General features: G+C 54.8%; 41 protein-coding genes (1 of these 41 only partly in view). 11 read left to right on the top strand and 30 right to left on the bottom strand.

Going from position 1 to position 46,841, the window contains the following annotated elements:
• Positions 1-250 precede the first annotated feature (250 nt).
• The 14 genes from repB to FHW17_RS23950 all read right to left on the bottom strand — a co-directional run bounded on the left by repB (position 251) and on the right by FHW17_RS23950 (position 20,362).
• A complete protein-coding gene (gene repB, locus FHW17_RS24015; protein ID WP_112525683.1) occupies positions 251-1,216 on the bottom strand; it encodes a plasmid partitioning protein RepB in 966 nt (321 codons plus the stop codon).
• An 82-nt stretch (positions 1,217-1,298) separates the two neighbouring features.
• Positions 1,299-2,498 (bottom strand): plasmid partitioning protein RepA, encoded by a 1,200-nt coding sequence (repA, locus tag FHW17_RS24010; protein WP_113096655.1) that lies wholly within the window; start codon positions 2,496-2,498, stop codon positions 1,299-1,301.
• Between the two features lie 371 nt (positions 2,499-2,869).
• Positions 2,870-4,564 carry a GGDEF domain-containing protein gene (locus FHW17_RS24005; protein WP_182510976.1) on the bottom strand — a complete coding sequence of 565 codons (1,695 nt, stop codon included), beginning with the start codon at positions 4,562-4,564 and terminating at the stop codon, positions 2,870-2,872.
• 451 nt (positions 4,565-5,015) lie between these two features.
• On the bottom strand, positions 5,016-5,135 hold the full coding sequence (gene cydX / locus FHW17_RS24000; protein WP_091886287.1) for a cytochrome bd-I oxidase subunit CydX: 120 nt from the start codon (positions 5,133-5,135) through the stop codon (positions 5,016-5,018).
• 20 nt (positions 5,136-5,155) lie between these two features.
• Complete coding sequence (gene cydB / locus FHW17_RS23995; protein WP_112525689.1) at positions 5,156-6,310, bottom strand: cytochrome d ubiquinol oxidase subunit II; 1,155 nt, start codon at positions 6,308-6,310, stop codon at positions 5,156-5,158.
• A gap of 6 nt (positions 6,311-6,316) precedes the next feature.
• A complete protein-coding gene (locus tag FHW17_RS23990) occupies positions 6,317-7,894 on the bottom strand; it encodes a cytochrome ubiquinol oxidase subunit I (RefSeq protein ID WP_112525691.1) in 1,578 nt (525 codons plus the stop codon).
• A 78-nt stretch (positions 7,895-7,972) separates the two neighbouring features.
• Entirely contained in the window at positions 7,973-9,664 is a 1,692-nt protein-coding gene (locus FHW17_RS23985; protein ID WP_112549423.1) for an ATP-binding cassette domain-containing protein, read from the bottom strand.
• Positions 9,661-11,433, bottom strand: a complete 1,773-nt coding sequence (gene cydD / locus FHW17_RS23980) for a thiol reductant ABC exporter subunit CydD (protein WP_112529453.1) — start codon at positions 11,431-11,433, stop codon at positions 9,661-9,663. Before cydD ends, FHW17_RS23985 begins: the two co-directional genes overlap by 4 nt.
• Positions 11,434-11,436: 3 nt before the next feature.
• The gene (locus FHW17_RS23975) at positions 11,437-12,009 is read right to left on the bottom strand and encodes a GbsR/MarR family transcriptional regulator (RefSeq protein WP_112529451.1); all 573 of its coding nucleotides are present in this window, start codon (positions 12,007-12,009) and stop codon (positions 11,437-11,439) included.
• Between the two features lie 202 nt (positions 12,010-12,211).
• Complete coding sequence (gene efeO / locus FHW17_RS23970; protein ID WP_182510975.1) at positions 12,212-13,039, bottom strand: iron uptake system protein EfeO; 828 nt, start codon at positions 13,037-13,039, stop codon at positions 12,212-12,214.
• Between the two features lie 11 nt (positions 13,040-13,050).
• Positions 13,051-14,364, bottom strand: coding sequence for an iron uptake transporter deferrochelatase/peroxidase subunit (gene efeB, locus FHW17_RS23965; RefSeq protein WP_182510974.1), 1,314 nt, complete (start codon positions 14,362-14,364; stop codon positions 13,051-13,053).
• 14 nt (positions 14,365-14,378) lie between these two features.
• On the bottom strand, positions 14,379-15,566 hold the full coding sequence (gene efeO, locus FHW17_RS23960; RefSeq protein ID WP_182510973.1) for an iron uptake system protein EfeO: 1,188 nt from the start codon (positions 15,564-15,566) through the stop codon (positions 14,379-14,381).
• Positions 15,567-15,575: 9 nt separating this feature from the next.
• Positions 15,576-16,418: an iron uptake transporter permease EfeU gene (efeU, locus tag FHW17_RS23955; protein WP_112529443.1), complete on the bottom strand. Its 843-nt coding sequence runs from the start codon at positions 16,416-16,418 to the stop codon at positions 15,576-15,578.
• A 326-nt stretch (positions 16,419-16,744) separates the two neighbouring features.
• The gene (locus FHW17_RS23950) at positions 16,745-20,362 is read right to left on the bottom strand and encodes a hydantoinase B/oxoprolinase family protein (RefSeq protein ID WP_182510972.1); all 3,618 of its coding nucleotides are present in this window, start codon (positions 20,360-20,362) and stop codon (positions 16,745-16,747) included.
• 120 nt (positions 20,363-20,482) lie between these two features.
• Here FHW17_RS23950 and FHW17_RS23945 point away from each other — a divergent pair, with 120 nt between their 5' ends.
• From FHW17_RS23945 to FHW17_RS23920, 6 genes are read left to right on the top strand one after another with little or no spacing between them, the layout of a single operon-like run.
• Positions 20,483-21,070 carry a winged helix DNA-binding protein gene (locus FHW17_RS23945; protein WP_182510971.1) on the top strand — a complete coding sequence of 196 codons (588 nt, stop codon included), beginning with the start codon at positions 20,483-20,485 and terminating at the stop codon, positions 21,068-21,070.
• Positions 21,071-21,085: 15 nt separating this feature from the next.
• Positions 21,086-22,918, top strand: a complete 1,833-nt coding sequence (locus FHW17_RS23940) for a dipeptide ABC transporter ATP-binding protein (protein WP_112529437.1) — start codon at positions 21,086-21,088, stop codon at positions 22,916-22,918.
• Between the two features lie 39 nt (positions 22,919-22,957).
• A complete protein-coding gene (locus tag FHW17_RS23935; RefSeq protein WP_182510970.1) occupies positions 22,958-24,493 on the top strand; it encodes an ABC transporter substrate-binding protein in 1,536 nt (511 codons plus the stop codon).
• A gap of 53 nt (positions 24,494-24,546) precedes the next feature.
• Complete coding sequence (locus tag FHW17_RS23930; protein ID WP_182510969.1) at positions 24,547-25,470, top strand: ABC transporter permease; 924 nt, start codon at positions 24,547-24,549, stop codon at positions 25,468-25,470.
• Positions 25,471-25,474: 4 nt separating this feature from the next.
• On the top strand, positions 25,475-26,329 hold the full coding sequence (locus FHW17_RS23925) for an ABC transporter permease (RefSeq protein WP_112529431.1): 855 nt from the start codon (positions 25,475-25,477) through the stop codon (positions 26,327-26,329).
• Between the two features lie 16 nt (positions 26,330-26,345).
• Complete coding sequence (locus tag FHW17_RS23920; protein ID WP_182510968.1) at positions 26,346-28,076, top strand: M14 family metallopeptidase; 1,731 nt, start codon at positions 26,346-26,348, stop codon at positions 28,074-28,076.
• A 3-nt stretch (positions 28,077-28,079) separates the two neighbouring features.
• On the opposite strand, the gene FHW17_RS23915 is transcribed toward FHW17_RS23920, so the two are convergent.
• The 11 genes from FHW17_RS23915 to pcaD form a co-directional block, all read right to left on the bottom strand.
• The gene (locus FHW17_RS23915; RefSeq protein ID WP_112529427.1) at positions 28,080-28,886 is read right to left on the bottom strand and encodes an alpha/beta hydrolase; all 807 of its coding nucleotides are present in this window, start codon (positions 28,884-28,886) and stop codon (positions 28,080-28,082) included.
• Positions 28,887-28,955: 69 nt separating this feature from the next.
• A complete protein-coding gene (locus tag FHW17_RS23910; RefSeq protein ID WP_182510967.1) occupies positions 28,956-29,675 on the bottom strand; it encodes an ABC transporter ATP-binding protein in 720 nt (239 codons plus the stop codon).
• Positions 29,656-30,420, bottom strand: coding sequence for an ABC transporter ATP-binding protein (locus FHW17_RS23905; RefSeq protein WP_182510966.1), 765 nt, complete (start codon positions 30,418-30,420; stop codon positions 29,656-29,658). The genes FHW17_RS23910 and FHW17_RS23905 overlap by 20 nt, the downstream gene beginning before the upstream one ends.
• Positions 30,417-31,379: a branched-chain amino acid ABC transporter permease gene (locus tag FHW17_RS23900; RefSeq protein ID WP_246707019.1), complete on the bottom strand. Its 963-nt coding sequence runs from the start codon at positions 31,377-31,379 to the stop codon at positions 30,417-30,419. Before FHW17_RS23900 ends, FHW17_RS23905 begins: the two co-directional genes overlap by 4 nt.
• Before the next feature lie 46 nt (positions 31,380-31,425).
• Complete coding sequence (locus tag FHW17_RS23895) at positions 31,426-32,289, bottom strand: branched-chain amino acid ABC transporter permease (RefSeq protein WP_182510981.1); 864 nt, start codon at positions 32,287-32,289, stop codon at positions 31,426-31,428.
• 58 nt (positions 32,290-32,347) lie between these two features.
• Positions 32,348-33,520 carry an ABC transporter substrate-binding protein gene (locus FHW17_RS23890; protein WP_182510980.1) on the bottom strand — a complete coding sequence of 391 codons (1,173 nt, stop codon included), beginning with the start codon at positions 33,518-33,520 and terminating at the stop codon, positions 32,348-32,350.
• Positions 33,521-33,650: 130 nt separating this feature from the next.
• Entirely contained in the window at positions 33,651-34,724 is a 1,074-nt protein-coding gene (locus tag FHW17_RS23885; protein WP_182510964.1) for a 3-carboxy-cis,cis-muconate cycloisomerase, read from the bottom strand.
• A 21-nt stretch (positions 34,725-34,745) separates the two neighbouring features.
• On the bottom strand, positions 34,746-35,360 hold the full coding sequence (pcaG, locus tag FHW17_RS23880) for a protocatechuate 3,4-dioxygenase subunit alpha (protein WP_182510963.1): 615 nt from the start codon (positions 35,358-35,360) through the stop codon (positions 34,746-34,748).
• Complete coding sequence (gene pcaH, locus FHW17_RS23875; RefSeq protein ID WP_182510962.1) at positions 35,360-36,100, bottom strand: protocatechuate 3,4-dioxygenase subunit beta; 741 nt, start codon at positions 36,098-36,100, stop codon at positions 35,360-35,362. Before pcaH ends, pcaG begins: the two co-directional genes overlap by 1 nt.
• 30 nt (positions 36,101-36,130) lie before the next feature.
• Entirely contained in the window at positions 36,131-36,517 is a 387-nt protein-coding gene (gene pcaC, locus FHW17_RS23870; protein ID WP_182510961.1) for a 4-carboxymuconolactone decarboxylase, read from the bottom strand.
• Entirely contained in the window at positions 36,514-37,320 is an 807-nt protein-coding gene (gene pcaD / locus FHW17_RS23865) for a 3-oxoadipate enol-lactonase (RefSeq protein ID WP_182510960.1), read from the bottom strand. The genes pcaC and pcaD overlap by 4 nt, the downstream gene beginning before the upstream one ends.
• A gap of 101 nt (positions 37,321-37,421) precedes the next feature.
• On the opposite strand from pcaD, the gene pcaQ reads away from it, so the two are divergent.
• Complete coding sequence (gene pcaQ, locus FHW17_RS23860; protein WP_182510959.1) at positions 37,422-38,342, top strand: pca operon transcription factor PcaQ; 921 nt, start codon at positions 37,422-37,424, stop codon at positions 38,340-38,342.
• Here pcaQ and FHW17_RS23855 read toward each other — a convergent pair whose 3' ends face one another.
• Complete coding sequence (locus tag FHW17_RS23855) at positions 38,343-39,146, bottom strand: APH(3')-II family aminoglycoside O-phosphotransferase (RefSeq protein WP_246707014.1); 804 nt, start codon at positions 39,144-39,146, stop codon at positions 38,343-38,345.
• A gap of 77 nt (positions 39,147-39,223) precedes the next feature.
• Entirely contained in the window at positions 39,224-40,396 is a 1,173-nt protein-coding gene (gene pobA, locus FHW17_RS23850; RefSeq protein WP_112529408.1) for a 4-hydroxybenzoate 3-monooxygenase, read from the bottom strand.
• Positions 40,397-40,508: 112 nt separating this feature from the next.
• On the opposite strand from pobA, the gene FHW17_RS23845 reads away from it, so the two are divergent.
• A complete protein-coding gene (locus tag FHW17_RS23845) occupies positions 40,509-41,381 on the top strand; it encodes a helix-turn-helix domain-containing protein (protein ID WP_112529406.1) in 873 nt (290 codons plus the stop codon).
• 11 nt (positions 41,382-41,392) lie between these two features.
• On the opposite strand, the gene FHW17_RS23840 is transcribed toward FHW17_RS23845, so the two are convergent.
• On the bottom strand, positions 41,393-42,148 hold the full coding sequence (locus FHW17_RS23840; protein ID WP_112529404.1) for an IclR family transcriptional regulator: 756 nt from the start codon (positions 42,146-42,148) through the stop codon (positions 41,393-41,395).
• Between the two features lie 184 nt (positions 42,149-42,332).
• On the opposite strand from FHW17_RS23840, the gene FHW17_RS23835 reads away from it, so the two are divergent.
• The 3 genes from FHW17_RS23835 to pcaF are packed head-to-tail and all read left to right on the top strand — an operon-like array spanning position 42,333 to position 45,183.
• Positions 42,333-43,193, top strand: coding sequence for a CoA transferase subunit A (locus tag FHW17_RS23835; RefSeq protein ID WP_112529402.1), 861 nt, complete (start codon positions 42,333-42,335; stop codon positions 43,191-43,193).
• A gap of 11 nt (positions 43,194-43,204) precedes the next feature.
• Complete coding sequence (locus tag FHW17_RS23830) at positions 43,205-43,978, top strand: CoA-transferase subunit beta (RefSeq protein WP_112529400.1); 774 nt, start codon at positions 43,205-43,207, stop codon at positions 43,976-43,978.
• The gene (pcaF, locus tag FHW17_RS23825; RefSeq protein WP_112529398.1) at positions 43,978-45,183 is read left to right on the top strand and encodes a 3-oxoadipyl-CoA thiolase; all 1,206 of its coding nucleotides are present in this window, start codon (positions 43,978-43,980) and stop codon (positions 45,181-45,183) included. Before FHW17_RS23830 ends, pcaF begins: the two co-directional genes overlap by 1 nt.
• Positions 45,184-45,238: 55 nt before the next feature.
• Here the strand turns inward: pcaF and galE are convergent, their stop codons facing one another.
• Positions 45,239-46,258, bottom strand: coding sequence for a UDP-glucose 4-epimerase GalE (gene galE, locus FHW17_RS23820; RefSeq protein ID WP_182510958.1), 1,020 nt, complete (start codon positions 46,256-46,258; stop codon positions 45,239-45,241).
• Positions 46,259-46,385: 127 nt separating this feature from the next.
• Positions 46,386-46,841: the 3' portion of a polysaccharide pyruvyl transferase family protein gene (locus FHW17_RS23815; RefSeq protein ID WP_112529394.1), read on the bottom strand. Its footprint extends 732 nt past the window's final position; 456 of the gene's 1,188 nt are visible here — the last part of the coding sequence; its start codon lies beyond the right edge, outside the window; it ends in the stop codon at positions 46,386-46,388.

The raw sequence follows: 46,841 nt of genomic DNA, 5'->3' as shown, positions 1-46,841 counted from the left end.
TCGACCTCCATCGCGCCGGCCTGCGTTGCCAGCATGCCAAGCGACAGCGATCGCCGCCCAAAGGGCGTCGTGAATGCATTCCCCGACTGCATCGTTCTCTACCTTTCAATAGGCAAAAGATCTCCGCTCGCCCAAACGACGCCAATTACTCTTGACACTGATTCCCGGAAATGCGATTCTCGATCCTGCTAGAGATATGAGAGAAGCCTTCCAAGACAGAGATGTTTAGGTGGGCTTTTTTCTTTTGCGGTTAATCTCCTGTTTTTTCTACTGTTTCCGATTCCCTGAAAGCTCGATAGAGTTCGTCAAGATTATCGGCAATATATGCACCGAAACGAGAGGCATTCTTGGCTTTTAAGGCCAGCGTAAAGCTCTTGCCCGTATCTTTGATCTCAGCATTGAGCAACTTATCCTTGGCAGCCCATGTTTTAGTCTTTGGCGTGTTTGTTTTTTGCGCGGACCGTTTTAGCCCATTCAGAAAGTCAAAGAGCCGCGTAAAACGTTCATCGCTGGCTTCCGTCGCAAATTCAGCAGACTTCACAAAATCAGCTGCCCTTGCTTGGTTGCCGGGCTGCTCGAGAAACTTGGACAATTGCCACCATCTGTCCCGCCCGGTTGCTTTGGCCGCGCCAATGGCAAGCACAATGCTCTCTGGAATATAGGTGGAGACAGATTGCATCTTGGAGAATGTCGTCGGATCAAGCGTCAAAGCAGATTTGACGACGGAATGATCATAGCCAAGATCCGCAAGGCGTTTGGCAAACAATGTCCGCTCGATAAAAGACAGGTTCTGGCGTGCGGCATTTTCCTGCCCCTGCGCGATCACATGGTCCTGATCAGCCATCGGCTTGACGACAGCCCGGACGTGTTTGTTTAACTGCCGGGCAGCTTTGACACGGCGATGACCGAAAACAATCTGATAGCGTCCAGATATTGAAGGATGCGGTCGGACAAGGATTGGCGAATCCTGCCCCCTCTCCGCAATCGCCGTAAGAAGTTCCTGAAATGCCTGGTCATCCTCTTCAATCCGATCTGAGACGAATGAACTTTCAATCAGATCAGGATCAAGCTCAACAACACTGCCCTTGGCGAGTTCTTCAAATGAGCTCTTGATTGATCGCGACGCGCCGGTCACCACATAGGACAGCGCCTCGTTGCGCTCAGTTTGCACTGGCGCTGGATTCATCACGCTGCTGAAAACATCCTTACGGGCCATCTATTCGCTTCCACTCTCGGTCATGCAATTGATTTTTCTAGCGAAAAGCCGTGTTTTTACTGCAGTAAATCCCATATTCATCTCAGCGCCCCCACGCCCGATGCACCAAAGAAGCAATTTCGGAGTTCACGGCGTCAAGAGACTCAATGGCCCTTTCATAGGTCGTGCGGGTGAAGCTATTCTTCTCTACTTCGTAGAGCGTCTGCTTGGTCAAGCCAGCATCCGAAACGGCTGTTGATTTGAGCATCGCATTAGCCAGAATTTCCTCAGCCAGCATTGACTGCATAAAGCCGACCATCTGGGCCTGCGGGATGTCGGTCGGCTCATAGCGTGTGATCAAATAGCGGAACCAATCAAGCTCCACTTTCGCACCAGCCTGTTTCACAGTCTTCAGAATGCCACCAAGCATAAGCAGGAACTGCGACATGGACATGAGATCCAGCATCTGCGGATGTACAGTGATCAAAACGGCCGTGGCGGCCGACATTGCAGTCAATGTGAGATAGCCAAGCTGTGGCGGGCAATCGATAACCACGACATCATAGCGGTCATCGACACTCTCAAGCGCAGTAGCGATACGGGTAAAAAACTGCCTGCCCTCGCGCGATGCCTTGTCCTGCATCGCTAGTGGCGTGTCGTATTCATATTCCTGCAGTTCAAGATTGGCGGGAATGATGTCGAGCCCAGGAAAATTGGTTGACAGAATGACATCAGCAATGGGCTTGCGTTCGTCATCGTAACGAATGGACTCGTAAAGCGACAGGTTCCTGTCAAGCTCCGGTTGAAAACCATGCAAGGCAGATAGTGACGCCTGAGGATCGAGATCAATGGCGAGAACGCGGTGGCCAGTCAGCGCTAAATACTGCGCCAGATGTGCGGCTGTCGTCGTCTTACCGGAACCGCCCTTAAAGTTTACAACCGCAATGACCTGCAGCTTGTCACCAGGCTTGCGGTGCGGAACATACTTCTTCACTTCGGTACGGCCATTACGATCCAGATAATGACGCAATTCCAGCATCTGCTCGGCCGTATAGGATCGCCGCCCGGATGTCGCTTGAGCCGGAACGGGGCCTTTGCCTTCCAGATGCAAGCGCTTCAGATTGTTCTGCGTCACACCAAGATAGTGCGCCACTTCAGCCATGGAGAACTGCCGCAATGTCTTCTTTGCATTCGGCGGAAATTTTTCCATCCGAAGCTGGTTAAGGCGGCGTGATATCTCTGCTCCCTGATCGAGGATCTTGTCATCAAACTCGAACTTGGGCAGAGGTAGAGCGAAATTCATCGGAGACAAAACCTCTAATAGCGCTTTTTCAAAGCAAATCTTCTAAGAAGCGCCATTAAGCTCCGATTCTAACGATCCAGCAAGAAATTTTAGGTTAACAAATGGTTAAAGGGATTTGGCAATCCAAATCGGCAAAGTCTCTCATCCATTTATGCGCCAAATTGCATTACCAACCTATCTCTTTTCCGGACTACCAGTTAATGCACTGATTTCATTTACGAAAATGTATGATTTTACTGCGGTAAATTTGCGTAAAAAGAAAAGCGATGCCGCACCAGCTGCTGAATTCCCAGCCAACCACGCAATCAACGTACATTCCGGGTTCAATATTTATCCAATGGTTTGTTTGACCACAGCATACGTTATTCTACTCACGGCTCATCCAATTCGGTCCCAGCGGCGAATCGCACCCGGTTTCTGCCTTCGGACTTTGCCCGGTATAAAGCTATATCAGCGGCTTTAATGAGCCGCGGCCACTCTTCCGCCCCAAGCGGGCCCGATGCAACACCGAAACTCGCAGTCATGTTCAGACGAGCGCCATCAGCGAGAACAATCTCGTGCCGTTGCAATGCAAGCCGCAACCTGCGCGCACGCATAACCACATCCGAAAGCAGATCGCCCGATAGAAGAACCGCAAACTCTTCACCTCCGAAGCGGGCGATCACATCTGTCGGCCGCAACATCGATCGAAAGAGAGCCGCCACTTCCCGCAAAACCTGATCTCCCGCCTGATGACCATACGTATCGTTGACGAGTTTAAAATAATCGATGTCGATCAGAACGAGACAAGCTGTTTCCGCCTGCCCGTCAGCTTTCGCTTTGCTTTGCCCAATAAGATCAAGCGTACGGCGGTTGAAGAGGCCCGTCAGACCATCTGTTTCCGCTTGTTCTTTCAGCTTGTCGGTTAGCCGTGCCCGCTCGCGGAGCTTGCCACGCAATATCTGAATGGCATCAAATAAGCGGCGCATCTCACCCGCATATTGCGCAGGATTGCCGAGTTGTACGGGCTGATCCTCCGCCAATCCAATAACCTCATCCCGAGCTTGCAGCAACGGAGATAAAACAGACCTGTGAACCATACGGACCAGACTGGCAAGGATCACCAAGATAGCCGTGGTGATGGCAATGACCATCAGCAATGTTCTCAATGCGCGATCGCGCGTTTGCATCAACTCGTCAATTTTTACATTCAGAAATTCACTGCGCAGGCTCTCCAATGGTTGGAGCGTTTTCACAAAACGCCTGGTGAATTCCTCGGCTGTCAAAGAATAATTGCCGGAGTTTCGGCCTTCTGTGACAAGGGCATCAAACATCTCTAGCCCCTCACCAAAGAAGACGCGTTCGATTTCCTCGCGTTTTCCGATAAGCCTTGCATCACTGCGGAAGATCGCGTCCTGTCCGCCGACCAATCGCCAAAGCTCGTTCAGCCGGCCGCGGGTTCGGCTGCTGTCAATCAAATGTTTGCGTTCCAAAGGATGACGTGTCGCGATCGGCGCCATGATTTGCGATGCAATCCGGCCGCCATACTCTCTGAGGTCGCTCAACATGTGACCGATCAAGACAGATGCTGCAATTCCGTCATCCGCATCAACCAGATCATCGACATTCCAGGCGACGATTGACTGAAAATTGTCAACAACTGCGAACATTCCTTCGATCGCCAGTTGAACGTCTTCAAGACGCCGCTGCCCCAAGGGAAGATTTGCAACGCGATCAACCTCCGCTCTGGCGCTTTTCAGCTGTGTGTTTGTTTGTTCCAGAAATCGCAGGGGTATGGGATGGTCAATTGACTCACGATTAGGCGCAATGGGATTTGCAATCGCCTCAATGGCTGCATCACTTGCTGCACGAAACTGAACGAGTTGCCGTTTCGCATCATCAGTCGGGAGATCCATGATCCCCATCACTGCATTGGATGGGCCTCGCTCGGCCGATAAACGATTGGCCGCATCCAAGACCAGACGGTAGCGTTGAACACGATCTAGGTTGCGGCGGGCGAGCCAGTAGTCGCCATAGGACGGCATTATGATGCTTGCGGCGAGAATGCCCGTGCAGACAACTGCCATGCCCGTTCCCGTCCAGAGCTTCCAATATAGGCTTCTGCCCATATCTTTCTGTGGCGAGGATTGGCTTGTTTCAACGTGGCTGGACACTGTCGATTCGGGGCGTCTCCCGGAACGGGCTGGACGAGGTGAAGTCAATCAATATTATCCTATCGCAATAGTCCCCACCCGCGGCTCACGAGCCGCCTGCAAGACTGTACTTCTGTCCCCTCTGAAGTCTGTGATCATTATCGATCACATGGTCTTGTAATCCGATCCTATGCCGTTTTTAACGGAAGATATCAATAGGGATACACGTATAGGTTGATTCTCATTATGCACTTTTGGTTGTATGCTAAAAACAAGGCGATCTGAAAAAGACTGCTCTGTGTAAGCGATCAATACCAATATGACTGAATGATTCATAAAAACTGCAAAACCGCGCATTTTGAGATGCGCGGCCTCGCTCGATTGTTTATTTCTTCGTATCCGCCTTACGGCTCGCATCATCTTCCACGAGTTCATACCACATGGCGTTGAGAACCGCGAAAGCCGCCGCAAATGGCAATCCAAGAAGCCAGGCAAAGTACCACATTTTTCTACTCCTCCATTGTTCTAGTAAGCATGGCCGCTTTTATTGCTAATAGTTTTGTCGTCCACTTTGCCCCATAGCACTCGATAGACCCACGTTGTGTAGGCTGTAATGAGCGGTACAAAGATGACCACCACGACAAGCATGATAAAGAGCGTCAGATGGCTTGATGACGTATCCCAGACTGTCAGGCTTGATCGCGGATCGATCGACGAGGGCAAGATGAATGGAAACATCGACAGACCGACAGTCGAAATAATTCCGAAGATCGAGAGCGCACTTGACAGTATGGTTGTAATCTCGCGTTTGCCTCTGAAACCCAGCAAGGCAATCGTGGCACCAAGAAACCCGAGGGCAGGGGCGATGATCATCCAGCTATGGGTGCCGAAATTGACAAACCAGGCGTTATTATCCTGCACCACTGTCTTCAACAGCGGGTTCGACGGGCCAACCGGATTGATAATGCTGGTAATGCGATAACCGCCAATCATCGTCCATAGGATCAACCCGGCAAGAGCAAACAGAAGAATGGTGATTGGTGCCGCAAAACTGCCAAACCGGCGAGCCCGTTCTGCAATGATGCCTGTCGTTTTCAACTGCAGCCACGCGCTGCCATGCATGATCAGCATAGAGACCGATAGAAGCCCGCAGAGAAGCGCGAACGGATTGAGAAGGCCAAAGAAGGACCCCTCATAGAAAACGCGCAGGTCGCCGTCAAAACGGAAGGGAACACCCTGCAAAACATTGCCCAAGGCAACACCAAAGATCAGGGATGGCACGAAACCACCAACAAAGAGCGCCCAGTCCCAGGCAGTGCGCCATGTGGCGCTATCGCGTTTGGAGCGGTATTTGAACGCAACGGGGCGAACAATCAGCGCTGCCAGTATGAGGAACATTGCGAGATAGAAACCGGAGAAGGATACGGCATAAAGCGGAGGCCATGCGGCGAATATCGCACCGCCACCAACAATAAGCCAAACCTGATTACCTTCCCAGATGGGACCAATTGTGTTGATGGTGATCCGCCGCTCCATGTCAGTTCGCGCAACAAAGGGCAGAAGCGTCCCAATGCCGAGATCAAAACCATCTGTTACAGCAAACCCAATCAGCAATACGCCGAGTAAAAGCCACCAGATCAGTCGTAACGTGTCGTAATCAATGAATTGATGCAGGATCATGATCGTTTACTCCGCCGGAACAATGTGTGGGGAAATCAGGAGCGCTTCCGGTTCGTCGTCCGGTTCCGGTCCTTTGCGAATGGCACGAAGCATCAAGCCCATCTCGATGATGAACAGCACCGTGTAGATCGTGACAAAGCCGGCAATCGTGATCAGCAAGGACATTGCACCAAGATTGGAAACTGCTGCTGCTGTCGGTAGAACACCTTCGATGATCCAAGGCTGGCGGCCAAATTCCGCAACGATCCAGCCCATTTCGGCGGCAATCCAGGGGAGGGGGATCGCCAATACCGCAATCCGTAACAACCAGGGATATGTATCGAGTTGCCGGCGCACAGACAGCACAAAAAAGGTTGCAGTCAGCAAGATGAAGAACATACCGAGCCCAACCATGATGCGGAAAGACCAGAAGAGGGTAGGGACATGCGGAACCGTATCCCACGCGGCCTTTTCAATCTGTGCATCTGTTGCCTGACGCGGATCGTCAACATAGCGCTTGAGAAGCAAGGCATAGCCCAGGTCAGCACCATTATTTTCAAATGTCGTGCGGGTGTCAGGGGCAATTTCACCCGTGCTGCCAGCCGCACGTATCTGCTGAAGTGCGTCATAGGCAAGCAAACCTTGCTTGATCCGCACTTTCGCGTGCTTGACCAGATCTTCAATACCCGGAATTTCCGTGGTCAGGGAGCGCGTACCGATCAATCCCATAAGCCAAGGGATATGCACCGCATAATGGGTTTCACGCGACTGTTGATCGGGAAAGCCGAAGGCTGTGAAAGCAGCAGGAGCAGGCTCGGTCTTCCACATCGCTTCAATGGATGCGAGCTTCATCTTCTGATGTTCGGTGGAGAGATAGCCGCTCTCATCTCCAAGCACGACTACGGAGAGGGAAGCCGCAAGCCCGAAGGAGGCAGCCACCGTCATCGATCGTTTGGCCAGAGCCGTGTGGCGACCTTTCAAAACATACCAGGCCGAGACGCCGAGAACAAAGATTGAGGCCGTTACGTAACCGGCTGAGACCGTGTGAACGAACTTTGCCTGAGCAACCGGATTAAACAAAACTGCAAAGAAATCAGTGACCTCCATTCGCATGGTCTGCGGATTAAACGCCGATCCGACGGGATTCTGCATCCAGCCATTGGCAATCAATATCCACAAAGCGGAGAAGTTCGAACCGATGGCAACCAACCAGGTTGCTGTGAGGTGCCCGACTTTGGAAAGCTTGTCCCAACCGAAAAAGAACAACCCGACGAAGGTCGCTTCGAGGAAAAATGCCATCAGGCCTTCAATGGCCAGTGGTGCCCCAAAAATATCCCCGACATACTGGCTGTAATAGCTCCAGTTCATGCCGAACTGGAATTCCATGACAATACCGGTCGCCACGCCAAGAGCGAAGTTGATACCAAACAACGTACCCCAGAATTTCGTCATTTGCCGCCAGATCACACGACCGGTCATCACGTAGACGGTCTCCATGATCGCAAGCAGCACGGAGAGGCCGAGCGTCAAAGGTACGAAAAGAAAGTGATAAAGCGCTGTTATCGCAAATTGCAGGCGCGAGAGCGCCACGATGTCGAGTTCCATCTGCTTCTGTCGGGTTCGCCCGACCCCCTGTTGATCAGCGTTGCGACAGGCAAGCGCCGAGTGAAAGAGACTGTGCGGTCAATCAGGCCGCAATGTTGCAAGCACGGCGTCAAACTCCGGCGCGCCGCGGTGTATGGAGGCAATAAGTTGCCCCCGTTTCATAATGAGAAGACGATCAGCCAACTCGACCTCCCGCCTTATGTGAGTAGCAATGACGACTGAACGGCCACCCATCTGCTGTTTCAGACGCGCAAGGACATCGCGGGCCGTGTCGCCATCAAGCCCTTCAGTTGGCTCATCCAGCAACCATAGCGGCGCGTCACGCAGAAGCAGCCGCGCAAGCGCCAGGCGACGCAATTGGCCACCTGAGAGCCCAAGTCCGCCTTCGCCGAGCCGAGTAGCAAGCTGTCCGGGCAATGTCCTTACGTGGTCTGCGAGACCCGCTATCGCCAATACGTGCCAAAGATGCGCATCAGTCGCATCCGGATCAGCAAGCCTGAGATTGTCACGAAGACTATCCTGAAATAACTCCGTCTTTTGGGTAAGCCGCGCCGAGGATATATATCTGATGCAGCCAACTGCCGGTGCAATTTCCCCTGCAATCAACATCATCAGCGTCGATTTACCTGCGCCGCTCGCGCCGAGCAGAGCGATGTGCTCGCCTTTTGCAAGGGTAAGCGAAATGTCAGTGAGAGCAGGTATGAAAGCTCCCTTGTGAAAGGCCGTGACCGCCTCCAGCTGGACTGCATTAATGCCCGGGGGAGGGGAGGGAAGAGGAGGGGAGGGGATATCTACAAGATTGCTGCCAATACGCCTTGCCGCTAGAACTGTACGACCAAGCTCCAAAGCGCCGCGCCGCAACCCGGCAAAGGGCTCAAGCGCTGCCAAAGCCAACAATATGCCCAGCGCAGCAACCGGCGCGCCGATCAGACCGGCCTGTGCGAGAATGGCGACAGCAATCAGCGTTCCGGAAAGGAGCACGGCGGCGGCTATCCCAAAGCCAACTGTAACACCCATTTCCACCTGATTCAGCCGATCATCCGCATCAGCCAAGCGGTCATTAGCGGATCTGATCGCATCACATTGGGCTGAGACTCGTCCAGCCATGATGAGATCCGCCTGACCTGCGATCAGATCGATAACACGCGAGCGCTGCGCCTCAAGCCCGTGGGTGCGGCGGCGGGCAGCACCGAGTGAAAAACGACCGGCAAGAACAGGAATTCCAAACCCCGTTACCAAAAGCCATAGCGCAACGCTCAGCCCAAGGACCGGGTGCATCAGGCCAAAAGCAACGCTGATCGTCAATGCGGAGCACAACGCGACCGCACCGGGAACCAGTATACGCAGGTAGAGGGAGTCGAGAGCATCTATGTCTGCCGTTAACCGAAACAGCAATTTTGACGGTCGCTGTAAAAGCGCATGAGCAGCGTCAGGCCGCGCCCATCCGCGAAACAATTTCTCCCGCAAACCAGCAAGCACACCCAGCGTGGCATCATGGGTCGTCAACCGCTCGCCATAACGCGCTGCAGTCCGTGCGAGAGCAAGAAAGCGGATACCCGCAGATGGCGCGAAGACATCAAAGGCAAAGGCGGTCGCCGACGAAAGCCCGGCAATTGCCGTGGCGGTGATGAACCAGCCGGATAATCCGAGGAGCGCAGTGCCAGCCAACACCGTCGCAGCTGCCAGCAGCGCACCTGCAACAAGCATAAAGCGTCGCTCTGCGAGGAAAAGCTGGATAATGGGGCGAAAATCGCGCCAGAAAGACATCATATGCCACTCCTCGAAAATGCCATTCGAAGATCGAGGATGCGGTGTGCGCGCGCGGCCAGTACCGGGTCGTGTGTCGCTATGACAAGCGTCTTGCCTTTGGACATCGCGAACAATCTTTCGGCAATATCATTAGCTGTCTCACTATCGAGATGCGCCGTTGGCTCATCGGCAAGGATGATCGACGCCTCAGCATTAGCGGCCGCACGGGCAAGAGCAAGACGCAGTGCTTCGCCCCCCGAAAGTCCGGCCCCTCCCTCACCGATTGCAGCCTTGCCACGAGCATTGGCAACATTATCGAGAGCAGACTGATGCAGAGCCGCCTCGGCCGCTTGCCCATCGACGTTGGGGCGCCCCAGGGAAATATTTGCAGAGACAGTGCCAGCAAAAATATGCGGTCTTTGCCCAACCCAGGCAATCTTTTTGCGCGCCTCCATAGCATTTGTCGCCAAGGACAGGCCAGCGATAGCAATTTCTCCGCATTCCAGTGGCGCAAGACCAGCAATCAGAGCCAACAACGTCGATTTTCCCGATCCGCTTGGCCCAAGCAGCGCAACAGTTTCACCAGAAGCAATATCAAAGCTGATATCCTCAAAGACTGGCAGTTGTTTATCGGCATAGCGGAATGTGAGACCTCTGATCTGAACCGCCGATGTTCCGGACGATTGAACGGCAGTTTTTTGCTGATGGCCCTTTGCATTTTTTGCGCCTGGCACCTCAGTGCCACCGACCGCAAGCTTGCGTAGCGCGTCCAGCGCAGCTTCTCCGGCAGCTCGGTCGTGCCAGACAGACGAGAGTTCACGCAGAGGCTCAAAAAACGCCGGAGCGAGCAGGAGGATAAACAGCCCTTCGCTCAGTGAAAGTCGGCCGCTCCATGTGCCGAAATCCAGCTGCCCGAGAAGATGAAAGCCGACATAAACAGCCACCATGGCAACGCCGAGCGCCGCAAACAACTCAAGAACCGCCGAGGACAGAAAGGCGATGCGCAACACGGCCATTGTCCGCATCCGCAAGGATTCAGCATCGTCTCGCAGACGCTTTGCTGTCCTATCAACAGCACCGAGCGAACGGATCGTGGCAAGCCCGCGCAGCCGATCCAGCAGAAATGCATTCATTCCGCCAACCTCGACCAATTGTGCTTCGCTCGCCGCCTTGGCACGCCAGCCAATAAGCGCCATGAAAACAGGAATAAGCGGCGCTGCCACAAGCAGAACGATAGCGGCGGCCCAGGAGAGCGGCAGAACACAAAGAAGGATGGCGACCGGGACCACCGTTGCCTTGAACCTCGCGGGACCAAAGCGCGCGAGATAGGGTACGACCGCCTCAGCCTGTTCCGTCAGAATGCTTGCCGCAGCACCCGAGGCTATCCGATCAGGATCAAGCGGCGAACGGCGAGCCAGAACTGCAACGGCGTCTACCCGCAGTTCCGAAAGAGCAGCGCGCGCAGCACGAAAAGCCAGTCGGTTTCCCAGCGCATCGATCAACGCACGTACTATTCCAATCAGAAGGACGCCAGCGGCGAGCCATATTATGCCGGATATCGCGTTACCGGTCGCGATCTGGCCGACAGCGATGCTCAAAAGCCCTGCCTGCGGCAACCACAGGAGAGAGCCAGCAGCCTGAACGAAGGCTGCACGTCTTACCTGACCACCGCGGTTAACCGCTGAAGTTTGACCAGTGCTAACGGAGGTTTGTTCGACGCGCGGAGAGCCGCTGGCTACCGTAGTACCGGCCCGCAAAGCTGTCGAGGAACTCAACGCGTCGACTGACATCGGTTATGCCCTGTCCAGATTGCGTTTGGAACGACCGAGTGAAACGATCTTGTCCTTCGCCTCGAGCAATCGCGTCACCTTGGCCCCAAGTGTAAGCAATGTTGCAAGACGATCAGTTTCGAGCTTCTTCACATCATCATACCAAGTTGTCAGACGTTCGATAAGGCCATGCATTTCCGCCATGCGTTCCTGAGCGTGGCGTTCGGCATCGCTTGCGGGCTGCTGCATGAGAATCTCGCGCAAAACAGAAAGTGTCGGATCGACCTCCCGTTTCTTTCGCTCTTCAGCAAGTGTTCGCAAAATCTGCCAGACATCGTCAGGTGTCGTGAAAAAGTCGCGGCGATCATCCGGGAGATGTTTCAGCAGAACCAAGTTCCATGCCTGCAATTCGCGCAAACTCATCGAAACATTGGACCTGGAAATACCAAGGGAATCGACAATCTGGTCCGCGTTCAATGGCTCAGGAGAGACGTAGAGCAGTGCGTAAATCTGACCGACGGTACGGTTAATGCCCCAGCGGCTACCCATTTCACCAAAATGCAGGACGAAGGATTGAACGAGAGGAGGAAGGTTCATCGGTGATTCCTGATGCAACAGTTATTTCAGTAATTACTGAAATAACTGTATTTGACAAAGAAGCCCGATGCAAGTGGAGGGAAAGCTAACGCGTCATTCTCTCGCAGGTCGCGAATTTTATGAAATTAATTCAAAGGCTTAAAAAAAGAAACCCAGCCGTCGCCAGCTGGGTTTCAAAAAGAATAATGAAAGATTATGCGGTTTAATTCAAGCCAAGCTTGCCGCGCAGGGTCGAAAGATCTTCAGCCAACGTGTTAACAGCGGCGGCCAGCACTGTGCGATCATCATCAGTCAGCTTGTCATAAAGCTCGTAACCTTCGGCAGTCTTGTACTTCGACAAAGTCTTGTCGACAGTATCAAAATTGCCCGAAACTTTGGTCACAAATGCACTGTCATCCTTTTCGATCAAGGGGCGAACCAGATCGAAAATCTTGCGTGAACCATCAAAGTTTGCCTTGAAGTCCCACAGATCCGTATGGCTGTAGCGGTCTTCTTCACCGGAAATCTTGGTTGCAGCCACTTCTTCCATCAGCGCAGCAGCGCCGCCCACAACTTTTTCGGGCGGGAATGTCAATTCGGTGATGCGCTTGTGGAGTTCCACCACATCCGCCTGAAGCTTGTCAGCAAAGTCTTTCAGGCCTTCCGTGCTGTTCTGGCTGAAAAGGCCATATTCAAGCCGATGGAAGCCGGTGAAAGCAGGATCTTTCTCCGCCTGTTCGTGATCATCAGCACGGGAGTCAATCGAGCCATCAAGATCGCTGAAAAGTTCAGCCACTGGTTCCACGATTTCGTAGTTCATGCGGGTTGGCGCGTAAAGCTTCTTGGCCTTCTCCAAATCCCCGGCCTTAATGGCATCGGTAAAAGCCTTTGTCTCGTTGACGAGCTTCTCAAGATTCTCGCCAATGAAAAGCTTGTACTCGGCAATCGGCCCTACGAGATCGAGAGGGGAGACTTCCGCGTTAGCAGCACGCGGTGCTACCGCAGCGGTTATGGCAAAGACACTTGCTGTAAGGTAGGCGCTTAGTTTCATAGATAGCTCCTTCAGGATTTGGTGAGTGTTGGAGTATGGCCGGCTGCTTCCAGTAATGATCGGCCAAGAAAATCATCGGCATTGACAACGCCGGGCAGGGTAAAGAAAAAACCGCCGCCAATCGGCTTGATATATTCCTCAAGCGGTTCGCCATTCAGCTTGTTCTGAACGGCAATAAAACCCTTCTCGAGATCAGCCTGATAAGCGATGAACAGCAGCCCTTGCTCGAGCTGACCGGATTTGCTTACACCGTTTGAATAGTTGAACGGGCGGCGCAGGATCAGGTGCGCGTCAGACCCCTTCGCACGGTCATTTGCCAGCCTGATATGCGCATCCAGCGGTGTAACCGTACCTTCCGCATCCTTCGCATAGTCAGGCACTTCTATTTCGGTACGCCCACCAAATGGCGCTCCGCTTGGCTTGAGCCGTCCGATGATGCGCTCCTGTTCACCCAGCGGCGTACGGTCCCACCGCTCGACAAAATTGCGGATGATCCGGATCACCTGATAGGTACCATTACGCGCCCAAGCGGGCTCGTCGCCACTGCCTTGAACCCAGACAATCCTATCCATCAATTCGGTATTGCCCGCATCAGGGTTTGCCGATCCATCCCGGAAGCCAAGGAAGTTGCGCGCACTCTGGTGTGTGCCATCAGGGCTGCGCGGCAAAACAGGCACCGAGCCTTCCTGCTTCCAGCGCAAAACCATCAAATCAGGCAGATTTTTCAGGATATCGCGCAGCGCATGAATATTGGTATCGGGTGTATTCGACGATATCTGCAACGAGAGATCGCCATGGCATAGCGACTGATCCAGCGCATCATTTGTGAATGCCTTCATACGGGAAAGGCGGACAGGCTTATGCGGTAAAAGCCAGTCACGTTGATCGAAGAACGACGCACCCAGCGAGACAGTCATTGTCAGATTGTCAGGCAGAACCACGGGGCCAAGAATGCCATTGTCAGCCGGAGGCAGTTTGTCATCGAGTGCGGGAGGCGTGCCACCCTTCATCAGAAAGGCAATACGAGCCGAAAGGGTTCTGAAAAGCCGCTCAACTTCTTCCGGTTTGCTTGCCAGAATCCGGAAAGACGCCACCATACCTGCCGCAGGACGCGGTGTTACGATGCCAGACTGATATTGTCCGTTGAAGGGTTGCTGCTCCAGCATTTTGTCACTGACAGGCGCATCTGTGACCTGTTCGCCATGACTTTCTGCAGCATGTGCGCCAGTAACACCGGCGGCCAGCACACTACCCGCTGCACCAACACCAAGCAAAAGATTGCGGCGGTTGGTGATAAAAGACTGTGCGTCGTTGTCTTTTGCCATGCTTGCTTCTCGTCCTATTCCAAACCAACAGCGGCATTGAGCTTACCGATGGAATCGGCGAGCGCCTGCATCTGCATAGCCAGCGCCTTTTTACTGTCGGCATTCACGTCGCTGTACGACGGGAAACCACCCGGACCGCGCAGTGCCTTGAGCGCACTATCAACAGCCGCTAACCGAGCTTCGATATCGGCAATAACAGTAGGCGAACCCTGAGCAACAACCGGCTTCATCAGCGCCATCATGCGTGAGACACCGGCGAGATTGGCTTCAAAATCGGCAAGATCAGTCTGTGAATAGTGATCTTCACCCGCGGTAATCCTTGTGCTGGCAATAGTGCCAATCAAACGGGCGGCACCGCTGGCAATCTGGGCCGGCGGAATGCGCAGTGACCGCGCACGATCCTTGAGGGCAGTAACGTCAGCCAGCAATTTGGCGGAAACGGGTGCCAAGCCATCGAGATTCTTGACCGAATAGAGCCCGTATTCGATGCGGTGAAAACCGGTAAATCCGGCATCCGCCTCGCGCTTTTCAAGATAATCGGCAACAGGGTCAATCGCATTGTGCAGATCAGCAAAACGATCCGCCATCGGCTCAAGCTGCATGTAGGGCAGACGCGCCTTCTGGTAGAGGTCTCGCGCCTTGTCGATGTCTCCAGCCTTGATCGCATCGTCGAGCGCCTGAACGCCCTTCACAAGCGCGCTCGTCTGCGTCGCAAGAAACACCTGATATTCGGCCAGTGGGCCGACAAATGCCACGAGTGCCGGTCGTGCTGCGGCCGCATCCGATTCTGCTGACGGTGTTACAGTCAGGGTACCACGCGGATTGTTGAGAAGACCGCAGGTGATTTCGTACTTGCCCGCGTTCAGTTTGGCCGTCAGCGTCTGCGTGAAGCCCGGAACAATATTCTCCCGCTCTTCCAGAACCATGACGCCATCAAGGATTTCCCATTCGAGCGCGCGGTCAGATTTATTGACGATTTTGAATGTCGTACGGCCAGCAGGCACGGTCAGGGCATTCGGATCACATTTGCCTTCGCTGATCGTAACAGTAATCGCGCCGTCAGCCGGGCCAGTTTTGACCTTTGTCGAGGCATAGTAAAACGCGGCACCACCGGCAACGACAAGCAGGCCAGCACCCACAACGGCAAACTTCATCAGCTTTTGTGATGGTGGAGGAGAAGACGGATTTGTATTGGCTGCCATGAAAAGCTTTCAATGAGTTGGTCGCGACGCCGCAACTGCGCTTTGACGCTGAGGGGCGGGCCGTAGAAAAAAGAACAGGCTAATGGCGAGAAATGCGACATAGGCAATGACCTCACCCAGTGTCGGCATATCCTGATAACCAAACATGCCTGAAAGCAGTGTGCCGAAAGTACTACTGACCGGCAGCACGTCGCTCAAATCGATCACAACAGTCTGCAAACTGTTCCAGACACCTGCCTCGTGCAGGTGGCGCAGTGAGCCGGCAAGGATACCCGCAGCAACAACCAGGATGAACAGGCCAGTCCAGTAGAAAAAGCGCTTCAAATTAAGGCGGACACCACCGGCATATATGCCGTAGCCAAGACAAATGGAGACAATGATACCCAACAGCGCCCCAAGCGGCGCATCGGAATTTGCACTCTGTTCAAAAATGGCCAGCAGGAAGAACACGGATTCAAGACCTTCGCGGGCGACCGCAAAGAACACCATGGCAACAAGCGCCGCACCTTGCCCCGACGAATGAGCGAGTGCTTCGTCGATAGACGTATGCAATTCGGATTTGATCGAGCGCGCAGCCTTGCGCATCCAGAAAACCATCGATGACAAAACGATGACGGCAATAAAACCGACGATTGCCTCAAAAAACTCCTGCGCCTTCTGCGGGAATTGGGCGCTAACCATCTGGAGGCCGGCACCCACGAACAGCGAAAGCGCAACGGCCAACAAAATGCCAACCCACACTGCGGGCATCCACGAGCCACGACCCGTCTGCTTCAAATAACTTGCAACAATGCCCACAATCAGCGCGGCCTCAATGCCCTCGCGCAGCATAATCAAAAATGGAACAAGCATTAAAACCAATCCTCGGCGCTGACAGCCCGATGTTGTACAGCGCAGGGCAAGTCATAAACCGGGACGAAAAACGAAGCAATAACAATATATTAGAAGAATTCTAAGAAGGCGCAGAGGTAAAATTCTGTAATCTTTTCCGTATGTTGAGTTATTTAGTCCACTATTTTGCGACATTAGATTGGTCGACTTTGAGTGTAGGCAGATCACCCAGATCAGAGAAGATGAGCTATTCACACAGGTTTTAGCAGCGCGTGGCAGCACTCATCCAAATATCTGCGACAGTCGCGCCTCTCTTCACTCGGGAAGAAAGGCGCTTTTCAGAACCATCAATTCTCCGGCTTGCCGTAGCCACCACCGGTTGGGGTGACAATGACAAACGCCTCACCAGCTTCGAGAACCGTGTGGGCGCAACCCTGAAGCTCTTCCACCCTACCGTCCTTACGACGCACAGCATTTGTCCCGGTCTGTCCGTGTTCGCCGCCCTTCAGACCAAAGGGCGCAACCCGGCGATGACCGGATAGAATGGCAAAGTCTAGCTTCTCCTGCGCGCGGATTGTCCGTTTCGTGCCATTGCCTGCGGACCATTTGCCTTTGCCGCCGGAATTAGGGCGGATATGGAAATCTTCCAGCACCACAGGAAAACGCGTCTCGAGAATTTCGGGATCGGTCAGACGCGAATTGGTCATGTGCGTATGGATCGCATCGGCACCGTTATATCCGGGTCCCGCAGGCGCACCGGAACAGATGGTTTCATAGTACTGATATTGATCATTGCCGAAGGTAAGATTGTTCATCGTCCCCTGAGCCGCCGCCTGAGCACCCACAGCCCCGAACAGACAGTTTGTCACCGCTTGGCTGACCTCGACATTACCAGCCACAACAGCGGCAGGATATTCCGGGGAGAGCATGGTTCCTTCCGGGACAATAATATGGATCGGACGCAGGCAACCGGCATTCATCGGAATATCGCTTTGTACCAATGTACGAAAGACATAGAGCACAGCAGCGCGCGTCACCGGGCGCGGCGCGTTAAAATTGTCAGCGCGCTGCTCCGACGTGCCCGTGAAATCCACTGTTACCTCGCGGGCTGCTTTGTCGACTGATATGTTGACGACAATGCTGCACCCCTGATCCATTTCATAGGTGAAGCGGCCATCCTGTAATTGATCAAGCACGCGGCGCACGCTTTCCGCCGCATTATCCTGTACATGCCCCATATAGGCCTCGACCACGTCCTCGCCAAAATGACTGATCATCTTGCGCAACTCGGCAACGCCCTTTTCATTGGCGGCAACCTGCGCTTTCAGATCATTGACGTTCTGCAAGAGGGTACGCACCGGATAGAGGGCGCCGGTCAGAAGCGCAGCCAACTCTTCCTCGCAGAAGCGGCCACGATCGATCAGTTTGAAGTTGTCGATATAGACACCTTCTTCCTCAATTGTGGTAGCCAGTGGTGACATGGAACCCGGCGCAATGCCGCCAATATCCGCATGATGACCACGACTGGCGACCCAGAAGCGGATTGTCGTGCCGGCATCATCAAAAACCGGCGTACAGACAGTCAGATCCGGCAGGTGAGTACCACCGTTATAGGGCGCATTAATCAAAAAGACGTCACCGGGATGAATGACCGGATTTTCGCGAATGGCTGCAGCTACGGACGCATCCATTGAGCCGAGATGCACCGGCATATGCGGCGCATTGGCAACAAGATTTCCTTCCGCATCAAAAACGGCGCAGGAGAAATCCAGCCGCTCCTTGATGTTGACGGAATAGGCGGTGTTTTGCAGCGTGACGCCCATCTGCTCGGCGATGGACATAAAGAGATTGTTGAAAATCTCCAGCATCACCGGATCAGCTTTGGTGCCGATAGCTGAACGGTCAGGCAAAGCCTTGATACGTTTAAGGACGATATGATCCTTGGCCGTCAGTTCCGCCTGCCAGCCGTCTTCAATGACGATGGTCTGATTCGGCTCAATGATGATCGCCGGACCGGCAAGGCGCTGTCCGGGTTTCATTGCATCACGCAACACCACTGCTGCATGTTGGGCGCTTCCTTGCGAGTAGAAACTGTTACGCCTTACAATATCCGGCTCGCCCGTTGCGGTTGCATCCACCGATGTTTCGGCTTGCCCTGCACCACCGCCGACGGTCTCCACCTCAACGGCATCGATGACAAGCGCCTTGTTTTCGGCGACAAAGCCAAAGCGGCGCTTGTGCAAGATCTCAAATTCGCGGCGCATGCGGCTGATATCGTCATGTTCAGGGAAGGTCGCCTCAACCGCCAGCACCGTATCAGTACCGGCATAACGGATATGGGCGCGCACAATGCTGCTGATTTCACTCTCGGCAATACCCTGCGCATAGAGTTCGGCGAGACATTCATGCTGAAGTTCCTCTGCCAGAACAGCAAGCGGGGCAGGGGCGGCAGGATCAAGCGCCACGCCCAATGCCTTTTGCCGCGTGGCGCGAATGTCTGCGAGACCCATGCCATAGGCCGAAAGCAAGCCGGACATGGGATGAACAAGGATGCTTTTCATCCCAAGTGCGTCGGCAACCAGACAGGCGTGCTGTCCACCCGCACCGCCAAAGCAACTCAATGCATAGCGCGTGACATCATAGCCGCGCTGTACGGAAATTTTCTTGATGGCCTCAACCATATTGGCAACCGCAATCCGGATGAAACCATCAGCCACATCCTCGGGGCTGCGCCCATCTCCGATCCGGTTTGCCAGTTCGGTGAAGCGGGCTTTCACCACATCGACATCCAGCGGTTCGTTTTGATCTGGACCGAAGATCGGCGGGAAAAATTCGGGCAGGAGCTTGCCAACCATGACATTGGCGTCAGTCACAGCCAGCGGACCACCGTTGCGATAGCAGGCAGGCCCCGGATTGGCGCCGGCCGAATCCGGTCCAACACGGAATCGCCCCGCATCGAAATGCAGGATCGAGCCGCCGCCGGCAGCGACCGTATGGATCAGCATCATCGGCGCACGAACGCGCACACCTGCGACTTCAGTCTCAAAAGCCCGTTCATATTCGCCGTCAAAATGCGCCACATCGGTGGACGTCCCCCCCATGTCGAAGCCGATGACATTGGGGAAACCTGCCTCTTCGCCGGTTCTGGCCAGACCAACCACGCCGCCCGCCGGACCAGACAGGATTGCATCCTTGCCCTGAAACATATCGGCGGCTGTCAGACCACCCGATGACATCATGAACATGACGCGGGCGCCTGTGCGGGCAATGTCCAACTCCTTGGAAACCTGTGCCACATAGCGGCGGAGTACTGGCGAGAGATAAGCATCGATAACAGTAGTGTCGCCGCGCCCGACCAACTTGATCAGCGGTGACACCTCGTGGCTGACGGAAACCTGAGTAAAGCCCAGTTCGCGCGCAATCGCTGCAATGGTGGCCTCATGAGCCGGAAACTTGTAGGCATGCATGAAAACAATAGCGAGCGCGTCGTAACCCTCTTCCTTCAACGCTTTCAGAGCCGTGCGCGCCTGCTGCTCATCAAAGGGAATTTCAACCGTGCCATCGGCCAGTACACGCTCGTTGATTTCGACAACCTGATCGTACAGTGCCTCCGCCTTGATGATCTCAGTGGCAAAGATGTTCTTGCGTTCCTGATAGCCAATGCGAAGAGCATCGCGAAAGCCTTTTGTGGTGATCAGCGCGAGGCGCTCGCCCTTGCGTTCGAGCAAAGCATTTGTCGCAACGGTCGTGCCCATACGCACTTCCCCGATAAGTCCGGAGGGGATAGCTTCGCCGGGCTTCAATCCCAGATGCAGGCGAATGCCTTGTACAGCGGCATCCTTGTAAGCATCAGGGTTCTCGGACAGTACCTTGCGGGCATGGAGTTTGCCTTGCGGATCACGGCCGATGACATCAGTGAACGTGCCGCCACGGTCGACCCAGAAATCCCAGCTTCCCATGCTCATCCTGCACTCCTCTTGCTCGACTGCCACATTTGTAAGCATGCCCAATTAATAGACTATAGCGTCGTTGACAATATGTCGATAAAATGATGATATAAATTCGTCAAGGTGGAGGCAAGAAGAATGACGACTGGTCCCAAAGACCACACGACGGCGGATATTGAACAGTTTGCAACGGCACTGCCGAAGCATCTGAAACCTGTTTCTTCGATTGGCCCTATCGTATCGTCAGCACATCTTGCCGAGGGCGGTTCGCCCGGTCTTTCCGAAGTCGAATACGGTATGATTCTCGCTTCCCATGCCTTTTCCCGCTGGATGGTGCGCTGCATGGCCGCCGCAGGATTGCCGGGCCTTTCGGCCACAGAAATTCTCATCCTTCACTCTGTCCGGCATCGCGGACGCGAAAAGAAGCTTGCCGATATCTGTCTTGTTCTTGATATCGAAGACACGCACATAGCCACTTACGCTATCCGCAAGCTGGAAGCCGCCGGACTTGTCACCACGGGCAAGGCAGCCAAGGAAAAGACCATCAAGATCACCAATAAGGGCGCTGACGCCTGCACGCGTTACGCCCAGATTCGCGAGCGCCTGTTCGTCGCATCAACAATCAATGCGCGGCCTGCCGAAGATACGCTCTCGGAAATCGCCGCCGTATTGCGCTTCCTTTCGGGCGCCTATGACCAAGCGGCTCGTGCCGCCACTACTCTTTAATACAAGGATTGTTGCGTGACCGGTGATCTCTCTCCTCCGCTATTGGCCGTGGACAATCTTTCCGTTGAGTTTGGTCCGTCAAGGGTTGTGGAGAACCTGAGCTTTTCCGTGCGGGCGGGGCGCACTCTTGCCATCGTCGGAGAATCCGGGTCGGGTAAATCCGTCACCTCGCTTTCCGTTATGCGGCTGGCTGACATGATGGGCGGGCAATTTCCGACGGGTCAGGTGCTGTTCGAAAGCCGCAAGGGGAGGATTGACCTCACCACCGCAACGCAAAAAACCATGCGCGGTATTCGCGGCAAGGAGATCGCCATGATCTTCCAGGAGCCAATGACCTCGCTCAATCCTGTATTCACCATCGGCGACCAGATCGCCGAAGTTCTCGTTCTGCATGAGGGCATGTCCAAGCCAGCCGCCCTAACTGAAGCCAAGAGGCTGTTGGACATGGTGCGTCTGCCGGATGCTTCCGACTTGCTCGGGCGCTATCCGCACCAGCTGTCCGGCGGCATGCGACAGCGCGTCATGATTGCCATGGCCCTAGCGTGCCGTCCGAAACTGCTGATCGCCGATGAGCCGACGACAGCGCTTGACGTGACGATACAGGCGCAGATTCTGAACATCATCCGTGAGCTGCAGGCCGAACTTGGCATGGCTGTGATCTTCATCACCCATGACATGGGTGTTGTTGCAGAGATGGCCGACGACGTGGTGGTTATGTGGAAGGGCAAGAAGGTCGAGGAAGGCCCGGTTGCCGATATTTTTGCCAAGCCGCAACATCCCTATACGCAGACATTGCTTGCGGCGGTGCCAAAGCTTGGCAGTATGACCGGCGAGGAATTTCCGAAACGTCTCCCGCTTACAATTATGGATGGCGACACACCATATCTTGTCGGTGCTGAGCACATCCAGAATACGGCTCGTTATGGCCTTCCGCCGATTCTTTCGGTGCGCGACCTCGTTACCCGGTTCAACATCAAGAAGGGCATTTTTGGCGGCGTCACCCACCGGGTGCATGCCGTTGAAAAAGTATCTTTCGATATTCATCCCGGCGAGACTTTGGCACTTGTCGGCGAATCCGGTTCCGGAAAGTCAACCATTGGGCGAACGATCCAGCAATTACAAAAAGAAACCTCAGGCACGATCCTCTTTGATGGCCGTCCCGTTTCCGCGATGAACAGGAATGAGCAGCAAAAACTGCGGCAGGAAATTCAGTATATTTTCCAGGACCCATTCGCCTCGCTTGATCCGCGCAAAACTGTCGGCTTTTCCATTGCCGAACCAATCCGCACCCACGGGCTCATCGACGGTAGCAAACAGATCCAGAAGCGCGTCGACGAGCTGCTGGAACGCGTCGGGCTAACGAGCGCCCATGCCTCCCGTTATCCGCATGAATTCTCCGGGGGACAGCGCCAACGCGTCTGCATTGCCCGCGCGCTTGCTTCCAATCCGAAACTGATCATTGCCGATGAGGCCCTGTCAGCGCTCGATGTGTCTATTCAGGCACAAATCCTCAACCTGTTCATGGAATTGCAGGAACAGCAGGGGCTTTCCTATCTCTTCATCAGCCACGACATGGCTGTGGTTGAAAAAATGAGCCACCGGGTGGCAGTCCTTTATCTGGGGCAGGTGGTCGAAATCGGCACTCGCCAGCAAATCTTTGAAACACCTGCACATCCCTACACCCAGCGCCTTTTATCGGCAGTACCGGTGGCCGATCCGGGCCGCGCGCGAAACCGCATCATGCTGGAGGGTGAAATACCAAGCCCCATCCGCCGTGTTGGCGATGAACCCAAGATTTTCGAACGGAAGGAAATTGCGCCCGGTCATTTTGTGGCAAGTGCAGCCTGAACCGTTTCCAACAAGACTGATTATAAAGAGGAGAAAACAATGACAAACAAAAAATGGGGAATACATGCAGCGTTGCTGGCGCTGGGTCTGGCAGGAACAGCTTTACTCGCTGGGCCAGCAGCGGCAGCGGGTACGCTGACCATTTCATCACCGCAGGACCCCGGCAGCTGGGACCCGATCGATACATTTCTCGTCAACTGGGCTTCCGTCGCCACCAATATCTATGATGGCCTGACCTATCGCGGCCCTGATTTGAAGCTGGCTCCCGGCCTTGCCACCGCCTGGGAAGAACTCGACGAAGGCAAGCGCATCCGCTTTACCCTGCGCGAAGGCGTAAAATTCCATGATGGTGAACCCTTCAATGCGGAAGCCGTCAAATTCACCTTTGACCGTCTGCTTGGTGAAGAAGGCAAGAAGGGGCCACAGCGTTCCAACTATGCCGCTATCGAGAGCGTAGAAATTATCGACGCCAAGACCGTCGATTTTCACCTGAAGGCGCCGGACCCGGTCCTTTTGACCAAGCTTGCCGGTTATGGTGCGATGATCGTGCCGCCGAAATACATTCAGGAAAAGGGTGATGACTATTTCAACGCCCATCCTGTCGGCACGGGTCCGTTCAAGTTTGTGTCCTACGAGCCGAAGATCGGCATCAAACTGGAAGCCTTTGCCGATCATTGGGGTGGCGCACCGAAACTCTCCAATCTTGAATATCGCTTCATTGCGGAACCTGCCACCGCCGTTGCCGAATTGCAGGCCGGACGCGTTGATCTCGTCATCCCACCAACCATTCCTGTTGGAATGATCCCAACCATTCAGGCCGACCCGAAGCTTGAAGTCGCGAGCACAGCCGGTCCTACCGTCTATGCCCTGCGCTTTAATACCAAAAGCGGGCCAACTGCCGACGAACGGGTGCGTAAAGCGCTGATCCTCGGTGTTGACCGCGATGCCATTATCCAGTCAATTCTCGCAGGACAGGCATCACTTATTGCCAGCTTTCAAGGCGCGCTGTCCTTTGGCAACGACCCCACGATGAAGCCATTGCCCTATGATCCGGAAAAGGCGAAAGCCTTGCTAAAGGAGGCTGGCATTGCAGCAGGCACCACATTGCAGATTGATGTGCGCGGCAATGACACAACATTCAACGAAGTGTCACAGGCCATTGCCAGCTACCTTCAGGTCATCGGCATTACAGTGACGATCAAACCTTACGAGACCAACGTCTTGCTCAACGACATTATCCCGGCTGGCAAGACAGGCGCGATGTTCGAGCAGGCATGGGGTGGCTGGACGCTCGATTACGATAATACCGCCTATTCAATGTATCACTCAGGTGAGAAGTGGAACCCCTATGACAGTGATGCCAAGCTGGATGCGTTGCTGGAATCCCAACGCTCCATTACTGATCGGGCCAAGCGCGAGGAAATCCTCAAATCCATCGCCCACTACACGGCAGATCGCGCATTGGAAATGCCGCTCTTCAACTACAACGCGATTTTCGGCGTCAACAAGCGCGTGAAGAATTTCGTACCTGTTCCCGATAGCCGCCTGCGGCTCACGGATGTCACGGTCGAATAATGGCTAAGGCCTGTCGCCACCGGGCGGCAGGCCATTGATTGAAGGATAGAGACGTGGCTGGTTTTCTGATCAAACGGTTTTTGCAGGCGATATTCGTCGTCATTGTTGTGACGCTCATCGTGGCATTTGCCATCCGCCTTACCGGCGATCCGGCATTGATGCTCACACAAGGGGCGGGCAGTGTCACCGAAGATGACCTTATTCGCATTCGTGAAGCTCTTGGCCTTAACCAGCCATTCCTGGCGCAATATTTCGGATTCCTGAAAGGATTGTTCACCCTCGATTTCGGCCGCAGTTTCCTTGGCGGAACCAAAGTCTCCACTCTGCTCGCAGCCGCATTGCCCGCCACACTGCTTCTGGCGTTCTCTTCTCTCATCGTTTCCATCGCCATTTCCATTCCACTCGGCATCAAGGCTGCAACATCGCGCGGCAAATGGGCGGATCAGCTTATCCGCATTCTTTCGCTCGTCGGCCTGTCCTTTCCGAATTTCTGGCTGGCGCTGATGCTGGTGCTGCTGTTCGCAATCACATTGAAATGGCTGCCGCCCAGTGGCATGAGTGGCTTTGAAAGCTTCATCATGCCCGCCGTCACCATGGGCATTATCCTGACAGCCACCAATGTGCGACTGGTGCGCACGGCCATGCTGGAAACGCTCAGCGCACAATATATCATGGTTGCCCGCGCCAAGGGTCTCAGTGAGAATGTCGTGCTTTACAAGCATGCGCTACGCAATTGCGCCATTCCGCTGATCACCTATTTTGGCTTGCAGTTCGGGGGCCTTCTCGGTGGTATCGTCGTAGTCGAGCGCGTTTTCAACTGGCCGGGTCTCGGCACACTGGCATTCGATGCGGTCGGCGCGCGTGATTATCCCGTGCTACAGGCGGTCATCACAGTCCTTTCCCTGATGATCATTGGCGTCAACCTTCTCGTCGACATTGCCTATGGCCTTGTCGATCCGCGTATCCGGACGGAGTAAGCCCATGTCTGTCACAACGACAACTCCTCGATTTGCGCGGTTCCGCAATCTGGAATTCATCCTCGGCGCTTTGCTCGCAGGTGGCATGTGCCTTGCGGTCATCTTCTCCAGTGTCATCTTTCCCGGCGGCGCTGAAAAGATCGACCTGATGGCACGGCTGCTCCCACCCTTCGTCAAATGGACACATCCGTTTGGCACCGATCCACTCGGCCGTGACGTGCTGGCGCGTGTCATCACCGGCGGTAAGATTTCCCTGCAGGTAGGTTTTATCTCCGTGGCCGGTGCCGTCGTCATCGGCGTCGTGATGGGCCTGATCTCGGGCTATTACAGGGGCTTCTGGGATATGGTGGTCATGCGCTTTGCCGATGTGCAACTGGCTATGCCGTTTATCCTTCTTGCCATCACCTTCATTGCCATTGCAGGTGGCGGGCTCACCAACATGATCATCCTGCTGATCGTGTCGCAATGGGTGCAATATGCCCGGCTGGTACGCGGTTCGGTGTTATCCCTGCGCGATCGCGAATTTATCCTCTCGGCCCGTGCCATTGGCGTGAAGGACTATCGCATTCTGTTCCAGCATCTGCTGCCCAATCTCATCGGCCCGGTCATCGTGCTGATGACGCTCAACGTTGCCACCAACATCCTGCTCGAAAGCAGCCTGACATTCCTTGGCCTCGGCGTTGATCCACTTATTCCGAGTTGGGGTGGCATGCTGGCTGACGGGCGCACCTATTTGCAGAATGCCTGGTGGGTCAGTGTGTTTCCCGGCCTCGCTATCCTCCTGACCGTACTTGGTCTCAATCTTCTGGGTGACTGGCTGCGCGACAGCCTTGATCCCACCGGAAGAACATCGCGCTAATCAACAGTGAATCGAAATGACAGTCATTTATGAAGGCGGTTTTGACCGCACCCTCGATCAGCTCCTTAACACTTACGGCAGGACTGCCGCGCGCGGCACCCGTTTTGAAGCATGGCTGTTCGAGGACGCGCCGAGCCGCCGAGCCGCCGAGAAAAAGCTGGCCGCTTTTGGCGTTGAGGCCCGCTTGCGTAGCGGTTACAAGCCACTGCTGCATTTCTTCCTTGAAGAGGTGGATTTGGATGCGCTGAAGAGCATCTCCATCGCCTATCCCGTGCATGAGAACTGTGCGCAAAACCGCTTTCTGCTGGAGGCCTATCCGCTGGCTGCCCTGACCGGGACGGCGGAATTGCGTTTCGAAATCGGAAGTAGCGCTCCATTTACCTATGACGTGGCATTGGTTTACAAGGATGGCAGCAAGGCAGAACATAAGGTTTTCGCACCAAACCGTATTCATACGGATTTCATTGGTGAAACCCTTGTCTCGCCCTCAGGCTGGATCAAACTAAATGGCGCGTTTGAAGGCACAAGGCTTGAAACGGACTATGAGGCTCTGTTTGCTACCGCCATGCGCACGATAATTGATCACGATTGGGGCAGCACCGAGCCCTATTTCGATGAGCTGAATATCCGCGCGACGCTTGCAATTGCCGACCAGCCATTGCCTTTCGGGGACGAGGTCATCAGTCTGCGTGAAGCGCTACACGAGGACTTCTATTTTTCGCTGCTTGAAGTATTCCAGAAAAAATCTGGCCGCCCGCTGGGTGATCGCGGCTTGCAGCCGGGACATATCGTTCCAGAAATCATTCAAGGTGCGGGAGCACCTACATTGCGGATCGAGACGCGTCAGCTTTATACAGTGGAAGCAAAAGGTGGACTTCAGCCGTTGGCAACAGCCCACGCACCCATTTTCGTTGAGCAGGTTCGCGCGGAACTCGCCAAGATCGACGGCGAAACCTTTGAGGCGCAGTCCCGTGCCGGGAGGGCGGTTCAAGCCCGCTATCACAAGGGAACAGATGCTGCTGTCATGATCAGCGGCGGCCAGCACCCGAATGAATCAACAGGCATTGTCGGTGCCCTGCGCAGTGCCTTGGCGCTTGCCAAACGTCCCGGCGCGCACTTCACCGTTTCACCACTGGAAAATCCGGATGGTTATGCGTTGCACCAGCGCCTTCGCGTCGACAATCCCCGGCATATGCACCATGCGGCTCGCTATACGGCGCTTGGTGATGATCTGGAATACCGCACTGGCACCGAGTTGCGCGAGAAGGCAATCCGCGTTGAGGCACAGCGCCTGAGCGGCGCACAATTGCATATCAACCTGCATGGCTATCCCGCCCATGAATGGACCCGCCCACTATCCGGCTATGTGCCGCGCGGCTTTGCCATGTGGACCCTGCCAAAGGGCTTTTTCCTGATCATGCGGCATCAGGAGGGATGGGAAGAACGGGCCGAGCGTTTCATGGATTTGGTGACAAAACGGCTGGCAGCAGTACCGGGGCTTGTTGCCTTTAATAATGAGCAGATCAGGCTTTACGAAATCCACGCAGGCGAAACCGGCTTTCGCATTATCAATGGCTTTCCCTGCATGATCTCTGTCGATAGCAGACACGACGTGCCCCTTACATTGATCACTGAATACCCTGATGAGACCATCTATGACGAGGCCTTCATTGCTGGGCACACGGCACAGATGGAGACAGTTCTCGCCGCCTATGACGCGTTTCAGACGATCGAGGCGCTGGCTTAACGTTCACCGCTGATTGATCCCCTTGAGGAAGGCGAGTACGGCATTATTGAACAATTCCGGCCTTTGCAGCGGCGCGAAATGGCTAACGCCGGCGAGGGTGATTAAAGCTGCTCCCGGAATGCTCCGGGCAAGGTATTCTGCATGTTCCGGCTTGATGAATTCATCATGCTCGCTCTGCACAATCGTGACAGGCACGCGAATAGCCGCCAAATCCTCAGCCATGTAATTTGGTTCCGTCCCCATCATCAGACTGACCGCATCGACAAATGCCTGAAACGCATCTGGCGTAGCGGAGAGTTCGGCGTAGTCCCTGGAGTGGCGAGAAAAACACCTGTCAACAACCGGAGTAAGCACAAATTCTTTGGTGCCGCTTGGGTCCATATTGCAGCCGAAGAAGAAAACGCCATCCACACGATCAGGTGCCTTTGACGCAAGGACAAGAGCGATGCATGCGCCATCGCTCCAACCCACGAAAGCCGCTTTTTCAAGATGCAAAGTATCCATAACGGCCACAACATCCGATGCCATCAATTCATAGGTATAGGGTCGTGAATCGCGTGTGCTGCGGCCATGTCCCCGACTGTCGATAACGATAGCGCGGTAGCCAGAACTGGTGAGCGCGGGTATCTGGTAGCCCCAATTGCCACTATGGCCGAGGCCACCATGCAGCAGGATTACCGGAGCGCCTGCCCCATAGGAAGCATACCAAACCTTGGCACCATCGTGTTCGATATGGCCTTGAACTGATGTCACCGGCAGAGGCGCCGCACCATGAGCCTCAAAGCTCTTCAAATCGTCGTCGTGTTCCATTCTGATTGGTCCCCGCTGAGGAGCAAGATTCAAACAGCGCCTGACGACACTTGCAAGGAGGAAAATATTTCAGTGAGCCAGACTTGCGACACCAAGCAATTGATCAACAGTATCCCTGTCCTTCGATAGTTGATCGGATGAACCGTCCCAGACAATGCGACCCCGCTCGAGAATAATGACACGTTCGGCAAATTCCAGCGCGCTTTGAATACGCTGTTCGACCAGCAAAATTGTCATTTCGTCGCTTGAGGCAAGGCGCGAAAACGCAGCCATGAGTTCTTCACAGATGACAGGGGCAAGTCCTTCCAGCGGTTCGTCCAAAAGGAGCAGGGAAGGGCGGCCAAGAATGGTCCGCGCTGTCGACAACATCTGCTGCTCACCCCCCGATAGTTTCGAACCGGAGTTTGCCCGCCGCTCGTAGAGACGCGGGAACATGTCATAGGCTTCCTGCAATGCGCTGCGCGGCCTGCCTTTCAGCCCGACAAACAGGTTTTCCTCCACCGTCAGCGAGGGAAAAATGGCACGCGATTGCGGTACAAAACCCAAACCGTTCCGGGCGCGGGCGGCGCTTTCCAGAGCAGTTAGATCGCTATCGCCGAGTTTGATGGTTCCTTCGTAGCGTTTTGTCTGTCCCGCAAGCGTGGCAAACAATGTTGTCTTGCCGACGCCGTTACGGCCAAGCACGGCAACACGAGACCCGGCTTCAGCCGTGAAGGTGATGTTTTCAATGACCCGCGTCGGGCCATAACCCGCGCTGAGATTTTTGACTTCAAGCTGCGCTGCTGGCATGGGCATAGCTCCCCAGATAGGCTTCGCGCACCCGCGCATCTTCGGTTACCGCGCGCGGCGAACCATCGAAGATGATCTCTCCGGCGGCCAGCACCACAACCCGTTTGGCAAAACGAAAAACAAGATCCATGTCATGCTCGATCATCAGCACCGCGAGATCATCGGGCAGTTGAGCAAGGGCGTTTTCAATCAGGAATGTATCACTATGCGGCACACCTGCCGCTGGCTCGTCCAGCAGCAATACTTTTGGCCGCAAAGCCATCGCCAAGGCGATTTCCAACAGGCGTTGTTGACCATAGGCGATTTCACCCACTGGCACCGTGGCCAGCGCGCCGAGATTAAGCGTATCAAGGATCGAACGTGTCTCCCGCACAACCTGCGGCATGGCATGGAAATTTCCCGCCAAGCGTCCAGTTTTGCCTTCGCGTTGCAGGATGGCGAGCGCCACATGTTCCTCAGGTGTCATTTCCGAAAAGAGCCGTGTGACCTGAAAGGACCGCACAAGCCCTGCCTGTACGCGCCGCATCGGGTTGAAGCGGGAGATGTCCTCACCATCCATCAGCACCCGGCCGGAACTCGGCTGTAAATGCCCGGTTACCAGATTGACGAAGGTGGTTTTCCCCGCACCATTGGGACCGATCAGCGCGACCCGGTCTCCTTTTGCCATGGAAAGCGAAACATCTTTCGTGACATCCAGCCCGCCAAAGGACTTTTTCAGCCGCTCGACTTCAAAGACTGCACTCATTGGCCGCTCCCGATGAAACGTTTCATGAGGGTTACTGCCGTACCGTACAGGCCTTTTGGCGCGAAAAGCACGACGGCAATCAGCAATGCGCCGACAATGGTCAGCCAGTGGAATGGGTTTGCGGCGGACACCACATGTTCGAACCACATAAAGACAATGGTCCCGACCAAGGCACCATAGAGTGAACCCGCACCGCCCAGCACCAGCATGACCAGTGCTTCGGCTGAATTGGTGAAGCTCAGGCTGTCCAGCCCAACGACCTGGGTCGAAACCGCATTCAGCGCTCCGCCTACGCCAGCAACGGCACCCGAAATCACATACATCTTGATCAGGCTCATCTTGACCGACGCGCCCATGGCGCTCACCCGGATTGGATCTTGGCGAATGCCGCGGCACAGCATGCCAAAGGGTGAGCGGACAAGGATACGCAGCAGGACAAAAACAAGGATCAGCAGAACAATACCGAACACATAGGCAGTCCGTCCCCAGAGGTCGAAGGCAAAGAGCCCAAAGACCGGATCGGGAGCAATGCCGGAAAGACCATCGCTGCCACCCGTATAAGTAGAAGCTTTGTTGGCTGCTTCGTGGAAAAGATGAATAACCGCGATGGACAGGACCAGTTGAGCCAGCCCGTGACCACGCAGGATAACGACACCCGAGACGAGGCCCGCAACAGCTCCCGTTATCGCCCCGATGGCAACCATGCTGAGTGGTTCTGTGATGCCGAAAGTAACAGCGGCAATACCAGCCGCATAGGCTCCGGCACCGAAAAGTGCCGCATGGCCAAGCGTGGCAACACCGCAATAGCCCGTGACGAGATCGAGAGACAGAACCAGCAGCATAATCGCGATGATGCGCGTGAGCAGCGCCAGATTGTCAGGGAACAGGAAATAGCCGACGACAGCGGCGACGCCAATAATAAGAACACCTGCCAGATCACGCTGCCAAGGGCGGCGCATTGGTTTTGCCTGTTCAAAAGGAGCGGAGATTTCGGTAGCGCTCATATCACTTGGCCCTTCCGAGAAGTCCACGCGGGAAGACCCAGACAATGGCGATCACCGCAAGATAGAAGAAAAACTCACCATATTCAGGAACGAGATAACGTCCCGTTGTGTCAATGGCACCAAGCAGAAGGCAGGCAATGAGCGCGCCCGGAATGGAACCGGCGCCGCCAACCGAGACAACAACAAGGAAAGTCACCATGTAGCGCAGCGCATAATAGGGTTCGACCGGCAGAAGTTCCGCGCCGATGACACCACCAAAGGCGGCAAGGCCAACCGCAAGGGCAAAGCTTGCCGCATAGACAATGCGTGTGCGCACTCCAAGCGAGGCGGCCATGGCAGTGTTATCAACCGAGGCGCGCAGTTTGACACCGAATGACGTGCGCTCAATCAGAAACCAGAGGCCGAGCGCTACGACCACACCGCAGGCGATAGCGAAGAGCTTGTGCGCCGCAATGGTACGGAATCCGAGATCAACCGGGCCCTGCAACTCGGTGGGCAGTGGGATGGTTTTCAATGTCGGGCCGAAGACATAATTGGCAAGGCCGATGACGCAGAAGGTTATGCCGATAGTCATCAGCACCTGTGTCAGTTCCGGCGCGCCATAGATGCGGCGATAAAGGAAGCGCTCCAGCGGGATGGCGATAATGATTGTGCCAATGACAGCCAGAATAATCGCAAAACCATAGGCTAGTCCCAGATCGCGGGCCGCATAGGAGGCAATATAGCCGCCGATCATGGCAAAGGCGCCGTGGGCGAGATTGACGACGCGCATCAACCCCATGGTTACGGACAGGCCGATGGAGATGATGAAAAGCACCATCCCATAGGCGAGCGCGTCAACGCCAATGCTGAAGAAAACCTGCATCAAATCATCCCGGTTGAAACCGGAGCAGTTACCGCTCCGGGCCATTCATCAATCAAAACTACTTTGCCGCCGCCAGACCGGGGTCAGGCTGCTTTTCAAAGGTCTTGATCTCCTTGTTGTAATAGACGCCATCGCTGCCTTTGGCGACTTCACGCAAATAGATATTCTGCGTGATATGCCGGGTTTCGGGGTCAATAGATACGGGACCGCGCGGGCTTTCCCAAGCGAGGCCCTTCACTGCATCAACCGCTTTCTTGGCGTCCTGCTTGCCGCCTGTTGCTTCGATCATCTTGTAAATGACGTGCATACCGTCATAGGCACCCACGGAAGGGAATGACAGCTCTGCCGGATTGCCAATGGCTTTGCGCGCAGCCTCGACAAAAGCCCGGTTTTCAGGCGAGTCATGCGCAATGGCATAATGGAATGTTGTGAGAATACCGAGCGCCGCATCGCCGAGCGCGGGCAAATCGGATTCCTGCGTCAGATCGCCGGGTGCGAGAAACTGAACACCGGCTTCCTTCAGGCCATTCTCATTATAGGCTTTGACGAAACCGAGCGTCGTTGGGCCCGATGGCAGAAACGCAAAGACAGCCTGCGCACCTGAGTTACGCACCCGTTGCATAACCGGGCTGAAATCATTGGTCGATAGCGGCATGCGGATGGATTCGACCACCTCACCGCCTTCCTTTTCGAAGGTGGTTTTGAAAGCGTTTTCCGCATCAACGCCCGGACCGTAATCACTGACCACGGTGATGGCTTTCTCCACACTGCGCTCACGCGCAATCTTGGCCATTGGGGCTGAGGTCTGCCATGTGGTGAACGATGTGCGCACCACATAGGGGCTTTTGGTGACAATGGCTGATGTGGCGGCGTTCATCACCACGAGCGGCACATTTGCCTGCTGCAAAAGCGGCGTCACGGCCATCGCATCCGGGGTAAAATAGAAGCCCGCGAGATATTGCACACCTTCCTTGACCACCAGTTCCTGCGCCAGCGCCTTGGATTGAGCCGGATCAGCCTGCGGAACATCGCGATAGAGCACTTCGATTGTGTCATTGCCGATCTTGTTGCCGTGCGTGGCAATGTAGGCGTCAATGCCAGCCTTGAAGTTCTTGCCCTGAATGGCGAACGGGCCCGAGAACGGGCCGACCACACCAATCTTTATCACATCCGCATAGGCGGCACCGCTGAGCAGCATGGCTGCCGCTGCAGCCAGAATAAGCTTTTTCATCATTCCTCCCTTTGATCCCCTGCCGGCCAGATTATTTCTCCCATCTGGTCCGTTTGGAATGTTTCGTTCAATGTCTCACACCAGTTGGTAATGTAAAATGAAAACTATGCGCCTTTGCATAATCCCCAAGTTATGATTCTTCGGAAACAGTGCTGTTCCTCAATCTCTCTATGGAAGACAACAAGCTGGCTGTTGTCTGCAACGATGACACGGTTGTTGTAACCATGGATGGCAGGATCAACCATTCCAGCGTCCATGCGGACCCTGATCGTTCCTGTTCATGTACAAGCGCCTGATGCATGCCGGAAAGCTGCACGGCGTTATAGCGGGCAAGCGTGACAAGCAGTTCCGCCTGAACCGGATTTTGCTTGTGTGGCATCGCCGACGAACCGCCACCACCACTGAGGCTGATCTCGCTGCCGGATTGTGCAAGCAACGCAATATCCTGCCCGATTTTCCCCAGACTTCCCGTGACAAGCGAGAGGAGACTGGCGAAATCGGCGATACGATCCCGCTGGCTGTGCCACTGTGGTGCATCATGTAGGCCGAGCGCTGCCGCTAGCCGTTTGCGAACCGCAGCCGCCTTGCCGTCAAGCTTTTCCAGCGTGCCAGCCGCGCCGCCGAATTGAACGACAGGAAATGACTGTGTGAGAAACGCCAGCCGCTGTTTATCGCGCAGCAGCGGTTCGCGCCACGCTTCGATACGATCATGTACAGTGATAGGAATTGCCGCCTGCATACGCGTATATCCCATCAGGCTATTGCCGCCAAACGCAGTATCAATGCGATTGAGCCCGGTGATTATATCATCGAGCCCACTATCCAGATGAAAGAGCACCGGCTTCAAACGGATCATCAGGCTCGTATCAATGACATCCTGACTGGTTGTGCCGAAATGCAGCGCGTTCCGATGTTCTTCTGGAATTGCCGCACGCAGTTTGCTTATGAGTTCCGGCACAACAACGCCATCGCGTGCAGTGGCGGTTTTCAAGGCCATCATATCGGCCACGAACGATTGACAGGCACTTGCAATTGCCTGTGCGGATTCAGCAGGAATTACACCCTCGTCGGCTTGAGCCTGAGCCAGCGCTGTCTCGAAATCAAGCATGGCCGCAATATCGACATTGGCCGAAAACCAATCGCTTGCCGCCTCATTGCCGAGAAGGCCTGATAGAAACGGATGATCAAAGGGAGAGATACTCATTGGTCAGATATCCCTGATATCTCAGATATCGAAGAAGACAGTTTCCTTCTCCCCCTGCAGATGGATATCGAAGTGATAGGTCGAACCATTCTTGCGGGCGAGAAGCGTTGGCACACGATTGCGATGCTCGATCCGCTGAAGCACCGGATCTTCCGCATTTGCGGCTTCCTCATCGGCAAAATAAAGACGGGTCTGCAAGCCAATATTGATACCGCGTGCCACGATCCATAGCGTCACATGCGGCGCCATCAACCGTCCGTCCTTGTAAGGCACACAGCCGGGCTTGATTGTCTCAAAAATATACTCGCCGGTTTCCATGTCGGTTGGACAGCGGCCCCAGCCGGTGAAATTAGCATCGGCAGTGCCACGCATCTCCGATGGGCTATTGTAAAGCCCCTTCGCATCTGCCTGCCAGATTTCAACAAGCGCATCACGCAGAGGCGTGCCCGTACCGTCAAAAATACGACCGCGCAGGGTAACGCGTTCACCCAATGTCTTGTCATTGACCATGGAGATACCAAGGTCAGTTTGGTAAACACCAGGGATCCCGGAGAAATTCGGGGTACAGCCAATATGCACATAGGGACCGGCTGTCTGCGACGGTGTTTCCTTGAGAAAGCCCAGAGACTGCACCATCAATTGCCCTCCAGACGGTTTTCGAACAGCGTGGAGCGGCGACCGCGCAACACGATATCAAACTTGTAGGCGCGTGCATCCATTGGGATGGTGTTCTGCCGGTCAAGCGCGGCAATCAGTTGTTCAATGGCCGCCTTGTCAGGGATCGATTTGACGATTGGGCACTGCCAGATCATCGGATCGCCTTCGAAATACATCTGCGTGATCAGCCGCTGTGCAAACCCATGGCCGAATACGGAAAAGTGGATATGCGCCGGGCGCCAATCATTGACCCCGTTCGGCCAAGGATACGCGCCGGGCTTTACTGTGCGAAAGCGATAATAGCCATCTTCATCCGTAATTGTTCGCCCGCAACCGCCAAAATTCGGATCAAGTGGCGCAAGGTAGCCTTCGCGTTTATGGCGGTAACGCCCACCGGCATTGGCCTGCCAGAATTCGAGTAAAGCACCGGCCACACCAACGCCGCGTTCATCGATAACGCGGCCATGCACGATAATACGTTGGCCGATGGCGCTTTCACCCGGCTTGGCAAAATTATGGATCAAATCATCATCAAACTCGCCGAGCAGTGAATGCCCGAACACAGGACCGGTGATCTCAGACAGTGTATTATCCAGCGACAGCAGCGCCCGCTGCGGCGAGCGCACAACACTTGTCTTATAATCGGGCGTATAGGCAGGCGGATGCCATTGCCTGTCGCGCTGGAAGAATGCGCCGGTTTCCGGTTTTCTATTGGACATTGCTGCCTCCCGTCACGCTGCCTGTTCGGCTTACAGTTCCTTATAGACCTGCTTGGCCAGCTTGATCGCATGATTTGCCGCCGGAACACCCGCATAAATTGCAACGTGCAACAGTGCCTCGCAAATATCATCCTGTGTCGCACCTGTATTGGCAGTGGCGCGGATATGCATGGTCAGTTCGTCGTCCTGGCCAAGTGCTGCCAGAAGCGCAATCGTGACAATCGAGCGCTCACGCTTGGTCCAGCCGGGTCGGGACCAGACATGCCCCCAGGCCGCTTCCGTGATCAGGTCCTGAAAAGGCTGATCAAACCCGGTCTTGGTGGTTTCCACCCGGTTGACATGTTCTTCACCCAGAACAATCCGGCGTGTCGCCATGCCCTGCAGATACCGGTGTGAAGGGGTAGCTGCGTCCGTCATGATTTTCCTCCAAGCTTGAATTCGTCAATAAAGGCTCGCATCACCGCTACCAGTGTTTCCGGTTGCTCGACGCAGGGAATATGACCCGCATCCTTGATGACTTCGTAACGCGCCCGTGGAATGAGTTTTGCCAGTTCAAGCACCAGATCGGGTGGGGTCGAGCCGTCCTGATCGCCGACAATGCAGATTGCAGGCACAGCGATGCGTTTTGCCGCTACGGTGAAATCCGCATCCCGCAGAGCAGCACAGGTGCCGCTATAGCCACTCACCGGCTGGCGAACCACCATGTTGTGATAGCCTGCGAGATCATTGGCGCGCTCTTTATGAAAAGCCGGTGTGAACCAGCGCTGCAAAATACTGTCGGCAATCGACGCAATACCGCTTTCGTTCACCGCATCAATACGCGCATTCCAGAATTCCGCTGTGCCGATCTTATGTGCCGTATCGCACAGGATCAGTGCCTGCACTAATTCGGGCCGGTTCGCATAAAGACCCTGCGCCACAAGCCCGCCAACCGACAGGCCGCAAATGATCGCATCCTTGACGGAGAGATAATCGAGCAAGCCAGTCAAATCCCCGACATGATCGTCGATGGTGTAAGGCGTGCTGCCAGTATCCGACAGACCATGGCCGCGCATATCATAGGTAACAATGGCGAACTCACCGACGAGCCGGATAATCACATCCCGCCAGATGCGAAAATCCGTTCCAAGTGAATTGGCGAAAACCAGCACAGGCTTACCTGCGGGCGCACTGATCAACTGATAATGCAGCGTGACGCCATTGATATGAGCAAATTGCACCGAAACCCTCCCGGATAACTTATATGGACAATGGATTATGTATTTGGTTCAGTAAAATGATATCTTGCCGCATTCGCTTAACCCTGGGGTTATGAAAACACATGATCGATGGCCGCATCAAGTTCCGCCACCTGCAAACTTTTCTCGAAGTCGCCCGCCAGAAAAGCGTGATGAAGGCAGCAGCGATTCTACATATCAGCCAACCCGCTGTAACCAAAACCATTCGTGAAATGGAAGAGGTGCTTGGCGTTGCCATGTTTGAGCGTGACGGTCGCGGCATCCGTATCACTCGCTTCGGTGAAGTATTTTTGCGTTACGCGGGAGCAGCCATTACCGCGCTGCGGCAAGGCATCGATTCTGTCACCAACGAGCAATCGGGGGAGGGTATCCCCGTTCGGGTAGGTGCCTTACCAACGGTTTCAACCCGCATCATGCCGCAGGCCATCAGCCTGTTCCTGCAGGAAAAGACCCAGAGCCGATTGAAAATCGTCACCGGAGAAAACGCCGTGCTGCTCGAACAGTTGCGGCTGGGCGACCTCGATCTTGTTGTTGGCCGATTGGCTGCGCCGGAAAAAATGACCGGTTTTTCCTTCGAACATCTCTATTCTGAACAGGTAGTTTTTGCTGTCAGCGCACACCATCCATTGCTTGATGCCAGCGAAGACATTTTCAATCGTCTCGAAGAGTTTCCGGTGCTGATGCCGACGCGCGCATCCATCATTCGGCCCTTCGTCGACCGGTTTCTTATTGCCAACGGTGTCGCCAAACTCCCGCACCAGATCGAGACGGTTTCCGATGCTTTTGGCAGGGCCTTTGTACGCTCCCATCATGCCGTGTGGATTATTTCAGCCGGAGTGGTCGCCAGCGACGTTGCAGACCGTATGCTTGCACTTCTGCCGATCGATACCACTGAAACAAAAGGCCCGGTTGGCTTGACCACCCGCGCCGATGTAACGCCTTCGCTGCCGCTCATGATCCTGATGCAGACGATCCGCGAGGCGGCAGACGGAATGAAGAACTGATTAGAAAAACTCATCAAGCAAGCGGTAATAAGCAAGCTTTGCCGGATCTGGCGTTTTCAGACCATAGAAATCCAGAAACACGTGAACCCATTGCCCGCCGAAATTGTCGGTAACACTACGGCAGGCGAGTGCAATGTCCTGATATCGATCGGCAATACCAAGCCGTGCGCAATCGATGAAGCCGCTAAAAGCGCCATTTTCGGCTATAAAATTTGGCAGACAGGCATCGCCGTGGGTGACCACAATATCCTCTTCCTCGGGTTGTTTTGCCAGAAGCTTGCAAAAAAGCTCTGTCGCAGTTCGCCCAAGCTGATCGTCATCAAAGTCTGTCTCATCAACGAGCCCAGCTTTCATTCGCGCCTTCGCTGCTTTGATCCGCCTATCAAGCCGGTGATTGAAAGGGCAGGCTGTTGGATCAAGGGCATGCAATTGGTGAAGCGCACCGGCAAAAATATGAATACGGCTTTCAACCGATAGGGTGTCTGCGGAGGCAAGGTCCGCTCCGGCGAGCGCGCTCATCAAAAGCCAATAATGTCCCGCATGCGATCCAGCAAACAGTATCCGCGGGCACGGCATGTCCTGCAATGCAAGCCATTGGAGGCGCGCCACTTCGTCGGGCAATTCCGCATAAGGGCTTATCAATTCCGTCTTGATAAACAATTGGGGGAGACCGCTTGCCTCGAGCTTAAAAACCTGTGCATCGGAACGGCCGAGTTCGTCTCGACGCCAGCTGTATCCCGAAACGAGGATCTGTAACTCATATGGCACGACCATGGCACCCGGCAGGTCTCTTATCGCAGGCATGAAAACTTCCAGTTTTGTTCGTTGGATGGGAATCCATCCGCCAAGAAAGACGTTTCTGAACAAATTGGAAGTGCGACCTAGAAAGGCAAGCCCACATAGTTTTCGGCCAGCGCTGTCGAAGCTGCACGGGAATGGGTGAGATAATCGAGTTCGGCTTCCTGAATTTTCTGTCCGAACGCGTCGGTATCGGGAAAACGGTGCATCAGCATCGTCATCGACCAGGAGAAGCGTACGGCTTTCCACACGCGTAAAAGCGCACGGCGTGAATAGTCATCAAGACCGGCCATACTCTGATCCGCGTAATATTCACGCAAACCCTCAAACAGATAGTGTACATCACTCGCCGCAAGATTGAGCCCCTTTGCCCCCGTCGGCGGCACAATGTGAGCAGCATCGCCAGCCAGAAACAGATGACCAAAGCGCATGGGCTCAGCAACAAATGAGCGAAGCGGAGCAATGGACTTTTCGAACGAAGGTCCCGTTGTCACAGCCGCCGCGTCTTCCTCGGGCAGTCTGCGCCGCAACTCATCCCAGAACCGGTCATCGGACCAGTCCTCCACCTTGTCATCAAGTGAACACTGGACATAGTAACGGCTGCGGCTCATGGAACGCATTGAGCAAAGTGCGAACCCGCGCGAGTGATTGGCATAGATCAACTCGTGTGCGACGGGCGGCACATCCGCGAGAACACCCAGCCAGCCAAAGGGATAATTGCGTTCAAATGTCCGGATAGCTTTCTCGGGCACCGAACGGCGGCTGATCCCATGAAAGCCGTCACATCCGGCAATAAAATCGCAATCTATACAGTCAGTCTTTCCATCTTTCTCGAAGGTGATAAACGGCTTGTTCGTATCAAAATTATGGATTGCAACATTGTTTGCCTCATGGATCGCCAGCGCACCGCTTTCTGCACGCTTCTGCATAAGGTCACGGGTCATTTCAGTCTGGCCATAGACCGTCACCCGCTTGCCACCGGTCAGGTCGAAAAGATCTATACGATGATTGCGACCATCGAAGGCCAGCGAAAACCCATCATGTGGCAGACCCTCCGTATGCAAGCGCATGCTGGCTCCCGCATCATCCAGCAGTCGAACCGTGCCTTCCTCCAACACTCCGGCGCGAACACGGCCAAGAATATAGTCCTTGCTCGCCCGGTCGAGGATGACGTTGTCGATGCCCGCCCGGGTCAGGAGTTGACCGAGCAGAAGCCCGGCGGGCCCGGACCCAATGATAACCACTTGCGTGCGCATGATGCCTCCCAGCCTGAAATATGTGCGTAAGGCTAGCGTCGGTCTGCATATGAACAATGGACTTATCCGGCAAAAAACAGGACAATCTGAACATTGGAGGTGGGAGGAAGCGATGCGGGGAGTAGTGCCAACCTATGATCTTTACGGCGAAAATCATCCGAAACGGCCCGACTTCTGGCTGCATTGGGAGACAATTGCCTCAAGAAGCCAATTACACAACTGGGAGATCAAGACCCACCGTCACGATACATTCTTTCAGATTTTGTACTTTCGTGGCGGCACCGGTGACGCCGTCTTTGGTACGCAAAGCCATCCCATATGCCCGCCTGTTATGATCACCGTGCCACCAAAATGCGAGCACGGCTTTCGATTTTCGCGGGATATGGACGGCATTGTGATGACGATGCTCGCCTCGCGTTTTGGTTCTTCCGGGCGGCGTATTTGCGACGCCGGTACACAGCCAAGATTAATCTCGCTGACATCTGGTCACGCAGACACGATCTTCCTTGTGCAAAGCATCGAGCGCCTGAGCGCAGAACTGATATCAGGCGGCACTTTTCACGATGATCTCGTTGAGTCCTATCTCAGGACAATCGTGCTTTTGGCGGTGCGGATGACAGCCCCTCAACACCCCAACACCAATGACGGAACGGGAGACCGTCTGAAACTATTGCAAACATTGGTCAATCAGCATTTCCGCAACCACCATCCTGCTGAATTCTACGCTGCTCATCTTGGCCTGTCGGCAACGCATCTCAACCGTATCGTCAAGACTGCGACGGGACAAAGCACCAATGGTTTACTCGTGGGCCGTCTGGTCGATCAGGCTAAACGCGATCTGGTATTCACTTCGGCCAGCATCAAACAGATTGCTTATGATCTGGGCTTTGCCGATCCTGCCTATTTCACACGATTTTTCACCAAGGAAACGGGCAGGACACCGCGACAATACCGCACCGAACAAAGCGCCAGAATGGTTGTTTAGTTCAACTGCACCTATACTAAAACTCCGGCTATCGTATCCCGGGTTGATTGCATCACAGGCAGGTAGCGCTCAATCATTTCTTCGACCGTAACGCGTGGTGCCTGAGCGCCGATGTTGATGGCGGCGATGGTGATGCCGCGCGTGTTGCGCACGGGAACAGCGATGGAACAAAGGCCAATCTCCAACTCCTGATCGATCACCGCATAGCCCTGCAAGCGGACTTTGCGCACTTCGTCCATCAATTCCGGGACTGACGTTTTCGTGCGCGGCGTGTTTGCCGTGCGGTTGCTATCCTCAAGAATACGCTGTGCATCATCATCGCTCATCGCCGCCAGAAGAACCCGGCCCATGGACGAGCAGTAAGCCGGCAGCCGGCTACCGGGGTTGAGATTAATCGACATGACACGCTTATGCGAAGCGCGGGCGATATAGACAATCTCGTTACCGTCGAGCACCGAGGCTGATGCACTTTCGCCGGTCTTTTCGGAAAGCTGGTCCAGAAATGGTTGGATTAACCGGGGTAGGGGCGTGGATGAGAGGTAGGAATGGCCGAGGCGCAGGATACGCGGTGTCAAAGTAAAAAACTTGCCATCATAATCCGCATAGCCAAGCTGTGTGAGGGTTAGAAGGCAGCGGCGTGCCGTGGCCCGCTCCAGTCCAGTCATCCGCGCAATATCCGTGATCGACAGGCGAGAATTGATCGCATCAAAAGCCTCAATGACAGAAAGTCCTTTGGCAAAGCCACTAATGAAATCGGTCTCGCGCATTCATTTTCAACCTAATTTATGGAGATTTTCGGACAGCTTGTGCGATATACGAACAAATGTCAAATAACGCACAAAATACATTGACGTGCCGAACCTGGCGGGACTACGCCGTTGGGAGCAGATGGAGGTTTGCATCAGACATCGGCACATAATCGTCGGTCGGTGCCAAAGCAGGGAGAGAGACGTGGCGAAAATCTGTACGCTTTCCGAAGCGATTGAGGACAATGTCAGGGATGGCGACACACTTGCCATGGAGGGGTTTACCCACCTCATTCCCTATGCGGCTGGCCACGAGATTATCAGACAGGGCCGCAAGGACCTGTTTCTTGTTCGTATGACACCGGACCTTATCTATGATCAGTTGATCGGTGTTGGCGCGGCACGCGGCATGAAGTTTTCCTGGGGTGGCAATCCCGGTGTGGGTTCATTGCACCGCTTCCGTGATGCGGTTGAAAACCAATGGCCGCGGCCGCTTGCCATCGAGGAACATTCCCATGCAGCCATGGCCAACGCCTATGAGGCCGGCGCTGCCAATCTGCCTTTTGCCGTTTTGCGCGGTTATATCGGCGCCGACCTTGCCAAGGTCAATCCGAACATCAAGTCCATCACATGTCCCTTTACAGGGGAGGTGCTGGCCGCTGTTCCGTCCATTCGTCCTGACGTATCGATCATCCATGCGCAGCGTGCCGACCGGCAAGGCAATGTGCTGATCGAGGGCATTACCGGAGTGCAGAAGGAAGCAGTGCTTGCCGCGCGCCGCTCCATCGTGACAGTCGAGGAAATCGACGATGAACTGAACCCGCCATCACCCAATGCAGTTGTCTTGCCCCATTGGGCTATCAGTGCAGTTGTGCATGTACCGGGCGGCGCTTTTCCATCCTATGCCCATGGCTACTACCCACGCTCCAATGCTTTTTACATTGCATGGGACAAGATCGCGCGTGATCGCGAGAGTTTCACGGCTTGGATCAAAGAGAATGTCCTTGCCGGCAAGCCCGAAGATTTTGCCCGTCATGCTGTCAGGCATGCGGCAAACGCGGCGTAAGGAACCGGATCATGACACAGGATTTCACACCCACTGAAATGATGACCATTGCTGCTGCGCGTGCGCTCACCAATGATGATGTCTGCTTTGTCGGAATTGGCGCACCTTCGGCGGCCTGTAATGTGGCGCGGCTCACCCATGCACCCGATATCACCTTGATCTATGAAAGCGGCACGATCGGCACCAAACCGGATGTATTGCCGCTCTCCATTGGCGATGGCGAGCTTTGCGATACCGCCCTGTTTACCGTTTCGGTGCCGGAAATGTTTCGTTACTGGCTGCAGGGCGGACGTATTACCACCGGGTTTCTCGGCGGAGCGCAGATAGATCGCTTTGCCAATCTCAACACCACAGTCGTCGGTCCCTATGATACGCCGAAAGTACGGCTGCCCGGTGGTGGCGGCGCCCCGGAAATTGCCAGCAATTGCGGCCAGATTTATATCACCATGGCGCTGACCAATCGTGGTTTTGTTGACCATCTGGACTTCATAACATCCATGGGCCATGGCGAAGGCGGCGACCATCGCGCGCGACTTGGAATGAAAACCAAGGGCCCAACCCGTGTCATTACGGATCTTTGCATTTTCGAACCGGACCCGGCGACGAAGGAGTTAACTGTGGTATCCATCCACCAAGGTGTGACGCGCCGGCAGATTGAAGAGAATTGCGGCTGGCCTGTCCGGTTTGCTAAAGAGACCGTGGAAACACCCGTTCCCACTGAAACCGAACTCTCAGTGCTGCGCGATATCAACGCACGCACAAAACGAGCGCATGAGGCAGCCTGATGTCCGAAGCCTTTATCTGTGATTATATCCGCACGCCCATTGGCCGCTTTGGCGGGGCGCTGTCCTCGGTTCGACCGGATGATCTCGGTGCCATCCCACTGAAAGCATTGATGCAGCGGAACGTATCCGTTGACTGGGAAGCCATCGGCGAAGTCTTTTATGGCTGCGCCAATCAGGCAGGCGAGGACAATCGCAATGTCGCGCGCATGTCCCTGCTTCTTGCCGGACTACCGGTGGGCGTACCGGGTACGACGATCAACCGCCTGTGCGGCTCGGGTATGGACGCGGTTATTGCAGCGGCGCGGGCGATCAAGGCCGGAGAACTGGAAATTGCCATTGCGGGCGGTGTTGAATCCATGTCGCGTGCGCCGTTCGTTTTACCGAAGGCAGAAGGGGCTTTTTCACGCCATGCGGAAATTCACGACACAACCATTGGTTGGCGCTTTGTCAATCCGCTGATGCAGCAGCAATATGGCATCGACTCTATGCCCGAGACCGGCGAGAACGTTGCCGAAGATTATAACGTCTCGCGTGCTGATCAGGACGCTTTTGCGGTACGGTCGCAGCAAAGGGCAGGGGTTGCCATGGACAGCGGTCGGCTCGGTCGCGAGATAACTCCTGTGATTATTCCCCAGCGCAAAGGCGAGGCGGTAACAGTGGATCGCGACGAGCATCCTCGTCCACAGACGGCACCTGAACAACTGGCCAAATTGCCGACACCCTTCCGCAAGGGCGGATCGGTAACAGCGGGGAATGCATCAGGCGTTAATGACGGCGCAGCCGCTTTGATCATTGCTTCCGAAGCTGCTGCGAAGAAATACGGACTGACACCCATCGCCCGGATTGTTGGCGGCGCAACCGCTGGTGTTTCACCACGCATCATGGGTATTGGTCCGGTTGCAGCAACGCGCAAACTCTGCGCGCGGCTTGGCCTCACCCCACAGGATTTCGATGTGATCGAACTCAACGAAGCCTTCGCCTCGCAGGGCCTTGCCACTCTGCGCGAACTCGGACTTGCCGACGATGCCGATTATATCAATCCGAATGGCGGTGCGATTGCACTTGGTCATCCCCTTGGCATGTCCGGCGCGCGCATCGCCGGGACGGCAGCATTGGAACTTAATATCAGAGGCGCAAAACGCGCCCTTGCCACCATGTGCATCGGTGTCGGCCAGGGTATCGCTGTCGCGCTTGAACGTGCCTGATAAAGCATTATGCCGGGCTGTTAGCCCGGCATATTCACCGCTTAGCAGATTTTGATCAGACGGCGATCCGGGATTCCGACTGTTCCAGAGTTTTTAGAATGGCAAGCTGTCGTTCCCACACCAGCGCATCGCCAACGATAAGGTCGAGGTCTGCACGCTTGGGCTCAAAGCCGAACAGTGTCCGCACACGCTCGTTACCCGCAACAAGAACAGCGGGATCGCCGGCACGGCGCGGTGCCGTCCGAACCTCGAAATCAACACCTGACACGCGCTTGACCGCATCAATGATTTCAAGCACCGAATAACCATAGCCATAACCGCAATTGGCTGACGTACTGGTTCCACCTGCCTCCAGATAATTGAGCGCGCAGAGATGTGCCTGTGCCAGATCACTGACGTGAATGTAATCACGGATGCAGGTGCCATCGGCGGTCGGATAATCCGTACCGTAAACGTCAATGTGTGAGCGTTCACCGGTCGCGGCCTGACTGGCAATCTTGATAAGATGTGTGGCGCGCGGGAACGACTGACCCGAACGCAATTGCGGATCTGCACCTGCCACGTTGAAATAACGCAGCGCCACATAGTTGAATTCCGGATGGGCAACTGCCGCATCGCGAAGCATCCATTCGGTCATCAACTTGGATGTGCCGTAGGGCGAGATTGGCTGATGCGGCATATCCTCGGTGATCGGCGTGCGCTCCGGTTCGCCGTAGACGGCAGCGGTCGACGAGAAAATGAAATGCTTGATACCTTCGGCAATCGCTGCCTCAATCAGGGCTCGCGATTGCACCGTATTGTTGCGATAGTAATAAAGCGGGTCCTTAACCGAATCCGGCACGACGATTGATCCGGCAAAATGCAGGATCGCAGTAACATTGTGTCGACGGATCAGATCGCGCACCAGTGCCTGATCGCCGATATCGCCCTGCACGAAGGGTACATCATCCGGCACCAGCCAGGCGAAACCACAGCTCAAATCATCAAGCACCAGCACCGATCGGCCGGCATCCTTGAGGGCAAGCACCATGTGACTACCGATATAGCCGGCGCCACCAGAAACGAGAACAGTCATGGGAGGAACTCCTGCAATTTTGTTGGAGATATCTATGTGATGGAGCGGCTTATGCCAATTCGACAATAGTTGTTGTGCTTCCTTCCTGCGGTTTGTTTTCCTCCCAAGGAAATTTCGCGGCTATTCGTTATGCGACCCAGCGAGCGGCGTCCGTTGCACGTCTGCCCGTCTCGGTCATTTTATGATCAACATTGTTTTCAGTCAGAAAGACATTCATCTCACCATAAGTCTCGAACCAGGCGCGGTTGTATTTATCAAACAGCGACTGATCCCAGTAGTCTTCCAGCCTGAATGGCTTGTCACTGAACACGTCATAACTCGGAATCTTGTAGGTCTCGGCAAATTCGACGGTGCGGCTGTCATAGGTGAAATAGATCGACGGAATACCATTGGCCAAAGCCATGAGATTGCCGTGCAATCGGTAGCCAAGCACCAGTTGATGCGACCGCACCAGCTTTTCGTAATCAGCAACAACATCGGAATAGTACATGCGCTCCCGATAGAGCTTTTCGATTGCTTCATCGAAATACCAGTCGGAGACCCAGCGATTTCCCTTCAACGCAGCGATGGCCTGTTCCTTCTG

The sequence above is a fragment of the Phyllobacterium sp. P30BS-XVII genome (genome assembly GCF_014138335.1).
Taxonomy (GTDB): Bacteria; Pseudomonadota; Alphaproteobacteria; order Rhizobiales; family Rhizobiaceae; genus Phyllobacterium; species Phyllobacterium meliloti.
Note: the sequence above shows the minus strand (reverse complement) of the source record. Positions and strands in the feature narration are given on the sequence as shown.

Coding starts and splice junctions, on each gene's coding strand:
- repB (WP_112525683.1), bottom strand. CDS start 1,216: ATGGCCCGTAAGGATGTTTTCAGCAGCGTGATGAATCCAGCGCCAGTG.
- repA (WP_113096655.1), bottom strand. CDS start 2,498: ATGAATTTCGCTCTACCTCTGCCCAAGTTCGAGTTTGATGACAAGATC.
- FHW17_RS24005 (WP_182510976.1), bottom strand. CDS start 4,564: ATGGCAGTTGTCTGCACGGGCATTCTCGCCGCAAGCATCATAATGCCG.
- cydX (WP_091886287.1), bottom strand. CDS start 5,135: ATGTGGTACTTTGCCTGGCTTCTTGGATTGCCATTTGCGGCGGCTTTC.
- cydB (WP_112525689.1), bottom strand. CDS start 6,310: ATGATCCTGCATCAATTCATTGATTACGACACGTTACGACTGATCTGG.
- FHW17_RS23990 (WP_112525691.1), bottom strand. CDS start 7,894: ATGGAACTCGACATCGTGGCGCTCTCGCGCCTGCAATTTGCGATAACA.
- FHW17_RS23985 (WP_112549423.1), bottom strand. CDS start 9,664: ATGATGTCTTTCTGGCGCGATTTTCGCCCCATTATCCAGCTTTTCCTC.
- cydD (WP_112529453.1), bottom strand. CDS start 11,433: ATGTCAGTCGACGCGTTGAGTTCCTCGACAGCTTTGCGGGCCGGTACT.
- FHW17_RS23975 (WP_112529451.1), bottom strand. CDS start 12,009: ATGAACCTTCCTCCTCTCGTTCAATCCTTCGTCCTGCATTTTGGTGAA.
- efeO (WP_182510975.1), bottom strand. CDS start 13,039: ATGAAACTAAGCGCCTACCTTACAGCAAGTGTCTTTGCCATAACCGCT.
- efeB (WP_182510974.1), bottom strand. CDS start 14,364: ATGGCAAAAGACAACGACGCACAGTCTTTTATCACCAACCGCCGCAAT.
- efeO (WP_182510973.1), bottom strand. CDS start 15,566: ATGGCAGCCAATACAAATCCGTCTTCTCCTCCACCATCACAAAAGCTG.
- efeU (WP_112529443.1), bottom strand. CDS start 16,418: ATGCTTGTTCCATTTTTGATTATGCTGCGCGAGGGCATTGAGGCCGCG.
- FHW17_RS23950 (WP_182510972.1), bottom strand. CDS start 20,362: ATGAGCATGGGAAGCTGGGATTTCTGGGTCGACCGTGGCGGCACGTTC.
- FHW17_RS23945 (WP_182510971.1), top strand. CDS start 20,483: ATGACGACTGGTCCCAAAGACCACACGACGGCGGATATTGAACAGTTT.
- FHW17_RS23935 (WP_182510970.1), top strand. CDS start 22,958: ATGACAAACAAAAAATGGGGAATACATGCAGCGTTGCTGGCGCTGGGT.
- FHW17_RS23925 (WP_112529431.1), top strand. CDS start 25,475: ATGTCTGTCACAACGACAACTCCTCGATTTGCGCGGTTCCGCAATCTG.
- FHW17_RS23920 (WP_182510968.1), top strand. CDS start 26,346: ATGACAGTCATTTATGAAGGCGGTTTTGACCGCACCCTCGATCAGCTC.
- FHW17_RS23915 (WP_112529427.1), bottom strand. CDS start 28,886: ATGGAACACGACGACGATTTGAAGAGCTTTGAGGCTCATGGTGCGGCG.
- FHW17_RS23910 (WP_182510967.1), bottom strand. CDS start 29,675: ATGCCAGCAGCGCAGCTTGAAGTCAAAAATCTCAGCGCGGGTTATGGC.
- FHW17_RS23905 (WP_182510966.1), bottom strand. CDS start 30,420: ATGAGTGCAGTCTTTGAAGTCGAGCGGCTGAAAAAGTCCTTTGGCGGG.
- FHW17_RS23900 (WP_246707019.1), bottom strand. CDS start 31,379: ATGCGCCGCCCTTGGCAGCGTGATCTGGCAGGTGTTCTTATTATTGGC.
- FHW17_RS23895 (WP_182510981.1), bottom strand. CDS start 32,289: ATGCAGGTTTTCTTCAGCATTGGCGTTGACGCGCTCGCCTATGGGATG.
- FHW17_RS23890 (WP_182510980.1), bottom strand. CDS start 33,520: ATGAAAAAGCTTATTCTGGCTGCAGCGGCAGCCATGCTGCTCAGCGGT.
- FHW17_RS23885 (WP_182510964.1), bottom strand. CDS start 34,724: ATGAGTATCTCTCCCTTTGATCATCCGTTTCTATCAGGCCTTCTCGGC.
- pcaG (WP_182510963.1), bottom strand. CDS start 35,360: ATGGTGCAGTCTCTGGGCTTTCTCAAGGAAACACCGTCGCAGACAGCC.
- pcaH (WP_182510962.1), bottom strand. CDS start 36,100: ATGTCCAATAGAAAACCGGAAACCGGCGCATTCTTCCAGCGCGACAGG.
- pcaC (WP_182510961.1), bottom strand. CDS start 36,517: ATGACGGACGCAGCTACCCCTTCACACCGGTATCTGCAGGGCATGGCG.
- pcaQ (WP_182510959.1), top strand. CDS start 37,422: ATGATCGATGGCCGCATCAAGTTCCGCCACCTGCAAACTTTTCTCGAA.
- FHW17_RS23855 (WP_246707014.1), bottom strand. CDS start 39,146: ATGCCTGCGATAAGAGACCTGCCGGGTGCCATGGTCGTGCCATATGAG.
- pobA (WP_112529408.1), bottom strand. CDS start 40,396: ATGCGCACGCAAGTGGTTATCATTGGGTCCGGGCCCGCCGGGCTTCTG.
- FHW17_RS23845 (WP_112529406.1), top strand. CDS start 40,509: ATGCGGGGAGTAGTGCCAACCTATGATCTTTACGGCGAAAATCATCCG.
- FHW17_RS23840 (WP_112529404.1), bottom strand. CDS start 42,148: ATGCGCGAGACCGATTTCATTAGTGGCTTTGCCAAAGGACTTTCTGTC.
- FHW17_RS23830 (WP_112529400.1), top strand. CDS start 43,205: ATGACACAGGATTTCACACCCACTGAAATGATGACCATTGCTGCTGCG.
- pcaF (WP_112529398.1), top strand. CDS start 43,978: ATGTCCGAAGCCTTTATCTGTGATTATATCCGCACGCCCATTGGCCGC.
- galE (WP_182510958.1), bottom strand. CDS start 46,258: ATGACTGTTCTCGTTTCTGGTGGCGCCGGCTATATCGGTAGTCACATG.